The organism is Butyricicoccus sp. Marseille-Q5471, from assembly GCF_951230135.1.
In the GTDB taxonomy this organism is placed as follows: Bacteria; Bacillota; Clostridia; order Oscillospirales; family Butyricicoccaceae; genus Agathobaculum.
Window position 1 is genome coordinate 1 of the sequence record NZ_CATNVC010000016.1, and the last position, 41,784, is coordinate 41,784.

Consider the following 41,784-nt stretch of genomic DNA (forward strand, 5'->3'; position numbering starts at 1 on the left):
TTATTAACATGACTGGTAACAGCTACCGTTTAGCTCACCACCAGTCCATTACCGGCTAAAAAACTGGCGCTGAAAAAGTGTGCATTTGCTGGCGAAAAAGTGTGCACTTTACTTGACTGCTTACACCTGCAGTTCTTTATTGGGGAAAGGCTGCTCTTTGCGGTTCATTCCGTACCTCCTTCTCTACCGAATCTTATGTTATTATTATAACACATGATGATTCATCCTCAATGATTAGATTGATTACCCGGTTTGATCAATCCACTGTTTTCTCGGCCAAAACTCCAAAAATAAGACAGTGATAACCACCATAAAGTGATTACCACTGTCGAAAAGTAATTTCAGAACATTTGCCCGATACAGCGGCGCATTCAATTTAACTTACAGTTTGCCAAGCTCCTGTGCAAGCAGTTTATTGATAATCTGAGGATTGCCCTGGCCCTTGGAGGCCTTCATGCATTGACCCACAAGGAAGCCCGTGACATTTTTACCCGCCTTAAAATCCTCAACAGCCTTCGAGTTATTCGCAATCACACCCTGCACAATGGTCAGAATCGCGCTCTCATCCGAAACCTGTTTGAGGCCCATGCGCTCTACAATGGCTTCCACCGTTTCATCCGTCTCAAACATTGCGGGCAGTACCTTCTTGCCGGCCGCGCCGGAAATCGTACCCGCTTCGATTAGGCAAATCAAATCCACCAGCTTTTGCGCGGTCAACTTTGTGTCTGTCAATTCGATTCCCTTGTCGTTCAGATACTTGGAAATATCGGAGAGAATCCAGTTAGCAGCAGCCTTAGGCTTGATTTTGCCCGACTTGGAAGCCTGATCAAGCAGTTCCGCCTTGGCAAAGCTGTCCGAAATCTGGCGTGCTTCCATAGCGGTCATGCCGTATTCGTTTAGATAACGCTCATACCGCGCAATCGGCAGCTCGGGAATTTCGCTTTCGATTTTGCGCATCCAAGGTTCGTCAATTTCGACCGCAATCAAATCGGGATCCGGGAAATAACGATAATCCTGCGCATCTTCCTTGGTACGCATCACGGTGTTCTTGAGCTTTACATCGTCCCAGCGGCGAGTCTCCTGCTGGATTTCGCCGCCGTTCTCAACCACTTCAATTTGGCGTGCGATTTCATAGTCAATCGCGCGCACCGCACCCGAGAAGGTGTTGACGTTCTTCATCTCAACACGCGTGCCAAGCTCGGTCTCGCCCTCGGGGCGAATGGAAACGTTAATATCGCAGCGAATCGAGCCTTCCTCCATCTTGCAGTCGCAGATGTTCAGATAGCTGAGCGTGGTCTTAATCATTTCCAGAAATTCCTTCGCTTCAGCCGAGGAACGCAGGTCGGGACGGGTGACCATCTCAATCAGCGGAACGCCACAGCGGTTGAAGTCGACAATAGTGCCGTCAATCTCGTCATGCAGCAGCTTGCCGGCGTCCTCCTCGAAGTGGATGCGCTCCAAACGGCAGCACTTCTTCTCACCGTCGACGTAAAAGTATACCTCACCGTTTTCACAAATCGGTACATCAAACTGAGAAATCTGATAAGCCTTGGGCAAATCAGGGTAAAAATAGTTCTTACGATCGGACTTGCACAGCGAATTTACCGCGCATCCCGTGGCCTTGCCCATCTTGGCCGCATAGTGCACAACCTCACGATTCAGCACGGGCAGTGCGCCCGGCATACCGGTGCAGACCGGACAGGTGTGAGAGTTAATCGGCGCACCGAATCCGGTTGAGCACGAGCAGTAAATTTTGCTCTTGGTGGACAGCTCCGCGTGCACCTCAAGGCCGATGACAGCTTCGTATTTCATGTTATGTCCTCCTCCTTACAGCGCCGCGATGATGTTTTTGAGACCCGATGCCTGCTCAAAGGCAAGACCGGCGTTCATCAGCTTCTGCTCGCCAAAGCGTGGGCCTATCAGCTGCATGCCGACGGGCATCTTGTTCGCGTCAAAGCCGCAGGGCTGAACCAGTGCAGGCAGTCCGGCGATATTGACCGATACGGTGCACACGTCGCCCGCGTACATTTCGAGCGGACTCTTCGTTTTAGCACCGATTTCATATGCTGTGGTGGGCGCTACCGGGGTCAGAATCACATCGCACTTTTCAAAGGCGGTGTTGAATTCTTCCTTAATCTTACGCTGCGCAGCGCGCGCCTTCTTGTAATACGCGTCATAATAACCCGAGGACAGCACATAGGTGCCCAGCATGATTCGGCGCTGTACCTCTGCACCAAAGCCCTCAGAACGGGACTTGACATACAAATCAATCAGATCATCGCCGGCATTCGGCGTGCGATAGCCGTACTTCACGCCATCAAAACGCGCAAGGTTTGAAGAAGCCTCAGCCGACGACAGGATATAGTAAATCGGCAGCGCATACTCGACCAGAGGAAGCGAAATCTCAAACACCTCTGCACCGAGGTTCTTGTAAGTCTCCGCCGCGGCCATGACGTTCTGGCGCACTTCATCGGAAACGCCCGCGCCGAAATATTCCTTTGGCAGACCAATGCGCAGTCCCTTGACATCCGCCTTCAGGTTCTTGCGAACCGAGCCCTCAAACGGCGTCTGAATCGAGGTCGAATCGTGCATCGGATCATGACCGGTAATCGCGTCAAGCAGCATAGCAGCATCCTCAATCGAACGGCCGAAGGGGCCAATCTGATCGAGCGAGGAGGCGAACGCAATCAGGCCGTAACGGGAAACCGCACCATAGGTCGGCTTGAGGCCGACCACACCGCAGAAGGATGCAGGCTGACGAATCGATCCGCCTGTGTCTGAACCCAGTGACAGCGGTACTTCACCCGCAGCAACCACGGCGGCAGAGCCACCGGAAGATCCACCCGGCACACGGTTCAGACCGTGCGGGTTAAAGGTCGGATGCGCGGCAGAGTTTTCACACGAAGAACCCATTGCAAACTCATCCATATTAGCCTTACCGGTGATAACCACATCGCAGGCGGTCAGTTTTTCCATTACCGTAGCGTTATAGGGCGGTTTAAAATTATACAGCATCTTGGACGCGCAGGTAGTCAGCGTGCCCTTGGTGCAGATGTTGTCCTTAATTGCGATAGGGATGCCCGCCAACGGAGAAAGGCTCTCGCCTGCGGCACGCTTTGCGTCCACAGCCGCGGCGGTGTCCAACGCGGACTGCTCCGCAATTGTTACATACCCCTGTACCTTGTCCTCAACCGATTTGGTGCGTGCAAGCACGTCCTTCGCAAGTTCCACTGCACTGATTTCCTTGTTACCGAGCAAATCGGACAGTTCGGCTGCTGTTTTCTTAAAAAGTTCCATTCCTGTCCCTCCCTTACTCAACTACACGCGGTACGGCTACGCCGCCCGCCTGAAAGTCCGGCGCGTTGGGCTTGACCAACTCGTCCGGCGTAAATTCCTGTACGACTACATCCTCGTGGAACGCGTTCTTGCGCTCTGTATTGATGACGTCCGTAATATCTCCGAGGTCAAGCTCAGCCAGCTTGTCCACCATGCCGACGATGCCCTGCATGTCTTCAGCCAAGCGATCAAAAATGCCGCCATTGGAGTCGAGACGCGCGAGGACAGCGATGTGTTCAATTTCTTTTCTCGAAATTGCCATGTCAATTTTCCTCCTGCTGTATCATATTTTTAAATTCTTCTTCTGTTAAGACCGGAATACCCAGCTCCGCCGCTTTTTGCAGTTTACTGCCTGCATTTTCGCCTGCCACTACATAATCGGTTTTCTTGGAGACCGATCCTGCGGCTTTGCCGCCGAGGGATTCGATTAAATCATTGATTTCCTTACGGGAAAACAGCGTCAAACTGCCGGTTGCCACGATAGTTTTACCGGCGAGCAAATCGCTTTTGGCCGTTTTTTCACCGATAAAATTGACACCATGCGCCCTCAGCTTTTCAATCAGCTCTTGTGACTGCGCAAGCTCGCGCCATGCGGCAATGCTTTCAGCGGTTGTCTGCCCTATGTCGCGAATCTCGGTCATTTCCTCAATCGTAGCATTTAAAATGGCATCAAGCGACCCAAAGTAGTTGGACAGCACCTTGCCCGCCTTTTGTCCGACATGTCGAATGCCGAATGCAAACAGCAATCGGGACAGATCACGTGTTTTGCTTGCAGCTATGCCCGCTGTCAGGTTATTGGCCCAAGTATCGACCTTTTTTCCGAGCGGCAGCAGCTGCTCTACCGTTAAATCATATAAATCAGCAGCCGATTGCACCAATCCCGCATCAATCAGTTTCTGGAGATTGCCTTCTCCGCAGCCATCAATATCCATTGCGTCACGCGAAGCAAAATGAATCAGATTCCGCAGAAGCTGTGCCGGGCAGGACGCGCTCGTGCAGCGAATCGCGCTTTCCTCTTCATCTTCAAATGCCGGCGCGCCGCAGACTGGGCAAAGCCTTGGCATTTCATATGGCATCGCGTCTATAGGGCGCTTGTCCAGATTTACGCCGATGATTTCCGGAATAATTTCACCCGCCTTGCGAACCGAAACGGTATCGCCTATGCGCACATCCAGTTCGCGGATAAAATCACGGTTGTGCAATGTTGCGCGCGACACCGTTGTGCCTGCCAACCGAACCGGTTCGAGCACCGCATTCGGCGTGAGCACTCCAGTGCGGCCGACCGAGATGATGATGTCCTTCAGCAGAGTCTCCTTAACCTCGGGCGGATACTTATAAGCGGCTGCCCAACGCGGAAATTTCGCGGTGGAACCCAGTTGCCCACGTTGGACAAATGAATCCACCTTGACAACCGCACCGTCAATGTCAAAATCCAGTTGATCCCGATTTTCACCCATGCGCAGAATTTCATCATACACCTGCTGCGGGTCTGTGTAAATCGGATAACGCGGACTGACCGGAAAGCCGAGCTGCTTGAGATAATCCAGCGATGCGGCATGTCCCGTGATTGGCAGCTCATTCGCATTCTGAATATTAAAGCAGAAAATCGATAGACGGCGCTTTTGCGTGATTTTGCTATCCTTCTGCCGCAGCGAGCCTGCCGCTGCATTTCGCGGGTTGGCAAGCAGTGGCTTCTCGTGCAGCTCAAGTTCGGTGTTAAGTGCATCAAACACTGATTTTTTCATATACACCTCGCCACGTACAATCAGACGGGGCGGTGCATTTTCAATTTGATGCGGAATATCCTTGATTGTCTTCAGGTTGGCGGTTACATCCTCACCTACCTGACCGTCACCGCGGGTCGCACCGCGCACGAAAATACCGTTTTGATACTCGAGCGCCACAGATAGTCCATCAATTTTATACTCGACTACATATTCCGCTGCTCCTGCAGCACCTTCAACGCGCGCAAAAAATTCGCCCAATTCATCAAGCGAGAATACATCCTGCAGGCTCTCCAACGGATAGGCATGCGCGACCTTCGAAAAACGCCCGGACGCCGTGCCACCAACCCGCTGTGTCGGTGAGTTGGCATCGGCAAATTCCGGGTACTCTGCCTCCAAGCCGCGCAATTTCCGCTGCAGCATATCATACTCGTAATCCGAGATTTCGGATGCATCTTGATTATAATATTTATCATTATAATACCGCAACTTTTCTCGAAGCGCGGCAATCTCTTCCTGTGGGTTCATGGAAACGCTCCTTCTTTACCCAATACAGTTTATAGTATACCAAAAAAATCAGACAAGCGGTAGGTTTTTTTTCCTCTTTTCGTCCGATTTATTGATAATCATTGATTTTACCCAATAATCCGTCTCTTGTATCGTCAATGTACGTATATTGCTCAGGCACGGTACCAACGATGACCGTATCCGTCACAGGATAAGAGGTCACAATTTCACGATCCACACCACCCAGCGGCGTCAGAATGCGAAAACCCGCATGAATTTCGATAATCATATTATGTCTTGTTTGGTTAATTCCCGCGCTGGAAAACGCACTGACAAATTCGGCGGACATCTGTGTTAATCCTGACATACCTACATCAATGCTCGGCCCCATGCCACTAAAGTAGTTTGGTGCAAAGATTGAGCCGATCGGCACCTCAATCGTGGTCTGCTCCAAATCATCCAACCGATCATACAGTCCATTCACGACCTGCGCCTTGATTCTTCCAATCGAAATGACATCTGTACGCAGGGCGGTAACATGATTTTCATTATCACGCTCTAAAATCACCAGATTTTCATAGGATTCTCTGTCCGAAAAGATTTTATCCTCCATCAAGGTATTGATTTCCTGTATTGCACTGTCTTCACATATATTTACTGCGTACTCCATAATAACTGGGCGCACGCGCAAGGCCGTCACCGCCGAGCACAGTCCAACCAAGACTGCAATGAGCAGCAGCACACGATGCAGCTTGTTTTTTTTGCGGTATCGGAAACGTCGATGCATGCGCGTCACCCCCTCCTGAAAGTATACGCGCAAAAGCAAAAAAGAAGCACCCGAATGGGTGCTTCTTCTGAGTACAGAATTAGTCCTCGTCTGCGTAATCGTCGTCGTCTACGAGCAGAGCACGGATAGACAGGGATACCTTCTTCTTCTCATCGTTGATGTCGATAATCTTCGCGTCAACGCGCTGGCCAGCCTCAAGAGCATCCTCAGGCTTCGCAATGCGGTGATCTGCAATCTGGGAAATGTGAATCAGGCCATCAACGCCCGGAACGATTTCAGCAAATGCGCCGAAGGGCATGAACTTGAGGATCTTAACCTCAGCTACATCGCCAACAGCATACTGGTTCTTGAATACGTTCCACGGATTCTCATCTTCGCGCTTGTAGCCCAGGGAAATCTTCTTGTTTTCCTTGTCCAGGCCGATAACAAACACATGAACCTTGTCGCCTACGCTGACAACTTCAGACGGGTGCTTGATGCGGCCCCAAGACAGCTCAGAGATATGCACCATGCCGTCAACGCCGCCGATGTCAACAAACGCGCCGTAGGAGGTCAAGGACTTGACCGTGCCTTCGTACTCGCTGCCAACCTCGATGGTGGACCAAACCTTCTCGGCAGCTTCCTTGCGGGCTTCCTGCTGAATCTGGCGAATCGAGCCGACTACGCGCTTGCGCTGACGGTTGATTTCGGTGATATAGAAGGACTGCTTGGTCTTAAGCAGCTGCGCCATCGGCTGATCCTTCGGAACGCCGGTCTGGCTTGCGGGAATGAAAACGCGCACGCCAAAAGCAGTCGCAACGACACCGCCGCGGTTCTCTTCGATGATGGTGCCTTCAACCACAGTGTGGTTATCATGGGCAGCCTCGATGGTTTCCCAGCCCTTCAGCTGGTCAACGCGCTTCTTGGACAGAGTAACCGTGCCCTCGCCGTCGTTGACGCGCACGACAACAGCCTCGATTTCTTCGCCCGGCTTGATGTTGGCCTCAACGTCGTATGCCGGATCGTCCGACAGTTCGTTCAGCGGGATATACGCGGTGTGCTTAACGCCCAAATCGACCTGTACATCGGTCGAAGAAATGGCAACAACAGTACCGGTGACTTTCTCTCCTGTATTTAAAGTTTTGAAGGACTCCTCCAGCATTGCTGCAAAGTCTTCACCATTTTCGATTTTCGTTTCTTCGCTCATCATGTTACTGACCTCCTTAATTATCCATGCCGGTGTCGATGCACCTGCCGTGATCCCGACCCTACGGCCGTGCAGTAACTCCTGCGTCCTGAGTTCTGCAGCATCCTCGATATAAAGCACGTCCCCACAAAGCGATTTGCTGATTTCATACAGCCGCTTTGTATTGGAACTCTTTTTATCACCGATCACGATCATCTGATCCGACGCACCGGCAAGCAGGCGAGCTTCCGACTGGCGCTCGTCCGTCGCTTTACATATTGTATCAAATATTTTCAGGTTTGTACACCTTTTTTTTAATATCCCGACAGAAATATCCCAAAGAGATCGATTGACCGTCGTTTGGGCAACTACAGAGACCGCCTCTCCCTCCAGCAGACCGCTCTCCACCGCCTGCCGCACGTCCTGCTCGGACTGAAAAACAATCGATCTGCCACACCATCCCTGAATGCCAAGCACTTCCGGATGGTTTTTGCTGCCGAAAATTACAATCAGCCGCCCCGCCGCTCTCTCCTGATCGACGATTTCATGAATCTTATGGACAAACGGACAGGTTGCATCAAAAATTTCACAGCCTTTTTCGCGCAGCTGCTCATAGACAAACCTCGGCACGCCATGCGCACGAATCAAAACCGGTGCGCCGTTCGGAATATCATCGAGTGATTCCGCCGTTCTAACACCCAGCTTCTCCAGCCGCGCGATTTCATGCATGTTGTGAATAATTTCACCGTATGCGTAAATCTGTCCACCGTGCTTCGCCTGCTGCTCCGCCAAATCGACCGCCCGGCGCACGCCGAAGCAAAATCCCGCTGTTTTGGCTACCGTGACGCTCATGCCTGCTCCTTCAGCGCATAAATCCGCTGCAGAATATCATCTGCAATGACGCCATAGTCCTTTTCTTTGGGATCCGGCAGGAAGGGCTCGCCGATAATCACCCGTGCCTTGCAGCGAAATCCCTTATTCTCTGAAATGTACATAGGCAGGATGGGCGCACGTGATTTGACCGCGAGCATGGCTGCGCCCTTTTTCGTCTCACCCTCAGCTGCACCGCGTGTGCCCTGCGGGAAGATAATTAGCTTGCTGCCGCCTTTTACGGTACCGAGTGCGGTTTTAATCGCGGTGATATCAGTGCCTTCCCGGTCAACTGGGAACGCGCCCAGCCACGAAATCAGCGGTCCCAGACCTTTTTTCGCAAATAGCTCCTTCTTTGCCATCAGGCGCAGCGGCACCTGATGCCCCAGCGCAGCCGCGGCAAGCGGCGGGTCGGACAGTTGACAGTGGTTGGGGCAGACAACGCAGCCGCCTTCCGGAATGTTCTTCCGTCCCTTTACTTTATACCCGAAATAGATGTGAAATCCCAGTGCAACGAACGGAATCGCAAACCACTGGAACCAACGGTGATACTTGCTTTTCATGCTTTTCCCTCTGTCTTTTCTCGGATGATACGGAGCACCGCTTCGATGCTCTCCTCAAGCGTCAGGTTTCCGGTATCAAGCAGCACAGCGTCCTCCGCTTGACGCAGCGGAGCAATCGCACGGGTGCGATCCTGCTCGTCGCGGCTTTCAATATCAGACAGCACGCGTTCCAGCGTGACATCCTGCCCCTTTGCGATCAGTTCACGATATCGACGCTCCGCACGACATTTAGCCGATGCCGTTAAAAATATTTTAACCTGTGCATCGGGCAGGATTACCGTACCAATATCCCGTCCATCCATTAAAATGTTGCCTTTTTGGGCCATATTCCGCTGTAAATCGAGCAGAAACTGACGCACCTCAGGGACAGCTGACACCTTGGAAGCATAGTACGCAATCTCAGGCGTGCGGATGGCATCGGAAACATCCTCTCCGCAGAGCAGCACATGCTGTGTTCCGTTCTCATATCGCAAGGTAATCTCAATGCCGTCGAGTGCGGCGGCAATCCCAGCGGCATCCTCGCCGGAAACACCCTTTCGGCAGACCGCAAGTCCGATTGCGCGATACATTGCCCCGGTGTCTACATAGACATAGCACAGTTTCATAGCGGCAGCACGTGCGACAGTCGACTTCCCTGCACCGGACGGGCCATCAATCGCTACAGAAATATAATTCATATATTCTCCTATTCCTGCGCTGCGGAAAGGCCGGCCAGTCGGCCGGTTGACCACGCAATCTGCAAATTAAAGCCACCGGTGTATGCGTCTACATCCAGTACCTCGCCCGCGAAATACAGACCCTGCACCTTTTTAGACTCCATCGTCTTCGGATTGACATCCTTAACCGATACACCGCCCGTTGTAATGATGGCTTCGTTCAAGGGGCGTGCTCCGGTAATCACAAGCGGAAACGCCTTGAGCAGCTGCACCAGTCCCAATCGCTGCTCCTTCGTCACCGAATGTACCTTCTGACGCGGATCAATCTTTGCACATGCAATCGCAACCGGAATCAGCTTGCGCGGCAGCAATTCTCCCAATGCATTGATAAAATCACTGTTTTTGTATTTTTCAAAATCTGTCAGCAAACGCTTATCCAGCGTTTTTTCATCAAGCCCAGGCTTGAGGTCGATTTCTATCCGATATGCCTTGCTTCCAAAGTGGCGCATATGCGCCGACGCAGATAAAATCAAAGGTCCGGACACGCCAAAGTGCGTAAACAGCATTTCACCAAGATCAGAATAGAGCTTCTTATCATTCTCAAAAACAGTCACCCGCACATTGCGCAAACTGAGTCCCATGAGTTCGGAGCAGGTGTCCCCTGCCGCCACCAACGGAACAAGCGAGGGGTTCGGCGGGATAATCGTATGACCCAGTGCCTTGGCAAACCGGTAGCCGTCGCCCGTTGAGCCGGTTGCCGCATAGGACGCGCCGCCGGTTGCGACAATCACACGGTCGCAGCCATACTCTCGTCCGCCCGCACACACAGCGGAGGCTTGTCCCTCCTGCGTGCGGATATCGGTTACCGTCTCCTGTACAATTTTAACACCCACATGTTTGACCCAGGTAAAAAGTGCGTCAATAATATCCGATGATTTATCAGAAACCGGAAAAACACGGTTGCCTCGCTCGGTTTTCAGCGGTACGCCGCGGGACTCAAAAAAGTCCTTGACCTCCTGCGGAGAAAAGCAGCCAAGCGCAGAATACAGAAAGCGAGGGTTAACCGGCACATTCTGCAGTACCGTCTGCGTATCGCAGTCGTTACATACATTGCAGCGACCCTTGCCGGTAATAAATATTTTTCTACCGACCTTTTCATTTTTTTCAAACAGCAGAACCTTCGCGCCGTTTTCCGCCGCCGTTCCGGCAGCCATCAATCCGGCTGCACCGCCGCCGATTACACAAATGGTCAATTCGTTTCGTCCTCCGGTTTTTCATATACGTCATACTCTTCCCAAATGGACTCCAGCGAGTTGAACGTCTTTTCAATTTCTTCCTTGCGGCTCATGCCGACCGCTACAATCAGCGCGTTAATGACCGACAGCGGCGCGACGAGCGAATCAACGAAGCTCGCCATATCGCTCTTGGCAATCAGCGTATGATCTGCCACGCGAGACAGCGGCGACAGGTGGGAATCAGTTAGTGCAATAACACTCGCACCCTGATCCTTGGAATACCGCATGGCGCTGAGGGTGCGCTTGGAGTAGCGCGGAAAGCTGATGCCCAAAAACACATCGCCTTCGCCAATGCGAAGAATCTGCTCAAAAATTTCGCTGACGCTGTTGGTTTGAATCAGCGTCACATTATCAAATAAAAGGTTAAAATAAAATCCCACAAAGTTTGCCAATGCGTTTGAAGACCGCACGCCCAGTATGTAGATGCGGCGTGCGCCCATCATGGCATTGACCGCGCCCTGAAAGGCCTCTCGGTCCAATTCGTCCAGCGTCATACGAATCATGTCCATATCGGCATGCAGCACGGTTTGCAGCACATCCTTACCACCCATGCGGTCACTGGACACCTCCATACGCTGTACAGAGGTTAGCTTGTTGCGAATCATCTCCTGCAGCGCACGCTGCAGGTGCGGATAGCCGTCATACCCCAGTTCGGTTGCAAAGCGCACAACGGTCGATTCGCTCACGCCGACGGTCGTCCCGAGCCGCGAGGCTGTCATAAATGCCGCCTTATCATAATGCTCCAGAATAAACCGCGCAATCTGCTTCTGTCCCTTGGAAAATCCCGGGAGTTCACTTTGTATTTTGGTAATGAGATCGTTCATTTCCTGCTCCTTGTTTTGCCGACGCAAATTTCGTCCTTTCCATTTTAAGCGGTTCGCGGTTCAATTGCAAGTTCTTTTGCATCAATCCTGCAAATTTGCAGTTAAGCCCTGCAAATAGGTCAATTCCGATTCCGTCAGCGGCCGCCATGCGCCCGCCTTCAGACCCGGGTCAAGGTGCAGTTTTCCAATTGCCACCCGCTTGAGCCGGCGCACTTCCAAACCGCATTGCTCGCACATTTTGCGAATCTGGCGGTTTCGGCCTTCATAGATGGTCATCAGCAGCTTCGCGCTCTGCTCATCATGCTCCATAACTTCCACGATGGCAGGAGCAATCTCATAATTATCAATTTTCATTGGCTCAGAAAGCTTTGCAATCTGATCCAATCGGCCGCGCACGCGAACGGTATAGTGCTTGGCCACCTCGTGGCTCGGATGGGTCAGCGCATTGGTCAGCGCACCGTCATTGGTCAGCAAAAGCAACCCTTCCGATGCATAGTCGAGCCGTCCGACCGGCACAACGCGCGCGCCACATTCCTGCACCAGCTCGGCGACCGTCTTGCGGCCATGCTCATCCTTGAGCGTTGTCACATAGCCGCGCGGCTTATACAACATCAGGTAAACCTTTTCCTCGGATGCGCCGATGGGTTTTCCATCGACGCAAATCCGATCCTTACGGATATCCGCGCGGTCACCGAGCGATATTTTCCGTCCGTTGACCGTGATCCTGCCCGCTTGCATCCACTGCTCCGCCGTACGGCGCGAGCACAATCCGGCCTGCGCCAGAATTTTCTGAATTCTTTCCTCCACTGTTATCCTCCATTATGTCTCATCTTTACCGCCAAAAAAGCGCTCCAAAAGGCGCTCCGGCAGACTTTTGTGTTCGGGAATCAAGATTGATGCACCGCCGTACAAAATCGTATCGGAGGCCAGCGCCTGATCGCCCAATCGATATTCCATTCGCCCCGCGGCAGCGGTCTTGACCACCGGCGCATAGCAAATTTTATCCCTGTAAAATACGGTCTGCAGCTGATCAATTTCATCCGGCAGCAGATATGCCGTCAACTTACTCTGTGTAATCAGCGGCACCGTGTCGGCATCGCCGCCGTATACGCGTTGCTCACCAACCACCTCGCCCGCTTCGTGGAGCGTAACCTCTTCATACTGTGCGAAGCCGTCGTTGAGCATGGCCATATGATCGTTCCAGTCATCCGGTGCGTTCAGCGTCACCGCAATGAGCGTACGCCCATTGCGCTCAGCTGCTGAAACAAGACAACGCCCGCTGCGCTTCGTAAAACCGGTTTTCACGCCAACCGCGCCATCGTACATCGAAAGCAGACGGTTATGGTTGGACATTGCGTGCACCCCCGCCGTATAGCTTTTTGTTGACACAATCTGCCGAAACAGCGGGTCATGCATGGCCGCTGCGGTAATTTTGCCAAGCTCATGGGCCGTCGTATAGTGGGTTTCTCCATCCAGACCGTTCGGATTATCAAAGTGTGTATCCTTGAGACCTAGTTCCTCGGCCTTTTGATTCATTTTTTCGACAAACGCTTGCTGTCCTCCACATTCACCTGCTATGGCCACTGCTGCATCGTTGCCTGACGACAGCATCAGGCCATACAGCGTGTCTCGCAGTGTGATTTCCTCGCCCTCTTGCAGGTACATAGACGATCCCTCGACCAGAGTATACTCTTTTTTGACCTTATAGGTCCGATCAAGATTTCCATCGGACAGCGCGACCAGTGCGGTCATAATCTTGGTCGTCGAGGCCATGGGCAAACGCGCATCCGCATTCTGCTCAAACAGCACTTCTCCCGTATCTGCGTCAATCAGGCAGGCAGCCTGTGCACTTACTGCACCCGCCGCGCCACACATCATTACGCACAAACACATCAGGCATATGATTTTTTTCATTGTTCCAACTCCCCTGCATAACAAAACCTACTCATATAAATTCTATGAGTAGGTTTTGCGGGGAATACGGGTTTATTCGTTGGTCTGTCCGTCTTCTTCCGTTTGTGCATCCAGATTCCCTTTTCGGCCTTCCACAAAGCTAGAAACTTTGTTAAGCGCTCCCGGAATCATCTCAACCAATCGGTCGACCGTAGTCGACGCCTGTGCGTTGACACCGAGAATCTGCGTGCCCTCAGTCGGGGAGAGAATCAGGAAACAAACCGGCACAACCGTAACGCCTGCGCCGCCGCCGCCGCCAAACGCCAAGGGCGCAGTCGATGCGGTATGCTTAGGCGCAAAATCACTGCCGCCCGATGCAAAACCAAATGTTACCTTAGACACCGGAATGACGGTAGTTCCGTCCGGCGTCGTGATTGGCGTACCAATAATGGTATCCACATCCACCATTTCTTTAATTTTGGCCATGGTCTCCGTCATTAATGTTCCAATGGGATGCTCACTCATGATAGATCGCCTCTTCTTTCCTGATTAATTTTTTATACAGTCCATATAATTCTTTGCCGTGCCGCAGCAGAATAAACACCGCTCGGATTGGCCGCAGCGAACAAAACACAGTAAACGCCCACTTGGTATGATCTGCTTCAAAATCAGCGTCGACGTTTACGTGGTAGTCCTTCATTTCAAAAGTATTCTCCAAAAACGGCACAAGCATGCCTGCCGCAGCCGCAGCCGTGCCAAGCAGCATGCCGGTGGCCGCAGCGTCATCCGTGCCGATTACAACGCGCACCCGCAGCCGGCTGATACGCAGCGAGTCGGACAACTCATCGAGCAGCGTCATCGCAAGCGAAAGCACTTCTTCCAAATCAAAGGCTTCTCGATTGAAAACGCGGGTCTGTTTGGGTTTCTTTGGCGCTGCTGATTTTTTCTTCGCAGGCGGTGATTCCGTTTGCCGCACATGCTTCGGCGGCGGCCAAATCGGGATACGCAGCGGGCCAAGGCGAAACTCAACGCTAATGTCGCCATCCACCCCTACCGCTTCGACGCCGGTACTTATTGAAAGCAGAAGCAGCAGCAGCGCAAGCAGTACGCCGAATACAATCAACAGCACACGCACTATCATCCATAAAACGCTCAAAAACAGCATTGGCTTCACTCCATTTGACTCGGCCGGCGATTCGGCACGGAGTCCAGTGTGATTTGCTCCTCTGCCCTTGGTGGTGTCTGTTCCAAATCAATTTCCATCTGCTCGTTTTCCTCAAGCGAAGGCAGCGCCGGAAGCTCGCTGAGACTGGAAATCGAGAAGGTGCGCAAGAATACATCGGTCGTGCGAAACAGAATCGGCCTGCCGGGCACATCTAATCGACCGGCTTCTTCTATCATACCCTTTTCCACCAGTCCCGCAACCGTACCCGAGGAATCTACGCCGCGCAGTTGGTCGATAAACGCTCGTGTGACCGGCTGCCGGTAGGCCACAATCGTCAGCACCTCGAGCGCCGCCGGAGAAAGGGCGGGTGGGCGACGACTTTCCGTCACTCGCCGTGCCGCTTCGGCATACAGCGGCCGCGAGCATAACTGCAGCTTGTCCTCCAGACGAATCAGCATAATACCTCGCTGTTCAAAATCATATGCATTTGCAAGCGTTTCTGCCGCCTGCAGCAAATCGATTTTCGAGACCTCTAGCGCTGCCGCCAGCCGTTCGACCGGCACGGCATCGCCTGCGGCAAAAAGCACGGCCTCAAGACCGGCTTCCAGTTGTGTCATACAGGTCTACTCTCCTTATCGTCGGCTAACGTCAGTTCCAGATCCTCGCCATCGCCCTCCAGCATCACACGATGCGTCTTAGACAGCTCCAACACCGCCAGAAAGGTTGCAACAATCTCAGAGCGGCTCTGCGCGTCATCAAACAGACGGGCAAACTTCAAGCGCGCGCTCTTTAAAAAGCGCTTTAGAATCACCGTAATCCGTGTCGAAACCGGAACCTGCTCGCGCCCTACGATTCCGCTGAACGCATTAGCAGAGGGCGGCATACGGCGCTGTGCTTTTTGCAGCATATTGTTTGCCGCACGCAGCAAATCATTCACCGAATGACGATACTCTCGTGGCGGTGCTCCCTTCAGCTGCTCGGGATTTTTGACGTAAATATCGCGTCCGATTTCACCCCGATTCTTAAAATATGGGGTAACTTCCTTGAGCCGCTGATATTCTAACAGCATTTCGACCAACGTGGCGCGCGGATCTTCGTCCTCATCCTCTTCATATCGGGGCAGCAGCGTCTTGGACTTGATGTACACCAGTTGTGCTGCCATAGTGACAAAATCACCCGCAACATCCATATCCATATCCCGCGCAGTGTTCAACACTTCCATATACTGCTCAAGAATCTGTGAAATTGGGATATCGTAAATACTGACTTTATTTTTGGCAATCAGGTGCAGCAGCAGGTCGAGCGGCCCCTCAAAATGATCCAGATGAAACTCCATAACGGCGCCGCTCACAGAAACAGAGCCACCAGACGCGATGCCCACAGAAACACCAGATTCCCGACCGCCGACATAATGCCATTGAGCCAGCCAAACCAAAGCGCAAGCACAAACACCAGCATAATAATCGACTGATACTTCTGCAGCTTGAGCGACCAGGAAAATGGCATAAAGGCATCCACAACGCGCGATCCATCGAGCGGATGTACCGGAATTAGGTTGAATACCGCCAAGCCGACCGACATCGAGGCCACGATTTGACAGAACATCAGGATTGCAACAATAAACATGCTGCTGCTTTGCGCAAAACGCCAGCCGAGGGCAAAATAGAGGCAGTAAAACACAAACGCTGTCAGCAAATTAGAAGCCGGACCGGCCAGTGCCGTCAGCGCCATGCCCCAACGACGGTTTTTAAAGTTTGAAATATTGACCGGAACCGGACGCGCCCAGCCAAAGCCAAACAGCAGCAGGCACGCAAAGCCCCAAGGGTCGATATGCGCCCGCGGCGATAAGGTCACGCGTCCCGCGGAATAGGCCGTTCGGTCGCCCAGAAGATACGCCACACCGCCATGCGCGGCCTCATGCACCGAAAGACACAGCACAACCGCAGGCAGAGAAAGCGCCAACACGATGATTGCTTGCTGCAAATCACCGCTTCGTAATGCACTCCAAAGCAAAATCGTTTCCTCCAACTATACGAATACAACATATAGTATACCGTTTTCGATCAAAAAAAACAAGTCTTTCCAAAAAGAAAGCCGCTTGTTCCGCGCTTGTTTTCCATTTCCCGCCCGAATGCAAAATAAAAAGCGAAATCCGCCTAAACGGATTTCGCTTTTGTGGTGCAGTCTTAGAGTCCGAGCTCCTGCTTGAGCGCTGCAATCATTTCCGCATACTCTTCGTCCTTCAGCAGCACCGGCTCCGGGTTACCGATGGCAAAGCTGCCGCCGAATTCAAAGCCACCCTCGTACTTGGGCACGATGTGGAAATGCAGATGGGGATTGGTATCGCCAAAGGAACCAAGGTTGATTTTGGTGCAGCCCCACAGCTTCTTAACGGCCTGAGAAGCTGCCGCCAGATCTGCACAATACTGGTTGCGCTCCTGCTCATCGCACTCAAACAGCTCCTTTTTGTGGCTGTTCAGCGCCAGCGCGCAGCGACCCTTATGCGCCTGATCCTTAAACAGGTACAGCGTGCCGGCCTTCATCTTGCCAACTTCAATCATAATCGCCTCGCGGCCCTCATGATGCTCATCACAGTAAAAACATCCCATTGTGATCTTCTCCTATCTCATGTAAGTCTCATTAAAAGCCTTGCGGCTTATGGGACTATTATACATCGCATGTCGGAGGATTTCCAGTGCCTGTCCGCATTTTTTACCGGCAGACCGCATATAAATTGGTGTCCCATGCCGGCACGTAGGGATGATGCCGCAGATAAAACCGATACTCCGGACAAAGCTCGTGCAGCAAGAGCGGCAGCGCGAAGAAATCATCGCTTGTGTGATAGGCGGCGATGTTCAGCTTTGGGCGATAGCGCCGAATGGTTTGCACCGCCCCGGCGATTGCCTGACGCTCCGCACCTTCCACATCCATTTTAAGCATCGTGCAAGGTTTGCCGTTCAGCACGCTGTCCAACGCACGCATCTGCGTCTCCACGCCCTGCTTGGCGACCTTGGACTGCCGCCCTGCCTGCGCCGCAAAGGTCAGCACCGTATCGTCAGACCATGCGCCCGCCTGCAGCAGCGTGATATTGATATCGCCCGTCAGTTCGCTTTCCGCGTAAGCGGACAGCTTGCGAAAGCTGCGTCTGTCCGGCTCGAGCGCAGCAATAGAGGCAAACGATCCCGCTGTGTAATGCAGCAATTCCTGTATCGTGTCGCCCGTGTAAGCGCCGAGGTCAGCAAAGTGTTCCTCTGTTCCGGGTTTCAAAATCTTGCGAAACACTTCATCCTTATCTGTTTCGCTGTCACGCAGATAGCGCAGCTTACCCGACAGTTTAAAGCGCACCGTATCCAAGAAGACTGCACGTGCCGTTTCATCCGCCATTAAATCCAGTGCACGTGCCATATCATCCTGATGTGCACGCACGAAATCAGCATCGAATAGCGGCCCGGGCACAACCGGCACATCAGGCGCAACCACATCAAATCGCGCATCCAGATCATACATTTTCTCAAGCACATCGGGCCGCTGACTGGCAAACGAAATAACGATTACCACGTCCTCCCCGAGCCGCTCCGTCACCTCCGACAGCTTTTCCACCCGAAACCCACGAAAACTGTGCCCTCGCACAAATTCATCGCTCGCAAAGACGGCCGAAGCGCAAATGTCCCGTTCGGAAAACGCCGCGAGAATTTTATCCGCGCCGTCCCCCATGCCATAAAGCACAATTGGCCGCGTTTCTTCCGCCAATCGTTCCCACACTGACTGTTCCAACTGCAAAAAATCCATATTTTGTTCCTTTTTTCGCGTATTCTTCTTCCATTATACAGATACAATCAAATTATGTAAAGAACAGGTGAGTCAAGTGAAAATTAATTCTTCGTCCATGCATTTTCTCATTGCGGTTTGGCAGGCCTTCCAGTATAATTTAAGTAGATTAGCAGCTGCAAAGGAGGTGCTTCCCATGGATGCAGAAAAGAATGGTATTCTTGCGCTCGATCCCACGCATTACCGCGAAATTGACGGTGTGGTCTTTGATTTAGACAGCTATGCCCGCCACTGTGATTCCGCCCCTGTGCAGGACAAGCCGTGTGAACAAGCCCCGTCTCCCGCACCAGTCTTTCCAACCGATCCGATTCATGTCGGCTGGTACGAAAGTGCGGACAACCGACCGCCCGTTCCGATGATGGGTGGCTGTCTCCCCTCAGAGGCCGTCGCGCAGCATCCGGCTGAAGGCGTGCTCACCTCCGATTATTTCGCGGAGAATGAAAGCGTTGTCACCGTGACTCGCACGCGCTTGTTCGGCAGCGCGGGTTCCGGCTCGTATCTCTCTTCTTATACCACTTCCCTTCACAGCTCCGGCTCTTACCGCTTCGGTTCGGGCTCCGGCAGCGTTGGCGGCTACGGATTGGAGCTGATTTGACCGTGCGTGCGTTTCACACTAACTGGACACGCCCTTTTTCTCTTCGAAATCCCAGCAGTCCCTATGCGGTTGAACCATTTGAGTTATTGACCACCGCGTTGTCTGCGCTTACGTGGCGGCGCGAAAACGGAAGCATCTGCATGATTTGTGACAGCGAGGCCGCGCGGTATTATAACGCGCTCGGCCTTTCTTTTTTGTGGGACGACGGCATTCATCCACTGCTTGACACCATTCCTCACGATATAAACGCACATGCTTTTTGGGCGGCCGGCAAGCTGTATGCATTGTCCGTCCTGCCCGCGCCCTGTGTAATGATTGACACAGACTTTATCGTTTGGAAGCCGCTCGCAGAACTGCTGTCCGACTGCGATGTAGCCGCGATTCACCGCGAAGATATTTTGCCGGGCATCTATCCCAACCCGCAGGCGCTTGGCTGCGCGCACGGTTTTGATTTTTCTGCATTTGACTGGTCGGTTCATCCACTCAATACCGCACTGGCTTTTTTCGGCAGCGATGCGTTCCGGCGGTACTATACTGATACCGCCATTACGTTTATGCGCAGCGCCCCCGATGCAGACAACGTGCTGACTTATATGGTTTTTGCCGAGCAGCGTTTGCTCGCCATGTGTGCCGAAAAGCAGCAGGTGCGCGTCACCGCACTCTCCGACCTTCCCTCGCTGTTTGATGGCACACAGCAAGGCTATTTTACACACACATGGGGCTTCAAGCAGCAAATGTGCGAGGATCCTTCTCTCTCGGACAGCTTTTGCAGGCGATGCGCAACGCGTCTGCGCACTGATTTCCCTGCGGATGCCGTCCAAATCGCCGCCATTCCAACGCTCGCCCAATTTTTCTAATCACATACAAAGCAATGCAAACAGCGCAGTCACGACGACCGCGCTGTTTTTGTTATGCTATTTGCCAAATGCTGCGTACATTTGCTGCATTGTTGCCATTACCGCACCCTTTTGCTGCACCGTAAGGGATGCATACTGCGCAGCAAACTGCAGATAAGCAGTTAGCTGTTGTTGTGACGAATCTGCAAGGTCGTCCGCTGTTACGCCGTCGCGCACCAATTGATAGAGAAATGCTCCGATGAAAGAATCACCCGCTCCGGTTGTATCAACCACCTGCACTGCCAGCGTTTCTCCAAAAGCGCTTGTTTGCGGCGTGTAAACCGCTGAACCCTTTGCGCCGCGCGTCACGAGCAGCATATGACACCCCTTTGAAAATAGTTTTTGTGCGGCTTCGTGCTCTGTTTTACAGCCGGTTACGAATTCCACCTCATCATCAGACAGCTTGACCAAATCGGCGTACGGCAGAAATTCTTCAATCGCGGTCTGACACGCAGCCAGAGACTGCCAGAGCGGCAAGCGCACATTGGGATCAAAGGAAATTAGTGCGCCGCTTTCCCTTGCACATGCAATTGCCTTACGGTGCGCCGCTTTAATCGGCCAATCAACCAGATCCACCGAGCAGAAGTGCAGCGCCGCACAATCCTCAAACAAGTCCGAGGTAATTTGCGTTTCATTTAAAAACAAATCGGCCGATGGATTGCGGAAAAAGGAAAATTCACGATTGCCTGACGCATTCAACGAGACAAATGCGAGGCCTGTATTTGCCTGCTCCGTACAAAACACTGCCGAAATATCTACCCCATTGCGTGCAAGCGTTTCGATGATGTACTCGCCGAATGCATCCTTGCCCACCTGCGAAATCATCGCAGCCGTGCCGCCCAAACACGCCACCGCCGATACAACATTTGCAGGTGCACCGCCTGCAACGCGTTCAAAATGCGTCACCTCGCGCAGCGCGCAACCCTTTTGCTGCGGCACAAAATCAATCAGCAGTTCGCCGATCGCGATAACCCTTTTCATAGTGTCTCCTCCAGAATATACCGCTCAATTGCCCGCGCGACTCCGTCCTCTGTGTTGGCTGCCGTAACCGCATCCACCGCATTGCGGATATGCGGATCTGCATTCGCCATGGCTACGCCCACGCCTGCCAGTCTGAGCATGCTCAAATCATTATCGCTGTCCCCGATTGCAAGCACCTGTTCCATGCCGCACCCGATATGCGCAGCAAGCACCTCTAGTGCACGCCCCTTGCTCACACCCCGCCGATTCACCTCGACATTTTTCAGTTGTCCGCCAAACATCGCCGACGGCGCAAGCTCAAACAGCCCGGTTTGACGAAGCGCATCAGTAATGCAATCGACCACCTTCGGCTCTTCGTGGTGCAAGATTGCTTTCGTGATGCATCCATGCTCTTGACGAAGCACCTGCTCCCACTCTTGCGCGTTCTCGACATAATGGTAGGATTCAATTTCCAGGAAATCTGCCTGAACCCCACGCCGATGCAGCGCAAAAACAAACTTGCGAAATTCCTCTCCATAATACATGCCGTTATTGGTATAAAAGCATGGATCGCTGTCAAAACAGGTGCAAATCTTCAAAATCTCTTGGCAAAGCGCGTCATTCAGTCCGTCCGAGAATACCGCATCGCCGCCTGCCATTGGCCTGACATCCGCACCGTTTGCTGTCACCGCCCAATCAGCCGGCGAAGGTAATGCGTTGCTGAACACTCGGGCATCCGTCAGGTTCCGCCCGGTGCATAACGCCACCGTCACGCCTGCACGCTGTGCACGCAAAACCGCATCGGCTGTCACTGCAGTGATTTTTCCGCGATTATTAAGCAGTGTGCCGTCTAAATCCAGTGCAATCAGCTTGTATTTTGGCATCTTGGAATCTCCTTAACTCATTTCTGTCATTGACAGTGCATGCATCTTCCATAGCTTTGCCTTTCCTTCACCATGAAAGCACACACCCCGCGCTGCAACGGGCGGATAGTAGCGGCTTGACAGCACCGTTTCTCCCTCGTTTACAAAGATTTCGAGCGAGGACGCATCCGCTAACACACGCAGATTGCGCACTGTGTCAACCTTCGTCCGGCGCATTGTGCGCCCTGCCCCACCTGTTTCGTATCGCAAGATGAGTTCGCCCTGTCTCCACTCGATTACAGCGCTTCCGCGAATCGTCATTGCGCCGTCGCCCTGCGGCACATATTCCAAGTCAAATATCTCTGCATCTTCCGGCACACAGCGTTCCCCACGCAGCTGCTCGAGTTCTGCAACCGGTCTGCGCAGTAATCGGCCATCACGCCAGACGACCTCACACATTACCGTAGCGCAGTGCTGCCAACCATTGCTTACCGTAGGATTTTCGTATTCTGCATCAGGCATTCCCATCCAGCCAAGCATCAGCCGTCTGTCGCCGTCCAAAAATGTCTGCGGTGCATAAAAGTCAAACCCGCAGTCCAGTTCGGCAAACGCCCCCAGCGAATACGCTCCGCAGAAATCGCCATATAAGGGGAAATAACCGCAGGTGTACACATTCTGAAACCGCATTCCCTGCTGTGACACACCCTGCGGAGAACAGGCCAACACCCGCTGCCCTGCAATCTCAAACAAGTCCGGGCATTCCCACATATAGCCGAAAACCCCCGGCGTCGTCAGCGTGTTAATGTGCGACCAACGGCGCTTGTCGTCGGATGCAAAGAGTAGAATTTCACCGCGGTCCTCCATGGTACGCGCACCCTGCACCATGTAGTATCTTCCGTTTTCCCGCCACACCTTGGGATCGCGCACATGGCAGCTCAGGCCCTCCGGATAGTCCTGATTGGTCATCAGCAGCTCATTTGACTCGGCTGTCACACCGTCCCGGCTCACAGCCAGTGCCGTGTTGTGCCCGCGCCCTGTTTTAATATAATCATGTGCTCCGGGATGCTTGACGTTTCCCGTGTAGTAAAGGTACATCACACCACCCTCTATCAGTGCCGAGCCTGAGTAAACGCCGTGAAGATTCCACGTCTGATCCGGATACAGCATCGCAGGTGCTTTCTCCCAACGGAGCAAATCGCGGCTGCGATAATGCCCCCAGAGCTTTACACCGCCTGTTGCGTCAAAAGGGCCGTACTGATAAAACACATGATACCATTCTCCGCAGCGACACAGTCCGTTCGGATCATTCATCCATCCCACAGGTGGCATCAGATGAAAATGCTGCCGATATGGGTCAGCCTGCACGTGCGAAGCGTCTTCACGCTCCACCCGGTCAACCAAACGCTCCAAATCCCGGTGCAATGCGTTCATCTTTCACCGCCTTTTTGAATGACCGACAACACTGCATCCTTGTCAGCGGTCTTTTTGCCGAAATCGCCGATTATCTGCTGGTATTCATCCGAATTGCTCACAATCACTGGCGTAATTGTCTGATAACCTGCCGCTTCAATCGCCTGAATATCAAAATCCATCAACACGTCACCTGCCTTGACCCGGTCGCCTTCTTTCACGTGCGGCGCGTAGTGCTCGCCGTTTAAGCGCACGGTATCAATGCCCACATGAATCAGCAGTTCAACGCCGTTCTCGCAGCGCAGGCCAACCGCGTGACCCATCAGCGTTTCCACTGTTGCAGCACAAGGCGCGACAACCCGCCCCTCCGACGGCTTAACTGCGATTCCCTTACCTAACACTTCGTCCGCAAAGGTGGGGTCTCCGGTTTCTGATAACGACACCGCCTCCCCGCTAATAGGTGATGGGATGATAAGTCCATCCTGCCCCGCCGTGACTGCCCTCGGTTGCTCCGCAGGCTGATACGCGGTTTCCGTTTTATCCTCCCCGGTTCCCAGAATCCATGCCAGCACGAATGCAACACCCGCCGCAATGCCAACGGTGATGATATACTGCAGCGGCCGATGCAGATGCAGCAAAATGCCAAAGATGCCTGTTACACCTGTTCCCGTTGCGCCAAGATGGACAATCGACGCATACAGCGCACCACATGCACCACCGATAGACGCCGCGATAAACGGTCGTACAAAGCGCAGGTTAACACCGAAAATCGCAGGCTCGGTGATGCCGAGGAATGCCGACAGCGAAGCCGGCAACGCCATCGCTTTGAGCTTCTTATTGCGGGTTTTAAGTCCAATTGCAAGCGCCGCGCCGCCCTGTGCAACATTGGCCGCCGAAGCGAGGGGCAGCCAGTAGGTCAGTCCATACGACGCGAGCTGACCAAGATCAATAATGGTGTACATATGATGGATGCCGGAAACGACCGTCGTCGCATACAGCCCACCCATTATAAACGAACCAATTCCGAACGGAATGGCAATCAGCCACTGTACTCCGTTGATGATATTGTTTTCCAGAAAGGTGAACACAGGACCAATCGCCGCAAGCGTCAAATAGCCGGTCACGAAAACCGAGACCAACGGCGTTACAAACAAATCCAGCATAGCGGGAACAATCTTATGCAGCTGAATCTCAATCTTGCTCATCACCCAAACCGCAATGATAACCGGAATGACGTGACCCTGATAGCCGACGAGCGGGACGGAATACAGGCCGCCGAAAACGTTCTGCACCACTTGAACGCCGTCCGTTGCAACCGTCCATGCATTCTGCAAATCCGGGTGAATCATAATCATACCGATGACCGCGCCGAGAAATGGATTGCCGCCAAACACCTTAGCCGCCGAAAAGGCAATCAAAATGGGTAAAAACACATACGCCGTGTTGGAAAACAGTTTTGCGAACACATACAGCGAGTCCGTCACATCTATGTTCAGATAACCGTTGCTGACCATGAAATTCAGAGATTCCATGATACCCATCAGAAAGCCGGATGCGACAATTGCCGGAATAATCGGTACAAAAATATCGCCCAGTGTTTTTATCGCGCGCTGAAACCAGTTTGCTTTTTGTGCGGCTGCTGCTTTGGCTTGCTCTTTGGTCGAAGCGGACGCACCGGATTGCTTCAAGAACTCATCGTATACTTTATTCACCACGCCGGTGCCAAAAATGATTTGCAGCTGACCCTGCGCTTCAAACACGCCTTTTACACCTTCTGCGTTTTCCAGTGCCGCCTTATCCACCTTTTGATTATCCGCGATTACCAGTCGCAGCCGTGTCGCACAATGTGCAGCCGAAACAACATTTCCTCCACCACCGATATGAGACAGGACTTCCTGCGCCGCTTTGCTGTAATCCATACTCCTCCGCCTTTCTCTTGATAAGCATGTGTGAAATCGATTTCACTTATTGATTCTATTGTAAGCAAATACTTTCCATTTGTAAACCCGCAATCATTCCCAAACTTTTCCGAATCTTTTCAAGCACTTCCCACAACTCTGCATCTAGTATTCCTCATTATGCACAAAAATGCCGCCCGTTTTTAGACGAGCGGCATAACTTGCTTTTCCGTTATCCATCTGACTGCTGTTTGAAGATTTCGTATCCCAACTTGAGCTGTTTTTTCTGGTCAACCCCTTGTTCCAGCATTTGCAGCAAATCACGGGCAGCCTCTTCGCCGCTCGTTTTGTAGTAATAGTGTGCCGTCGTCAGCCGTGGAGAGACCAACGAGGAAATGCGTGAATGCCCTATCCCGACTACCGCAACGTCACCGGGTACGCGCCGTCCGCTTTCCCGCAGACGGTTCATTGCCCCAATCGCTATGGAATCGGTTGCGCAAAATATCGCATCAATTTCCGGCGCACGCGTCAACAGACGCCCTGCAGCTGCATAGCCTCCTTCCATCGAAAATGAGCTTTGCTCCATTCTATCGGTTTTTTCTTCCGATCCGGCTTCACGCAGGGCATCCAAATATCCTGCGCGGCGTGCCGAACCCGCCGCTTTATCGCGGGGTGTCACGCCGATGTATCCGATTTTTTTGCGCCCATTCGCTATGAGCAGCGCTGTCAAGTCCCGCGCCGCACCACGGTCATCGTGATAAACACAGCTCATTCCATCCATCTGCTGCCCAACGATTACAACCGGCACACTGCTTGTCCGCAGTGCTTTTTTGTGCGCTTCGCTGAGCAGTGTCGCAATCAGAATCACACCATCGACGTTGCCGTTGCGAAACACTTCCAAATACTCCAGTTCCTTTTCGACCCGGTTTTCGGTATTGGCCAGCAACAGGCGAAATCCGTGTTGCTCCAGAATACCGGAAATACCCGCCACAATCCTGCTGACCGATTCAGAGTCGATGCGCGGTACAATCACGCCAATCATATGGCTTTTTCCGGTGCGCAGCGTCTGCGCCTGCTGAGACGGAATGTAGCCTGTCTCCTCAATCACGCGCCGAATAGACTCTTTTTTCTCCGCACTGATATAACCATCATTCAAGTAGCGTGATACCGCCGCTTTTGATACCTGTGCTCGCTTGGCAATTTCCGCAATGGTCATACCCGTCACCTCACATTTCGCTCTGATTTGAAACTATCTTACCATATGCCGGATACCTTCGTCAATCGCGCAGCATAGCACGTCGTGCACGATAATCCGGCAGTTCGCGTTCAATCAACGCATAGAACGCTGCCCCGTGATTTTTATGAGCAATATGCGCCAACTCATGCACCACCACATACTCCACCGCCGCTTCGGGATACATCATCAGCCGCCACGAAAAACAAATGCTGTTTTTTGCGCTGCACGAACCAAATCGCGTGCGAGCCGAGGTGATGCGCAGTCCTGTCGGATACAAGTGCATTCTTTGCGCATGATACATCACTTTTTTCGGCAATTCACACTTAGCCCGCGCAATCAGAGCCGCCCGCTGCAGTTCATCCGGCTCAGGACGAGTGGTAAGGCGTACCTTCTGCCGCATCAAGGCACGGTTTAGCCATTCTTGATTGCGCGCAACGAATGCTTCCACTTCATGCTTTGCCATCCGTTTTGGCGCGCGCACAATCACCTTACCGTCACGCGTTACCTCTAAAGCGATGGTTTTCCGCGTGGTGCGGATCAGCTCATATTCGCTCACGAACCGTCTCCTGACTTTCAAGTGATCGATTATAGAAGAACATCCATACCGACACGCCGCAGATCACGACATATCCCACCAGGCTGAGCCAATCCGGGATTTGCCCAAACAGGAAGAAGCCAAGCAGTGCAGCAAACAGAATCTGCGTATAGTCAAACACCGAAATCTCCTTTGCCGGTGCGAAGGAGTACGCCAGTGTCACACCGAACTGCCCCAACGTCGCCGCCAGGCCGGCAGCTAAGAGAAAAGTCAGCTGCATACCGGTCATCGGGTGATAATCAAAAATTAAGAACGGCAGCGAAGCCAGCGTTGAAAATGCCGAAAAGAAAAAGACAATGCGCGCACCTGCCTCTTTGCGCTTCCCCAGGCCGCGCACTGCCGTATAGGCCGCTCCTGCCGCGATACCGCCGCAAAGGCCGACCAGCGCCGGAAAAGCATCCGCCGAAAAACCCGGCTTGATAATGAGCAGACTGCCTGCAAACGCAATTGCTACCGCCCCATACTGCACAAGCGTGGCTCGCTCCTTTAAAAACAACAGCGAAAACAGAATTGCAAAAAACGGTGACAGCTTATTCAGCATATTCGCATCTGCCAACAGCAGTTTATCAACCGCATAGAAATTGCAAAAGATGCCGAGCGTACCGCAAACCGAACGCACAATCAGTAGCGGCAGACTGCCCTTCTCCCAGCGCACGCTAACATGTTCTTTGCGCAGAACCAGCGCCGCCGCAGCCATCGCTACCACATTGCGAAAAAATGTTTTCTGTGTAAAAGGAATACTATCCCCCGCCAAACGGATAAAAGCATTCATCAGCGCAAAACCCAGTGCCGACAGCAAAATACATCCTATGGCTTTGCTTTTATTCGATAACAATGCACGATCCTCCTGCAAGCGGCCTGCGCCGCTTTTTCTTTTATCATAACACAACCACCCCACAAAGTATACCAATTCTGAACATCTCTAGCACAGCCTTGCAGAGCATGTTGCCAGCGATGCGATACACTGCACGCACCAAGCTTCATAGAAAGGTGTTGACATAGAAAATGATTCGCGCTACAATGAACAACGTTCAATTAGGAGGTGCGTTAGATGAATACCATTGTTACATCCAAAGAAGCCATTTTACGGGTCTGCCGCGAATTGGTATCAGAAAACGGGCTTTTGGCTCTCAACATGCGCACTGTCGCTCAGCGTTGCAACGTGGCACTGGGTTCTTTATACAACTACTTCCCCTCTAAGAACGACTTAACCCTTGCAGCCATTGAAAGCGTATGGCAGGATATCTTTCATATGGATCACAGCTGCCGCATAGGCGACACATTTCCGGATTACGTGCAATGGATTTTTGAAAGCGTGCAGCCAGGTATGACAGAATATCCAAACTTTTTTACTGCCCACTCCATCAGCTTTGCCAGTAATGAAAAAGATAAGGCGCGCCAAACGATGGAGCACTACTTTCAGCACATGAAAATCGGGATGTGCCACGCCTTAGAATCCGATATTCACGTACGGAGCGACGCGTTTGACGCCACCTTTACGCAAACCGACTTCGTGGACTTTACCCTTTCCGGTCTGCTCTCTCTTTTAATGCAGCACAGGTCGAATTGCTCCGTTCTACTCGAAATCATTCGTCGCACGATTTATTAAAATTCTGCCCGCTCCGAGGCGCTTTTATAAAAACATAAATGAACAAAGTTCACCATGAAAGGAACTGATTTTATGCAAGCAATTATGGAAACCCTGTTCGACATCGTGTATCTGACAACAGTCATTACGCTCGGCGTCCTGATGATTCGCGGAAACAAGGGTCAAAAGCAGTATCTGATGTACGGTATTATGGCCGTCATACTAGGCTTCGGAGACGCGTTTCACCTCATTCCCCGTGCCGTGGCGCTGTGTACCACCGGACTGGAAAGCTACACTGCCGCACTGGGAATTGGCAAGTTGGTTACCTCCATTACGATGACGATTTTCTATGTGCTGTTGTACCACATCTGGCGAGAGCGGTATCATATTGTAGGAAAATCCGTCCTGACCGCCGCCGTCTATGCTCTGTCTTTGTCTCGCATCGTCCTATGCCTGATGCCGCAAAATGCCTGGATCAGTGCGCAGCCGCCGCTGTCCTGGGGTATTTACCGTAACATTCCCTTTGCGCTGCTGGGTGTGCTCATCCTTGTGCTGTTTTATCAACGCGCAAAAGAAGCAGGTGATCGGCCATTTCGTTGGCTGTGGCTGACCGTCGTGCTGAGTTTTGCCTTCTACATCCCCGTCGTTCTATTTGCGGACAGCATACCGGCAATGGGCGCGTTGATGATTCCCAAAACCTGCGCCTACGTCTGGACGGTTGTCATCGGTTATCACGCCATGAGAGGAGATGGAATCAAATGAAAAAATGTTTGAACATTTCCCTCGCCTATGCTATTGCCGCCATGGTCGGTGGCGTGTTCTATCGAGAATTAACCAAGTGGAACGGCTTTAGCGGTGTTACAATGCTCGGAAAAGTACATGCGCATCTTTTCCTGCTCGGCATGATGGTCTTCTTGTTGGTGGCGTTATTTGCCGCAAATAGCAAGTTGGATGAACAAAGACAGTATCGGGCATTTCAGATTATCTACAATATTGGTCTGCCACTGACGACCATCATGATGGTCGTGAGTGGTGTGACACAGGTTCTGGCGATTCCGCTGAGCACAGGCGTCAGCGCTGCAATCTCTGGCATCGCAGGGGTTGGTCACATATTGGTCAGCGTCGGCTTGATTCTCCTGCTGCTCGCGTTAAAAAAAATCGCAAAGAATTGAGGAGAAAGCCATGAGCAGTTATCGATTTTTTCATGTAAAAAAGAACACTCTGCTTGCCGTTGCCGGAACGGTTTGGCTCATAGCCGGTTTTAACGTTGCACGTTTAGGCGCAATCTCTTACTCGCAGCTTTACACGGCCAGCGTGGTGCACGTAATATTGTCCTTGCTTGTGTGCGCGGCATTTGGCATCATGTTTTACAAAATGGCAAGAAAGCACGCTCGCCGCATTCTCGCCTACGAGCAGGAACGCCGACCAGTTTGGCATTTTTTCGACCTGAAAGCGTATCTTATCATGGCATTCATGATGGGTGGTGGTATTTGGCTGCGCGCTTCCGGCCTGCTGCCAAACGCCTTTATTGCTGTATTCTACACCGGCCTGGGCTGCGCACTTGCCGTGGCAGGCATCGTATTCTGGTGGATTTTCGGTGCGGTAAAAAACGAGAATACCGCATCATAACACGAAACATATTCTGCGCCGCGCCGTCGTCACAAGGAATTGTGCACTACATGCAACACACAAAACGATTTGAGCAAAAGCACGCCGCCCGTGTCGTCCGGAATGAACCTTTTTGGACAACGCGGGCGGGTTATGCTTGTAATGCAGTTTTTCTATTCATGACCTATCTTGTGGCCGCGCTTTACAGATGAAGAAGTTTTCCTTCGCGTCCGCCCAATGTCTCTCAGCGAAAACACCAAATAGCGTATGCTAAAAAAGAAGAACACCCATTGGGTGTTCTTCTTTTTTGCGAGCTCCGTTGTATTAAGATATCATTCAATTTTTTAGTGTGACTTGAACTATCATCACTGGAGACTATGCTCATTTTTCCCAGTACATATTTAATTCAATTTTACCTAAACAATCAATCGTATTCTACTACCACTATATGTTTTTTCCACGCAAACCTGCTTTTCGATTCGCTCACGAAGTTCGGCAACGTGAGAAATTATTCCAATAATGCGATTGCCATCCGCCATATTCGAGAGGGTTCTTACAGATAGCTCCAAAACCTCCGCATCAAGTGATCCGAAGCCTTCATCTATAAACATGGCGCCAAGGTGTATGCCACCGGCACTCTGCTGGACCACATCTGATAGACCCAACGCAAGAGATAGGGATGCCATAAATGACTCGCCGCCTGACAAGCTATTCGCGCTGCGGCTTTTGCCAGTGTAACTGTCAGCAACCTCAATATCCAGCCCCATGCGCTTGCGGCCATCATCGCTTTCCTCTTTGCGCAGGAGGATATATCTATTCTGACTCATCACTTTAAGACGTAAATTAGCCGCCTGTAGCACACGCTCAAAGTATGCCATTTGTGCATAAGTTTCGAAATCAAGCTTTCCGTTGGCGGCATCGGACAGACTTTTGACAGCGGCGTATTCCCGTTCAATTCTAACGAGGGAGTCATTCGACTGCCTCAGTTCATTCAAAATCCGCTGTTTGTTGCCCAGCCTCAGCTTTTTCTCGTCGCGTTCTGAAAACAGGGTATCAGAGGTGCTCCTTAGTGCTTCAAAATCGTTTTTCAGCTTTTCTAAATCAGGCTTTTCTTTATCCAGCGTGTCTTTTTCCAAGCGGGCGATGTCTTGCCGAATGCGCCTTCCACTTTCATCATAGCTGGCGAGCTGTTTGGCCATTTCAGCAAGCGTATCCTCCGAGATAATCGCAGATGCATATCGGCGGCTACAATTCCATGCTGGCCAAGCAGCAGGCCGTCGAGGGCGAGTGCTACATCACAACAGTGCTGTTCGACAACAATTACGAGTTGCTCCACGACCGCATTGACATCAAGGCAGTCAGCCCGATTACCGATAAGGAGTATTCTGTCGGTGGTTCCACCGCTCTGCTCGACGCCATCGGTAAAACCATCAAAAAAATCGGCAATGCACAAAAGCACACTGCCGATGATTATCGTGCCGAAAAAGTAATGTTCGTCATTATCACAGACGGCGAAGAAAATGCCAGTCATGAATACTCCTCCGACAAGGTAAAGGCTCAGATTGAACGTCAGAAAACAGAGTATCATTGGGAGTTTATTTTTCTGGGTGCGAATATTGATGCTGTCCAGACCGCCGGACGGTTTGGCATTGCTCCTGACAGGGCGGTTGATTATCTGGCCGACAGCGAAGGAACCGAGCTGAACTTCAAAGTAATGAGTGCGGCTGTAACTACTTTCCGAGAAGCGGGTGCGGTAGACAGTGCTTGCTTTGAAAGAATCCGCAAGGACATTCGCCGGAGGGGAGGTCAAAAATGATGCTCGGAGCAATTATCGGTGACATCGTAGGCTCGGTCTATGAGTGGAACAATATCAAAACAAAGGACTTCCCTCTCTTTCGTGACGACTGCTTTTTCACGGATGATACCGTGATGACCATCGCTACAGCAGATGCTCTGATGAAAGGCGGGCAGCCCGATGACTTTATAGACTCCTACAAAAAATGGGGTCGGCGTTATCCCGATGCGGGCTATGGCAGCCGGTTCGGTCGTTGGATTTTTTCTGATGACCGTGAGCCGTATAACAGTTGGGGAAACGGCTCGGCGATGCGAGTTTCACCATGTGCATGGCTTATGGATTACGGTTTCTGCACCCGTACAGGTATGTGGCCTTCAAACGGCAGGGAAAGAGCAAAACTATCTGCCGAAGTGACGCACAGCCATCCCGAAGGTATAAAAGGTGCCTTGGCTGTGACAGATGCAATATTCATGTGCCGCTTCTACGCTGGCGGTTATGGGGATGATATGGGTAATCCCATAAAAGAACGCTTGAACCTTGGCCAGTATAAAATACAAATCAAAGAGCATATTGAGCGGGAATACGGCTACGATCTGAGCAAACTGCTTAACGAGATTCGCCCAACCTATCGGTTTAATGAAAGCTGTCAAGACACCGTCCCCCAAGCGATTACCGCTTTTCTTGAAAGCACGGATTTCGAGGACGCCATCCGCAATGCAATCTCCCTCGGCGGGGATAGTGATACGCTTGCCGCGATTACCGGAAGCATTGCCGAAGCCGCATATGGGGTTCCTGATTGGATAAAGGATAGGGCAATGGATTACCTTGACTCTCCATTGCGTGAGGTTTGCGAACAGTGGACGGAACAGCTTTAATAACTCTAATTCCTGTAAGCATCACAATTTGTTCTAAAAGATTCTCCAGCAGAAGATAGCCTGCTGAGGTGCCTGCACATGGCACATCTTCAGAAAAAGAAAAAGCTGGAGGCTAACATTACTTTCGAGCCTGCGGATGTGCACTGCATTTACTCTATACACTTTGCATAACTGCTCGGAGGTCAAACCTTTGTTTAATATCTACTACTTGTTCTTTCTCTGTAATAAATCTCTTAGAGTGAGTCCTTCTGGGTGGGTCACTATGAACCGAGACTCGGTTCACACAAAACGCATAGCACCCCCTTGGCGGCATGCTATGCGTTTTTTTGCGTTTCCTTGGTGCAATATTTTTTTAGCATAAGGCGATTGCTGGTGTGACTACCGTTTTCCCGATAGCGTGGCTCTTTTGTAATCAGCTCAGCCTTTACTAAATCGTTCAGGGCACGCTTGACGGTGCTGCGGGAGAGATTCATATCTGCGGCAATGGTGTTTACCGCAGGCCAGCAATCCCGACCCGCTCCGGTGCGACCTTTGAGGTACATATAAACGGCTCTCGCCCGATGAGGAAGTTCATCGGGCGAGGCTGTGTATATGCGATTAAAATAGCTCATTTATTCACTCCTCTCACTGTGTTCTGACATGGCTTTTGCGTTTTTTTGGTTCCTGCGCCTGCTCTGCTACAGGGGTATGCAGTGTGCCGGTTCCTGTGGGCGGCTCCAGTAGTTCGCCGGTATCCTCATCCACCACCACGCAGGCAGTGTGCTTTCGAACGATATTTTCCTCGAGTACCTGCTTGTCGGCATAGGAAACCTTACGGTGAGCACGCTCCGACACGGTATAAGTTCCGTCGAAGATGATGCCCCAATCTAAAAACAGGCGCAGCTTGGTTTTCATGGGGTGGGTGCCGGTTTTCATCACTACAAAGTTTCCCTTTGGAATGGATTTCAGCTCATCCGCCGTCATCAGCGGGCGTTCCATCATTTGCAAGGACTGGCTGGGGTCGTTCTTGCCTCGGCTGATGCTGCCGCTCATCACCGTGCGAGAGCCCATTGCCTTTGATAAGACCTCGGCTGTCTGGCTGTTGGGTGCAAAGCCGCCGAAGATGGTGTCCTGGCAGTTATCCACGATAATTTCCGAACCCTCTTTGCCATAGTTTTTCTGGAGCTGGCCAAAGCTCTGGATGATTGGCACCATCGTCAAGCGGCGGGAGCGGCTGGCGGAAAAAATAAGCTCCAGTGATTGGATTGCAGGCAGCGTACCCAGCTCATCGCAGTAGAATACTACACGATTTTTTAGCTTGCCTCCGTTTTCATCAGCAACCGCAAGGATTTCACGATAGAGCTGCTGGATCATAAGCGACACCATAAAATATTTGGTCAGATCTTCTTCGGGTAAAACAATGAACAGTGCAGACTTTTCCTTGCAGAACTTTTCCGCATCAATGGCCGTATCGTCATGGCTCTGCTGCTCCAAAGAAGTGAAACCCACAAAGGCTTCTGCAAAGCGGCTATCGGAATCCGATTTGTTTTTTGCACACCCGATTCCATCACGGAGCATTTTACCCAGTTCGAAGCTGGCATAGGGAAAACTCTGCTTTGCCGAGCGGGTGTACAGGTCAAAGGCGGTTTCATGATTTTGTTCCACGCCCTTGCCATGATAGTACAGACCGCCAAGAGAATATTCGGCATACTTATATTTTTCATTGGCAGACAGGGTGAGCCAGTGTGCCGCTACTTCATAGTCCCGCTCAGTGCCAAGCCCCGCCGCATACATTTTGCCAATACGATATTCGGTATACTTCCAAGGTTCTTCCGCTTCAGTAATTTGAAAAGTAGCGAGGGCTTTTGCGTACCACTGCTGAGCAACATCGGTATCAGCTTCACAGCCAAGACCGTCAGCAGACATTCTTCCGAGGTCGAACATGGCGAGAGGATTATCCTGCGCCGCTTGTGAAAGCAACAACCCCTTCGCTTTTTCAAAATCTTGAGCAATTCCCTTGTCCTCATCGCCATGCAGATATTGTTTTGCCAGCTTGTATTCGTCCGTCCACCAGTTTGGATGTTTACTTTTGTTGCCATAGCCAGACCGACCAATTCGCTCTTGCCGTGGGGAATACTCCGGCTCGGCAGTATCATCCTCCATTGAGGGTGATGGTATATCTTCATCTGTTGTGAGTTCTGGTAGTGCGGAGTCCATAGCGGTCGGTTCTTCAAAGGTGAGCGTACCGTCTGCAAGCTGCATGGCTTCCTTGATGACCATATTACGGATGGATTTGAAGTCATCACATTTGGAAAGCGGGAGCGGCTCTGACGATTGATCACTGTAAAAATGATTGATCTGACTTTTTGCCTCTTGCCACAGACGATAGGCCTCCGCCACACGCTCATCCCGAGCCAGCTCGTCCACGATTTCATCCACCACATTTTTTAACTCCGCTTTCAGATAGCCATACTGCTTTCTGCCAGTGGTGTGTTTCATTCTTTCTTCGAGGTGTGTAAGCAACTGTTCTATCTTTTCATTTTGCAAGGTACCGCCTTGCATCTGTACAAGCAATTCCCGAAGTGCCATGCGTGACTGATTGGAAAGCTCATCCTGCCGCTGCGTTTTTTCTCCGTACAGCGGTATCAGCTCCTGGCGGAAAATCTCAGTTGACAGTGCTGACTTCATTTTGCGAATGCCCGGCTTGGTGAGGTAGCCCTCCTGCGGATTTGTGCTGTAGCAAATCATGTGTACATGAGGGTGGTGGGATTCATTGTGAAAGGCCGCATACCATTTTAGATGGTCCGGATGTATTTTTAGACTATCCGCAAATTCCATTGCCTTGGAGGAAATCAGTGCTTTCCACGCCGCCGCATTTTCAAATCCAAATTTGTCCGCATCCTCACGGCGCAAAGAAATAATCGGCGTCCACACGTTCCCGGTATGCTCTGACACTTCATTTGCTACTTGCTCCAGCACCAACGGTGTATCACTGGCTGTGAACAGACCGTGGGTATCAAATTTTTCTGCGCGAGGACGATTTGCAATGTAATCGAGATATTTTTCTCGGTCACCAATTTGTTCGATGTGCTGCTCCAACGTGATAGAGATAAACTCAGAAGCATTTTCACGGTTAGGCTGAGTGATATAGTCCTCGTATTCCAATGATTCCTTGCTCTCCGGAAACTCACGAACGATGTGTGCAATGAGTGTTTGCTGATTTTTTGTGCTATGCCACAGTTCCCGACCATTCGGAATCTTTTCTACGCCATCACGGGTAGCAATATATTTCACCAGATGATGAAGGTGTGCGGCAGCTTTGCTGCCCTTGAGGTATCCGTTTTTAATGACCAGCCTTGCCATTAAAGATCAGCACCCTGTTGGAACTGCACTGCATCATCAAGCTTGATTTTACCTCTCGTCTTTTTCACCTCGGCAACGCATCGGCCACGGAGACTACGCAGCTCATCATCGGTAACCTCCAGCGTGGCCGCCAGCAGATGCATCATCATGCTGATCTCCACCGACAGGCGGAACAGATTATTTGCCACACGATTTTCGGTGTTTTGCAGAGTGCCCTGAATCGCTCCCAGCAAATTCTGTGAGAGAAAAGCCGTGCTGTTTTGGCTGCTCAAATATCCGATATAGAAGTCCACTGCCTGGGAAACAAATTCGGTGTGATTCTTCATGGCCTTTTCTTGCATCATGGCTTCCATGGTTTTAATCATATCCGGGTAGAGCCATGCCACTACCCGCTGCTTTAGTTCGTTTCTATTTTCATTCATAGGCTCAAATCTCCTTCTGTTTTGTGTTAGCATCCCAAACAGCACCTTAGAAATGCTGATGCGGTGGGGCTTTCATGTGGTTACAGCACCTTAGACAGCAAAAAAGCCGATTTACAGCACCTTTGGCAAAAGAAATGCATCCTACAAAAATGCTGTATTTTCGGCTTAGAAGCGGTCGGCACTGCCGTCCGCTGTGACTGTGAGGTGCGTTTACAGCACCTCGCTTTCTCCTGCTCTCTTTTCGACATGGGGGTTCACTGCGGCTTTGTGGTATAGATAGGGCGTTTTTGATAGCTCGGCACAAATTGCTCACACGGGGCTTAACCTGTGCCAAGGGTGTATGGATGCCACCCCACCCCGCAAAAGCCCACACAGGGGCGACAGGGCGGCAACGCTGGGCGAAGCTCCGCGCCTTAAACGGTCGACATCACCGAACCGTTATTTGCAGCGGCAGATGACTTGCTTTTTTCTTTCTGCTTTTTCGCCGGTGCAGGCGTATCCTCGCCGCCCTCGTCAATGTACTCTCGCACCGGGGCGGGCACATATTTTTCATAGAGCTTTTGCAGAGCATCGCCCAGCTCCTGCTCCACATCGGCATCCTTTTTCTCCATGTAACGCTTAGTTGCACGGAGCTTGTCAGCTTCCATACTGATGGTGATGTTCTCTTTTTTCATACTGAAAATCCTCCTTAAAAATTAAATCCGATAAAGGTCATACGAGGCTCAAGCTCCGGTTCCTCTCCGCTAAAGACAGGAACTTCGGAGAAAAGCTGGCTGTATTCCGCAATTTCGCTTTTGCTCAGTGAGGAGAAATCCCCACTGCGGGTGGTGCCGCAAACAAAAAATGGGCCGCAGATGATGTCCGCACCCAGCCGTCTGTTGGGCGGCATTCCGTTTAGCTTGCCTTCCTCATTGCACACAACCACGCAGCCATTGGGGAAGCTGATGCATTCAATCAGACCGCCCACCTCTGCTTGAAGGCTATGAAGGTCGTTGCCGATTTCCTTGATAGCGGGCGGTTGACCCGGCTCAACGCTCAATACTTTAATCTTGTTTTCTTTCATATTCAGACTCCTTCCTTATGGCAGATAGCTTCTTGGGTTTTGCTTCTCGCCGTTAATTCTCACTTCAAAATGCAGATGATTGCCGGTGCTGCGGCCGGTGGAGCCCACCTCGGCAATGACCGTTCCGGCATCCACCGTCTGTCCCTCGGTGACGAGAATTTTGGAGCAGTGGGCGTACAGTGTGACGAAGCCGCCACCATGATCCACCATCACATGGTAGCCGTAGCCGCTGATGGAATAGCGAACCACATACACCGTTCCCGGCAGTGCGGCACGGATGGGCGTGCCTTTTCCAGCACCGAGGTCGAGGCCACTGTGTCCCTTGGTCTGCCCGGTGAACGGGTCTTTGCGGTAGCCAAACTCCGAGGTGGCCATGCTGCGCCAGCCCTCGCCCAGGGGAGAACAGAAACCGTCCGCCCCGATAAACGGCGCGTCCGAAAGAGGCAGACCGTCTGACCACTCATCAAATTCCTGCCCATAGGTGGGCGCCGGACTGCCGTACAGCACACGGTAATAGATTTCCGAAGCGTTGGCTTGATTCTCGGCGGTGACGTTCAGCCCCATGCTTGCGGAAATAGTTGCGTATACCACGGGCAGTTCCCTGATGGGAACCGCCACGGTGTAGCTTTCCTCGCCGGTGGTGCCGTCCTCATTTTCCACGGTTCGGGTACGCTCCTCATAGGTCACAAAGCTCTCCACAAAGCGGCGGTGGTCTTTATTCGAGGGGCTGTCAGCGCCGAAAAACAGAGCATAAAAAATTGCCTTGACTCTGGTCGAATCAAGGCTGCCGCCGTCCTCCATCTCGGCGTTAATGCTGGCGATTGTTCCGTCTAAAAGGGTAAAGCTGCCGCGCATGTCCTCAATATAGCCACGGTAGCTCTCGGGGACATTGCCCGAAATCACGCCGCCCTCAAAGCACAAGCCCACGGCGGTATTGTTGTGATCTGCCGTGCCGGAGAGGAGCGATGCGATGATGACCAGCAGTAAAATGAGGGGCGAGAGGATGGCGGCAATAATCCAGCCGATGGTTTTGCGCAGCCGCTCGTCCGACAGCGCGGTGGTGGCAGCTTTGACCGCCAGCCCGATGGTTGCAGGGTCAGCCATAGTCCATCACCGCCATTTCATCCCGCCGAAGCCGAACATACTCTGCTGCTCAGGTTCTTCGGTCATTCGCTGTGCCGTTTGGTTGATGGCCTCCTGCAAGATATTTAGATCAAAGCCCGCGCTACGGTAGCCCTCGGCAATCACATCCACATAGTATTGCGAGGGCATTCCCAGATGATGCCCCTCGGTCATCACATACACAAAGGCATCTACCGAGTGACCGTCTACTTCAACAGTCCTATTTTCTTTCTCATAAAAAGTGGGATAGCCTTCGTATCTGTCCAGTGCCAGTTCATCTTTTTTGCCTACAGTCCATAAAAGAACAGGCACACTCTTGCCCTCGCAAGGCTCAATGGTGGCATAGGCCCCGGTTTTTGAGCCTCGGAACAACAGCTCGTAGCCGTTTATTTCCGTCCCGCCCAGCACCTTGGCAGTGGGACAGCGCTGCGCCATCTGCGGCAGATTCAGGTTACTGCCGTAGGCAATATAAATTTTATCCTTGCTCAATTTGCACCTCCTACATGGTCATGGACATAGAAAAAGCAGGAGCTTCCTCATCGGCTTGCTCCTGCTGCGGCTCCACATCCAATTCTGTTTTTTCCTGCTGACTCTGTGCCAATTCTTTCTCACGCTTTTTGCGAAGCCGCTCTTTTTGTGCAATTGCCTGCGCCGGGTCCTTCCAAGCAATGCAGCCCTCCAAGTGATCCAGCAGATGCTTACGCGCCGTCTTGAACTCATCGCCAATCAGACCGAGCCGCAAAAGCCACACACGGAAGGTATATTTTTCGTTGGTAGACTGTGTTTTGGCGGGGCTTGCCGACCGCTGGTTGAGAGCCTGCGCGGACATGGCAAGGCAGAACTGAATGTACGCCTTGATTTTTCCCGCGTGCAGCTCGCCGTTGAATGCCCGAAACTCCACAGTGCCTTTCTGGAATACACTGTGGAGATTGAGACAGTGATAGCGGCTGTTGTGATAATGCTCATGGCTGCCGTCGCCTCCGTTATACCAAATGCGCTTGAACTGGTCGCGGGTGATGGGCTTCTGCTGATTGATCCGCTCTAAAAAATCCGGGTCAATCTTGCGGCAATAGTTGCTCTCTCTGCCGCGGGCAACCTTCAGCGCCTTGTAAATCATATCCTCCTTGGCCGCCATGATGTTAACAAGATTGCGCAGATGGGGCGCGTCAAAGGGGGCGGCGTTGATGTGAATGTGGATGCCGCAGGAGGAATTGACAAAGGCACCGGCTTCCCGCAGCTTGCGCACCAGCTCCTGCACCGTTTCGATATCCTTGTACTGGCAGATTGGGCTGACCAGCTCCACGCTGTATGTGCCATCGGCAAACACCTTTCGCCGCCCCTCCTGCCGCTGGCAGTTAATGCTGGCGTCGCTCATGACTTTCCATTTGCGCCCCTCGGTGTCAAGAGCGTAGGAGGCATCATAATAGGTGCCCTCATAATTCCTGCTGGTGCCGAAATATTCGGCGAGCACCTCGGCGGCGCGGCTGCGGGTAAGGCCGGTCATTTCAATTTCGATTCCAAAATCCTGACCTTGTATCTCCATTCTCCCACCGCCTTACCACATTCTGTACTGGAATGTATGGTCATCTTTCGGGGTAAGTCCAGCCTGTTCAGCCGCAGCGTTGATGAAGCTGCACAGCCGCTCCCTGCGCCAAGTGTCAATCAAATACTGGTCACACTTTTCATTGAGGGCATTAATCCGGCAGACCGTTTTGCGCACACATTCGGAAATGGCGGCGGGGTCACCCTTGGCGGCGGCAAGGTTTCTTAGGTAGTCATCCAGAATATCGCCGCACACAGACACATCCGAGGTGGTATAATGATAGCTCCCGGCGTAGGGGTTGGGGTACTCCTTGCCATCCATACAGGCGCGCAGATGCTCTAAAATACCGGGTCTGCACTCCGGCTCCGCTTTCTGATACTGTCCCATAAAAGCTAAAATGTCCGAATCCCGGTTGGCGGTGTAGGTAATAAAGGACAGCATATCTTCAAGGAGACTTGCTTTGATTTCCTGCTTCTTTTCTATCTTTTTCATCGTCCACCTGCCTTTCCGAAGAGCTTCTCCTTATATGCCGGGGCGTGGACAGCGAGGTTATATCGCTCGTTGCCGCATTTATATAAGCACACGCCGCGCTGGGGGAAGCGGATCAAATTGTATTCGCTCTCTTCAAGCTGGAGGGTGTCCATAGCACCACAATTCATCGCAGTGTTCCAGCATGGCAAGCCCCATGTCGATGCCGAGCTGCCGCTCCTGCGGCAGACTGTCATCCAAGAGATTCGGATACAGCAAATGGGGCGCAAAAAAAGCGTACCCCTCGTTCATTACATGGCGGCACGCTCTCTTGGCAAACTCTGTATTCTTTTGAATGTCCCCGGCATAGGGGGACGCTACACAGATGACTTTCATAGGCGTTTTTCCTTTCTGCTATTTTGGCGCAACTGCCTGCACCACCGTTCTTGTGGTATTGACGGCGGCCTGCGCCGTGTAAACTGCCGACATCACATTTGCGCGGGTAGAGGTGTCCAGTCCAAAGGCACCGGCAATCCTCGGTACTTCTCCTGCGGCAAGCATCAGCCCCAAGCCCAAGAGGGCATGGTCTTTTAATACCATCAGCCCTGCCGTGAGAATGGTCGCCTGCAAAAAGGTAGTCAGGCATAAGCCGATGATCTGCTTGCACCACTGAACAAATCCGTCAATGTAGCCCCTCGGTACGCTGAACATATACAGGCTGCCAACGGCAATCTGTATCAGTAAAATGCCGCCGCGCTTGAGATTTGTAAATGGTAAGATAAAGTACACACTTTTCAGCCAATAGAACTGCACAGTTTTTCGACACATAAAGTGCACAGTTTTTCGCCAAGACTGCACAACCTCCGAGGAGTTGGTAAAATGAAGCCAGCC

At 51.9% G+C, this 41,784-nt stretch carries 45 protein-coding genes and 1 pseudogene; 8 read left to right on the forward strand and 38 right to left on the reverse strand.

Annotated features, from left to right (window positions below):
• Nucleotides 1-381: 381 nt before the first annotated feature.
• The 19 genes from gatB to QOX26_RS12655 all read right to left on the reverse strand — a co-directional run bounded on the left by gatB (nt 382) and on the right by QOX26_RS12655 (nt 18,574).
• Complete coding sequence (gatB, locus tag QOX26_RS12565) at nt 382-1,812, reverse strand: Asp-tRNA(Asn)/Glu-tRNA(Gln) amidotransferase subunit GatB (protein ID WP_283675326.1); 1,431 nt, start codon at nt 1,810-1,812, stop codon at nt 382-384.
• Nucleotides 1,813-1,827: 15 nt separating this feature from the next.
• A complete protein-coding gene (gene gatA, locus QOX26_RS12570) occupies nt 1,828-3,297 on the reverse strand; it encodes an Asp-tRNA(Asn)/Glu-tRNA(Gln) amidotransferase subunit GatA (RefSeq protein ID WP_283675327.1) in 1,470 nt (489 codons plus the stop codon).
• Between the two features lie 13 nt (nt 3,298-3,310).
• Complete coding sequence (gene gatC, locus QOX26_RS12575) at nt 3,311-3,598, reverse strand: Asp-tRNA(Asn)/Glu-tRNA(Gln) amidotransferase subunit GatC (RefSeq protein ID WP_283675328.1); 288 nt, start codon at nt 3,596-3,598, stop codon at nt 3,311-3,313.
• Between the two features lies 1 nt (nt 3,599).
• Nucleotides 3,600-5,588 carry an NAD-dependent DNA ligase LigA gene (gene ligA / locus QOX26_RS12580; protein WP_283675329.1) on the reverse strand — a complete coding sequence of 663 codons (1,989 nt, stop codon included), beginning with the start codon at nt 5,586-5,588 and terminating at the stop codon, nt 3,600-3,602.
• A gap of 88 nt (nt 5,589-5,676) precedes the next feature.
• On the reverse strand, nt 5,677-6,354 hold the full coding sequence (gene yunB, locus QOX26_RS12585; protein WP_283675330.1) for a sporulation protein YunB: 678 nt from the start codon (nt 6,352-6,354) through the stop codon (nt 5,677-5,679).
• A gap of 79 nt (nt 6,355-6,433) precedes the next feature.
• Complete coding sequence (locus tag QOX26_RS12590; protein ID WP_283675331.1) at nt 6,434-8,371, reverse strand: bifunctional 4-hydroxy-3-methylbut-2-enyl diphosphate reductase/30S ribosomal protein S1; 1,938 nt, start codon at nt 8,369-8,371, stop codon at nt 6,434-6,436.
• Complete coding sequence (locus QOX26_RS12595; protein ID WP_283675332.1) at nt 8,368-8,952, reverse strand: lysophospholipid acyltransferase family protein; 585 nt, start codon at nt 8,950-8,952, stop codon at nt 8,368-8,370. Before QOX26_RS12595 ends, QOX26_RS12590 begins: the two co-directional genes overlap by 4 nt.
• Nucleotides 8,949-9,629 (reverse strand): (d)CMP kinase, encoded by a 681-nt coding sequence (gene cmk / locus QOX26_RS12600; protein ID WP_283675333.1) that lies wholly within the window; start codon nt 9,627-9,629, stop codon nt 8,949-8,951. The genes QOX26_RS12595 and cmk overlap by 4 nt, the downstream gene beginning before the upstream one ends.
• Nucleotides 9,630-9,637: 8 nt before the next feature.
• Nucleotides 9,638-10,861 carry an NAD(P)/FAD-dependent oxidoreductase gene (locus tag QOX26_RS12605; protein ID WP_283675334.1) on the reverse strand — a complete coding sequence of 408 codons (1,224 nt, stop codon included), beginning with the start codon at nt 10,859-10,861 and terminating at the stop codon, nt 9,638-9,640.
• A complete protein-coding gene (locus QOX26_RS12610) occupies nt 10,858-11,727 on the reverse strand; it encodes a MurR/RpiR family transcriptional regulator (RefSeq protein WP_283675335.1) in 870 nt (289 codons plus the stop codon). The genes QOX26_RS12605 and QOX26_RS12610 overlap by 4 nt, the downstream gene beginning before the upstream one ends.
• Before the next feature lie 81 nt (nt 11,728-11,808).
• Entirely contained in the window at nt 11,809-12,534 is a 726-nt protein-coding gene (locus QOX26_RS12615) for a pseudouridine synthase (RefSeq protein WP_283675336.1), read from the reverse strand.
• A gap of 12 nt (nt 12,535-12,546) precedes the next feature.
• Complete coding sequence (locus QOX26_RS12620) at nt 12,547-13,641, reverse strand: D-alanyl-D-alanine carboxypeptidase family protein (protein WP_283675337.1); 1,095 nt, start codon at nt 13,639-13,641, stop codon at nt 12,547-12,549.
• A 72-nt stretch (nt 13,642-13,713) separates the two neighbouring features.
• The gene (ytfJ, locus tag QOX26_RS12625; protein ID WP_283675338.1) at nt 13,714-14,145 is read right to left on the reverse strand and encodes a GerW family sporulation protein; all 432 of its coding nucleotides are present in this window, start codon (nt 14,143-14,145) and stop codon (nt 13,714-13,716) included.
• On the reverse strand, nt 14,138-14,785 hold the full coding sequence (locus QOX26_RS12630) for a DUF2953 domain-containing protein (RefSeq protein WP_283675339.1): 648 nt from the start codon (nt 14,783-14,785) through the stop codon (nt 14,138-14,140). Before QOX26_RS12630 ends, ytfJ begins: the two co-directional genes overlap by 8 nt.
• A 5-nt stretch (nt 14,786-14,790) precedes the next feature.
• A complete protein-coding gene (gene scpB / locus QOX26_RS12635; protein ID WP_283675340.1) occupies nt 14,791-15,402 on the reverse strand; it encodes an SMC-Scp complex subunit ScpB in 612 nt (203 codons plus the stop codon).
• Nucleotides 15,399-16,121, reverse strand: a complete 723-nt coding sequence (locus tag QOX26_RS12640) for a segregation and condensation protein A (protein WP_283675341.1) — start codon at nt 16,119-16,121, stop codon at nt 15,399-15,401. Before QOX26_RS12640 ends, scpB begins: the two co-directional genes overlap by 4 nt.
• 11 nt (nt 16,122-16,132) lie before the next feature.
• Entirely contained in the window at nt 16,133-16,813 is a 681-nt protein-coding gene (locus QOX26_RS12645) for a site-2 protease family protein (protein WP_283675342.1), read from the reverse strand.
• A gap of 158 nt (nt 16,814-16,971) precedes the next feature.
• Nucleotides 16,972-17,394, reverse strand: coding sequence for an HIT family protein (locus tag QOX26_RS12650; RefSeq protein ID WP_283675343.1), 423 nt, complete (start codon nt 17,392-17,394; stop codon nt 16,972-16,974).
• A gap of 103 nt (nt 17,395-17,497) precedes the next feature.
• Nucleotides 17,498-18,574 carry an FkbM family methyltransferase gene (locus QOX26_RS12655; RefSeq protein WP_283675344.1) on the reverse strand — a complete coding sequence of 359 codons (1,077 nt, stop codon included), beginning with the start codon at nt 18,572-18,574 and terminating at the stop codon, nt 17,498-17,500.
• 175 nt (nt 18,575-18,749) lie between these two features.
• On the opposite strand from QOX26_RS12655, the gene QOX26_RS12660 reads away from it, so the two are divergent.
• Together QOX26_RS12660 and QOX26_RS12665 are read left to right on the forward strand one after the other, a co-directional pair.
• Complete coding sequence (locus QOX26_RS12660) at nt 18,750-19,208, forward strand: hypothetical protein (RefSeq protein ID WP_283675345.1); 459 nt, start codon at nt 18,750-18,752, stop codon at nt 19,206-19,208.
• An 86-nt stretch (nt 19,209-19,294) separates the two neighbouring features.
• Nucleotides 19,295-20,065 carry a hypothetical protein gene (locus tag QOX26_RS12665; protein ID WP_283675346.1) on the forward strand — a complete coding sequence of 257 codons (771 nt, stop codon included), beginning with the start codon at nt 19,295-19,297 and terminating at the stop codon, nt 20,063-20,065.
• Nucleotides 20,066-20,122: 57 nt separating this feature from the next.
• On the opposite strand, the gene QOX26_RS12670 is transcribed toward QOX26_RS12665, so the two are convergent.
• The 7 genes from QOX26_RS12670 to QOX26_RS12700 form a co-directional block, all read right to left on the reverse strand.
• Entirely contained in the window at nt 20,123-21,085 is a 963-nt protein-coding gene (locus QOX26_RS12670; RefSeq protein WP_283675347.1) for a carbohydrate kinase family protein, read from the reverse strand.
• A complete protein-coding gene (locus QOX26_RS12675; RefSeq protein WP_283675348.1) occupies nt 21,082-21,948 on the reverse strand; it encodes a Cof-type HAD-IIB family hydrolase in 867 nt (288 codons plus the stop codon). The genes QOX26_RS12670 and QOX26_RS12675 overlap by 4 nt, the downstream gene beginning before the upstream one ends.
• Nucleotides 21,949-21,960: 12 nt before the next feature.
• On the reverse strand, nt 21,961-23,358 hold the full coding sequence (locus QOX26_RS12680) for a glycoside hydrolase family 32 protein (RefSeq protein ID WP_283675349.1): 1,398 nt from the start codon (nt 23,356-23,358) through the stop codon (nt 21,961-21,963).
• Nucleotides 23,355-25,256, reverse strand: coding sequence for a PTS beta-glucoside transporter subunit IIBCA (locus QOX26_RS12685; RefSeq protein WP_283675350.1), 1,902 nt, complete (start codon nt 25,254-25,256; stop codon nt 23,355-23,357). Before QOX26_RS12685 ends, QOX26_RS12680 begins: the two co-directional genes overlap by 4 nt.
• 211 nt (nt 25,257-25,467) lie before the next feature.
• Nucleotides 25,468-26,451, reverse strand: a complete 984-nt coding sequence (locus QOX26_RS12690; protein ID WP_283675351.1) for a LacI family DNA-binding transcriptional regulator — start codon at nt 26,449-26,451, stop codon at nt 25,468-25,470.
• 61 nt (nt 26,452-26,512) lie between these two features.
• Nucleotides 26,513-27,028 (reverse strand): M48 family metallopeptidase, encoded by a 516-nt coding sequence (locus tag QOX26_RS12695; RefSeq protein ID WP_283675352.1) that lies wholly within the window; start codon nt 27,026-27,028, stop codon nt 26,513-26,515.
• Entirely contained in the window at nt 27,015-27,902 is an 888-nt protein-coding gene (locus QOX26_RS12700; protein ID WP_283675353.1) for a DMT family transporter, read from the reverse strand. Before QOX26_RS12700 ends, QOX26_RS12695 begins: the two co-directional genes overlap by 14 nt.
• Before the next feature lie 216 nt (nt 27,903-28,118).
• Here QOX26_RS12700 and QOX26_RS12705 point away from each other — a divergent pair, with 216 nt between their 5' ends.
• The 4 genes from QOX26_RS12705 to QOX26_RS12720 all read left to right on the forward strand — a co-directional run bounded on the left by QOX26_RS12705 (nt 28,119) and on the right by QOX26_RS12720 (nt 30,284).
• Nucleotides 28,119-28,676: a TetR/AcrR family transcriptional regulator gene (locus tag QOX26_RS12705; protein ID WP_283675354.1), complete on the forward strand. Its 558-nt coding sequence runs from the start codon at nt 28,119-28,121 to the stop codon at nt 28,674-28,676.
• Between the two features lie 72 nt (nt 28,677-28,748).
• Entirely contained in the window at nt 28,749-29,417 is a 669-nt protein-coding gene (locus QOX26_RS12710) for a hypothetical protein (RefSeq protein ID WP_283675355.1), read from the forward strand.
• Nucleotides 29,414-29,827, forward strand: coding sequence for a DUF2871 domain-containing protein (locus QOX26_RS12715; RefSeq protein ID WP_283675356.1), 414 nt, complete (start codon nt 29,414-29,416; stop codon nt 29,825-29,827). Before QOX26_RS12710 ends, QOX26_RS12715 begins: the two co-directional genes overlap by 4 nt.
• 10 nt (nt 29,828-29,837) lie before the next feature.
• Entirely contained in the window at nt 29,838-30,284 is a 447-nt protein-coding gene (locus QOX26_RS12720) for a hypothetical protein (protein ID WP_283675357.1), read from the forward strand.
• A 395-nt stretch (nt 30,285-30,679) separates the two neighbouring features.
• On the opposite strand, the gene QOX26_RS12725 is transcribed toward QOX26_RS12720, so the two are convergent.
• Nucleotides 30,680-31,462, reverse strand: coding sequence for an SbcC/MukB-like Walker B domain-containing protein (locus QOX26_RS12725; RefSeq protein WP_283675358.1), 783 nt, complete (start codon nt 31,460-31,462; stop codon nt 30,680-30,682).
• 32 nt (nt 31,463-31,494) lie between these two features.
• Here QOX26_RS12725 and QOX26_RS12730 point away from each other — a divergent pair, with 32 nt between their 5' ends.
• Nucleotides 31,495-32,079: a vWA domain-containing protein gene (locus QOX26_RS12730; RefSeq protein WP_283675359.1), complete on the forward strand. Its 585-nt coding sequence runs from the start codon at nt 31,495-31,497 to the stop codon at nt 32,077-32,079.
• Nucleotides 32,079-32,933, forward strand: coding sequence for an ADP-ribosylglycohydrolase family protein (locus tag QOX26_RS12735; RefSeq protein ID WP_283675369.1), 855 nt, complete (start codon nt 32,079-32,081; stop codon nt 32,931-32,933). The genes QOX26_RS12730 and QOX26_RS12735 overlap by 1 nt, the downstream gene beginning before the upstream one ends.
• A gap of 314 nt (nt 32,934-33,247) precedes the next feature.
• On the opposite strand, the gene QOX26_RS12740 is transcribed toward QOX26_RS12735, so the two are convergent.
• The 11 genes and pseudogenes from QOX26_RS12740 to QOX26_RS12795 form a co-directional block, all read right to left on the reverse strand.
• Nucleotides 33,248-33,544: a helix-turn-helix domain-containing protein gene (locus QOX26_RS12740; protein WP_283675360.1), complete on the reverse strand. Its 297-nt coding sequence runs from the start codon at nt 33,542-33,544 to the stop codon at nt 33,248-33,250.
• Nucleotides 33,545-33,557: 13 nt separating this feature from the next.
• Complete coding sequence (gene mobP3 / locus QOX26_RS14345; protein ID WP_331488487.1) at nt 33,558-36,275, reverse strand: MobP3 family relaxase; 2,718 nt, start codon at nt 36,273-36,275, stop codon at nt 33,558-33,560.
• On the reverse strand, nt 36,275-36,697 hold the full coding sequence (locus QOX26_RS12755) for a hypothetical protein (RefSeq protein WP_283675361.1): 423 nt from the start codon (nt 36,695-36,697) through the stop codon (nt 36,275-36,277). Before QOX26_RS12755 ends, mobP3 begins: the two co-directional genes overlap by 1 nt.
• 413 nt (nt 36,698-37,110) lie before the next feature.
• A complete protein-coding gene (locus tag QOX26_RS12760) occupies nt 37,111-37,371 on the reverse strand; it encodes a DUF6103 family protein (protein ID WP_283675362.1) in 261 nt (86 codons plus the stop codon).
• A gap of 14 nt (nt 37,372-37,385) precedes the next feature.
• The gene (locus QOX26_RS12765; RefSeq protein WP_283675363.1) at nt 37,386-37,760 is read right to left on the reverse strand and encodes a DUF3846 domain-containing protein; all 375 of its coding nucleotides are present in this window, start codon (nt 37,758-37,760) and stop codon (nt 37,386-37,388) included.
• 15 nt (nt 37,761-37,775) lie between these two features.
• Nucleotides 37,776-38,864, reverse strand: a complete 1,089-nt coding sequence (locus QOX26_RS12770) for a M23 family metallopeptidase (RefSeq protein WP_283675364.1) — start codon at nt 38,862-38,864, stop codon at nt 37,776-37,778.
• Between the two features lie 6 nt (nt 38,865-38,870).
• Nucleotides 38,871-39,371 carry a gamma-glutamylcyclotransferase family protein gene (locus tag QOX26_RS12775; protein WP_283675365.1) on the reverse strand — a complete coding sequence of 167 codons (501 nt, stop codon included), beginning with the start codon at nt 39,369-39,371 and terminating at the stop codon, nt 38,871-38,873.
• A gap of 10 nt (nt 39,372-39,381) precedes the next feature.
• Nucleotides 39,382-40,425, reverse strand: coding sequence for an amidoligase family protein (locus tag QOX26_RS12780; protein ID WP_283675366.1), 1,044 nt, complete (start codon nt 40,423-40,425; stop codon nt 39,382-39,384).
• 12 nt (nt 40,426-40,437) lie between these two features.
• On the reverse strand, nt 40,438-40,917 hold the full coding sequence (locus tag QOX26_RS12785) for a hypothetical protein (protein WP_283675367.1): 480 nt from the start codon (nt 40,915-40,917) through the stop codon (nt 40,438-40,440).
• A gap of 132 nt (nt 40,918-41,049) precedes the next feature.
• Complete coding sequence (locus QOX26_RS12790; protein ID WP_283675368.1) at nt 41,050-41,289, reverse strand: DUF7768 domain-containing protein; 240 nt, start codon at nt 41,287-41,289, stop codon at nt 41,050-41,052.
• 18 nt (nt 41,290-41,307) lie between these two features.
• Nucleotides 41,308-41,664: pseudogene (locus QOX26_RS12795) on the reverse strand (conjugal transfer protein TrbL family protein); the annotation flags it as partial.
• Nucleotides 41,665-41,784: the final 120 nt, after the last annotated feature.

Bases quoted from the DNA above. Each gene is read 5' to 3' on its own strand.
- gatB (WP_283675326.1), bottom strand. From the start codon at position 1,812: ATGAAATACGAAGCTGTCATCGGCCTTGAGGTGCACGCGGAGCTGTCC.
- gatA (WP_283675327.1), bottom strand. From the start codon at position 3,297: ATGGAACTTTTTAAGAAAACAGCAGCCGAACTGTCCGATTTGCTCGGT.
- gatC (WP_283675328.1), bottom strand. From the start codon at position 3,598: ATGGCAATTTCGAGAAAAGAAATTGAACACATCGCTGTCCTCGCGCGT.
- ligA (WP_283675329.1), bottom strand. From the start codon at position 5,588: ATGAACCCACAGGAAGAGATTGCCGCGCTTCGAGAAAAGTTGCGGTAT.
- yunB (WP_283675330.1), bottom strand. From the start codon at position 6,354: ATGCATCGACGTTTCCGATACCGCAAAAAAAACAAGCTGCATCGTGTG.
- QOX26_RS12590 (WP_283675331.1), bottom strand. From the start codon at position 8,371: ATGAGCGTCACGGTAGCCAAAACAGCGGGATTTTGCTTCGGCGTGCGC.
- QOX26_RS12595 (WP_283675332.1), bottom strand. From the start codon at position 8,952: ATGAAAAGCAAGTATCACCGTTGGTTCCAGTGGTTTGCGATTCCGTTC.
- cmk (WP_283675333.1), bottom strand. From the start codon at position 9,629: ATGAATTATATTTCTGTAGCGATTGATGGCCCGTCCGGTGCAGGGAAG.
- QOX26_RS12610 (WP_283675335.1), bottom strand. From the start codon at position 11,727: ATGAACGATCTCATTACCAAAATACAAAGTGAACTCCCGGGATTTTCC.
- QOX26_RS12620 (WP_283675337.1), bottom strand. From the start codon at position 13,641: ATGAAAAAAATCATATGCCTGATGTGTTTGTGCGTAATGATGTGTGGC.
- ytfJ (WP_283675338.1), bottom strand. From the start codon at position 14,145: ATGAGTGAGCATCCCATTGGAACATTAATGACGGAGACCATGGCCAAA.
- QOX26_RS12630 (WP_283675339.1), bottom strand. From the start codon at position 14,785: ATGCTGTTTTTGAGCGTTTTATGGATGATAGTGCGTGTGCTGTTGATT.
- scpB (WP_283675340.1), bottom strand. From the start codon at position 15,402: ATGACACAACTGGAAGCCGGTCTTGAGGCCGTGCTTTTTGCCGCAGGC.
- QOX26_RS12640 (WP_283675341.1), bottom strand. From the start codon at position 16,121: ATGGAGTTTCATCTGGATCATTTTGAGGGGCCGCTCGACCTGCTGCTG.
- QOX26_RS12650 (WP_283675343.1), bottom strand. From the start codon at position 17,394: ATGGGATGTTTTTACTGTGATGAGCATCATGAGGGCCGCGAGGCGATT.
- QOX26_RS12655 (WP_283675344.1), bottom strand. From the start codon at position 18,574: ATGGATTTTTTGCAGTTGGAACAGTCAGTGTGGGAACGATTGGCGGAA.
- QOX26_RS12660 (WP_283675345.1), top strand. From the start codon at position 18,750: ATGGATGCAGAAAAGAATGGTATTCTTGCGCTCGATCCCACGCATTAC.
- QOX26_RS12670 (WP_283675347.1), bottom strand. From the start codon at position 21,085: ATGAAAAGGGTTATCGCGATCGGCGAACTGCTGATTGATTTTGTGCCG.
- QOX26_RS12675 (WP_283675348.1), bottom strand. From the start codon at position 21,948: ATGCCAAAATACAAGCTGATTGCACTGGATTTAGACGGCACACTGCTT.
- QOX26_RS12680 (WP_283675349.1), bottom strand. From the start codon at position 23,358: ATGAACGCATTGCACCGGGATTTGGAGCGTTTGGTTGACCGGGTGGAG.
- QOX26_RS12685 (WP_283675350.1), bottom strand. From the start codon at position 25,256: ATGGATTACAGCAAAGCGGCGCAGGAAGTCCTGTCTCATATCGGTGGT.
- QOX26_RS12690 (WP_283675351.1), bottom strand. From the start codon at position 26,451: ATGACCATTGCGGAAATTGCCAAGCGAGCACAGGTATCAAAAGCGGCG.
- QOX26_RS12705 (WP_283675354.1), top strand. From the start codon at position 28,119: ATGAATACCATTGTTACATCCAAAGAAGCCATTTTACGGGTCTGCCGC.
- QOX26_RS12710 (WP_283675355.1), top strand. From the start codon at position 28,749: ATGCAAGCAATTATGGAAACCCTGTTCGACATCGTGTATCTGACAACA.
- QOX26_RS12715 (WP_283675356.1), top strand. From the start codon at position 29,414: ATGAAAAAATGTTTGAACATTTCCCTCGCCTATGCTATTGCCGCCATG.
- QOX26_RS12720 (WP_283675357.1), top strand. From the start codon at position 29,838: ATGAGCAGTTATCGATTTTTTCATGTAAAAAAGAACACTCTGCTTGCC.
- QOX26_RS12725 (WP_283675358.1), bottom strand. From the start codon at position 31,462: ATGGCCAAACAGCTCGCCAGCTATGATGAAAGTGGAAGGCGCATTCGG.
- QOX26_RS12730 (WP_283675359.1), top strand. From the start codon at position 31,495: ATGCATATCGGCGGCTACAATTCCATGCTGGCCAAGCAGCAGGCCGTC.
- QOX26_RS12735 (WP_283675369.1), top strand. From the start codon at position 32,079: ATGCTCGGAGCAATTATCGGTGACATCGTAGGCTCGGTCTATGAGTGG.
- QOX26_RS12740 (WP_283675360.1), bottom strand. From the start codon at position 33,544: ATGAGCTATTTTAATCGCATATACACAGCCTCGCCCGATGAACTTCCT.
- mobP3 (WP_331488487.1), bottom strand. From the start codon at position 36,275: ATGGCAAGGCTGGTCATTAAAAACGGATACCTCAAGGGCAGCAAAGCT.
- QOX26_RS12755 (WP_283675361.1), bottom strand. From the start codon at position 36,697: ATGAATGAAAATAGAAACGAACTAAAGCAGCGGGTAGTGGCATGGCTC.
- QOX26_RS12760 (WP_283675362.1), bottom strand. From the start codon at position 37,371: ATGAAAAAAGAGAACATCACCATCAGTATGGAAGCTGACAAGCTCCGT.
- QOX26_RS12765 (WP_283675363.1), bottom strand. From the start codon at position 37,760: ATGAAAGAAAACAAGATTAAAGTATTGAGCGTTGAGCCGGGTCAACCG.
- QOX26_RS12770 (WP_283675364.1), bottom strand. From the start codon at position 38,864: ATGGCTGACCCTGCAACCATCGGGCTGGCGGTCAAAGCTGCCACCACC.
- QOX26_RS12780 (WP_283675366.1), bottom strand. From the start codon at position 40,425: ATGGAGATACAAGGTCAGGATTTTGGAATCGAAATTGAAATGACCGGC.
- QOX26_RS12785 (WP_283675367.1), bottom strand. From the start codon at position 40,917: ATGAAAAAGATAGAAAAGAAGCAGGAAATCAAAGCAAGTCTCCTTGAA.
- QOX26_RS12790 (WP_283675368.1), bottom strand. From the start codon at position 41,289: ATGAAAGTCATCTGTGTAGCGTCCCCCTATGCCGGGGACATTCAAAAG.